At 39.9% G+C, this 57,179-nt stretch carries 59 protein-coding genes and 1 riboswitch (2 of these 60 cut by a window edge); of the genes, 40 read left to right on the forward strand and 19 right to left on the reverse strand.

From position 1 onward, the window contains the following. The 8 genes from GOM46_RS01770 to groL all read left to right on the forward strand — a co-directional run. Positions 1–106: the end of an ABC transporter substrate-binding protein gene (locus tag GOM46_RS01770; protein ID WP_235083791.1), read on the forward strand. 1,193 nt of this gene lie to the left of the window's left edge; the window shows 106 of its 1,299 coding nt (coding positions 1,194–1,299); its start codon lies off the left edge, out of view; it ends in the stop codon at positions 104–106. Positions 107–245: 139 nt separating this feature from the next. Beyond that, positions 246–683 (forward strand): PTS sugar transporter subunit IIA, encoded by a 438-nt coding sequence (locus tag GOM46_RS01775; protein WP_004251855.1) that lies wholly within the window; start codon positions 246–248, stop codon positions 681–683. A gap of 14 nt (positions 684–697) precedes the next feature. Further along, on the forward strand, positions 698–1,192 hold the full coding sequence (locus GOM46_RS01780) for a PTS system mannose/fructose/N-acetylgalactosamine-transporter subunit IIB (protein WP_000261775.1): 495 nt from the start codon (positions 698–700) through the stop codon (positions 1,190–1,192). A 57-nt stretch (positions 1,193–1,249) separates the two neighbouring features. Then, positions 1,250–2,092, forward strand: coding sequence for a PTS mannose/fructose/sorbose/N-acetylgalactosamine transporter subunit IIC (locus tag GOM46_RS01785; RefSeq protein ID WP_000156207.1), 843 nt, complete (start codon positions 1,250–1,252; stop codon positions 2,090–2,092). Continuing rightward, on the forward strand, positions 2,076–2,930 hold the full coding sequence (locus tag GOM46_RS01790; RefSeq protein ID WP_029689583.1) for a PTS system mannose/fructose/sorbose family transporter subunit IID: 855 nt from the start codon (positions 2,076–2,078) through the stop codon (positions 2,928–2,930). The genes GOM46_RS01785 and GOM46_RS01790 overlap by 17 nt, the downstream gene beginning before the upstream one ends. Before the next feature lie 101 nt (positions 2,931–3,031). After that, positions 3,032–3,325 (forward strand): hypothetical protein, encoded by a 294-nt coding sequence (locus tag GOM46_RS01795; protein WP_000256768.1) that lies wholly within the window; start codon positions 3,032–3,034, stop codon positions 3,323–3,325. 136 nt (positions 3,326–3,461) lie between these two features. Further along, on the forward strand, positions 3,462–3,746 hold the full coding sequence (gene groES / locus GOM46_RS01800; protein WP_235083792.1) for a co-chaperone GroES: 285 nt from the start codon (positions 3,462–3,464) through the stop codon (positions 3,744–3,746). Positions 3,747–3,761: 15 nt separating this feature from the next. Continuing rightward, entirely contained in the window at positions 3,762–5,381 is a 1,620-nt protein-coding gene (gene groL / locus GOM46_RS01805) for a chaperonin GroEL (protein WP_235083793.1), read from the forward strand. A 98-nt stretch (positions 5,382–5,479) separates the two neighbouring features. On the opposite strand, the gene serS is transcribed toward groL, so the two are convergent. The 3 genes from serS to GOM46_RS01820 form a co-directional block, all read right to left on the reverse strand. Further along, positions 5,480–6,754 (reverse strand): serine--tRNA ligase, encoded by a 1,275-nt coding sequence (serS, locus tag GOM46_RS01810; RefSeq protein WP_235083794.1) that lies wholly within the window; start codon positions 6,752–6,754, stop codon positions 5,480–5,482. 213 nt (positions 6,755–6,967) lie between these two features. Beyond that, positions 6,968–7,339, reverse strand: a complete 372-nt coding sequence (locus tag GOM46_RS01815; protein WP_235083795.1) for a DUF956 family protein — start codon at positions 7,337–7,339, stop codon at positions 6,968–6,970. A 2-nt stretch (positions 7,340–7,341) separates the two neighbouring features. Further along, entirely contained in the window at positions 7,342–8,706 is a 1,365-nt protein-coding gene (locus GOM46_RS01820; RefSeq protein WP_235083796.1) for an aspartate kinase, read from the reverse strand. 253 nt (positions 8,707–8,959) lie between these two features. Here GOM46_RS01820 and GOM46_RS01825 point away from each other — a divergent pair, with 253 nt between their 5' ends. The 13 genes from GOM46_RS01825 to GOM46_RS01885 all read left to right on the forward strand — a co-directional run bounded on the left by GOM46_RS01825 (position 8,960) and on the right by GOM46_RS01885 (position 19,506). Beyond that, a complete protein-coding gene (locus GOM46_RS01825; protein WP_235083797.1) occupies positions 8,960–9,745 on the forward strand; it encodes an enoyl-CoA hydratase in 786 nt (261 codons plus the stop codon). Positions 9,746–9,836: 91 nt separating this feature from the next. Continuing rightward, complete coding sequence (locus GOM46_RS01830) at positions 9,837–10,271, forward strand: MarR family winged helix-turn-helix transcriptional regulator (RefSeq protein WP_235083799.1); 435 nt, start codon at positions 9,837–9,839, stop codon at positions 10,269–10,271. Then, a complete protein-coding gene (locus tag GOM46_RS01835; protein ID WP_235083801.1) occupies positions 10,271–11,245 on the forward strand; it encodes a beta-ketoacyl-ACP synthase III in 975 nt (324 codons plus the stop codon). The genes GOM46_RS01830 and GOM46_RS01835 overlap by 1 nt, the downstream gene beginning before the upstream one ends. Positions 11,246–11,304: 59 nt before the next feature. Continuing rightward, a complete protein-coding gene (locus GOM46_RS01840) occupies positions 11,305–11,529 on the forward strand; it encodes an acyl carrier protein (RefSeq protein WP_000257840.1) in 225 nt (74 codons plus the stop codon). A gap of 116 nt (positions 11,530–11,645) precedes the next feature. Then, entirely contained in the window at positions 11,646–12,620 is a 975-nt protein-coding gene (fabK, locus tag GOM46_RS01845; protein WP_235083803.1) for an enoyl-[acyl-carrier-protein] reductase FabK, read from the forward strand. Beyond that, positions 12,613–13,533 carry an ACP S-malonyltransferase gene (gene fabD / locus GOM46_RS01850; RefSeq protein WP_235083805.1) on the forward strand — a complete coding sequence of 307 codons (921 nt, stop codon included), beginning with the start codon at positions 12,613–12,615 and terminating at the stop codon, positions 13,531–13,533. Before fabK ends, fabD begins: the two co-directional genes overlap by 8 nt. Positions 13,534–13,565: 32 nt before the next feature. Further along, a complete protein-coding gene (fabG, locus tag GOM46_RS01855; protein ID WP_235083807.1) occupies positions 13,566–14,300 on the forward strand; it encodes a 3-oxoacyl-[acyl-carrier-protein] reductase in 735 nt (244 codons plus the stop codon). A gap of 22 nt (positions 14,301–14,322) precedes the next feature. Beyond that, positions 14,323–15,558, forward strand: a complete 1,236-nt coding sequence (gene fabF, locus GOM46_RS01860; protein ID WP_006150427.1) for a beta-ketoacyl-ACP synthase II — start codon at positions 14,323–14,325, stop codon at positions 15,556–15,558. Positions 15,559–15,560: 2 nt separating this feature from the next. Then, entirely contained in the window at positions 15,561–16,043 is a 483-nt protein-coding gene (gene accB, locus GOM46_RS01865; protein WP_235083809.1) for an acetyl-CoA carboxylase biotin carboxyl carrier protein, read from the forward strand. Then, positions 16,040–16,462, forward strand: a complete 423-nt coding sequence (fabZ, locus tag GOM46_RS01870) for a 3-hydroxyacyl-ACP dehydratase FabZ (RefSeq protein WP_006145014.1) — start codon at positions 16,040–16,042, stop codon at positions 16,460–16,462. The genes accB and fabZ overlap by 4 nt, the downstream gene beginning before the upstream one ends. An 11-nt stretch (positions 16,463–16,473) precedes the next feature. Further along, positions 16,474–17,841 carry an acetyl-CoA carboxylase biotin carboxylase subunit gene (gene accC / locus GOM46_RS01875; protein WP_235083810.1) on the forward strand — a complete coding sequence of 456 codons (1,368 nt, stop codon included), beginning with the start codon at positions 16,474–16,476 and terminating at the stop codon, positions 17,839–17,841. Positions 17,842–17,875: 34 nt separating this feature from the next. Beyond that, positions 17,876–18,739 carry an acetyl-CoA carboxylase, carboxyltransferase subunit beta gene (gene accD, locus GOM46_RS01880; RefSeq protein WP_235083811.1) on the forward strand — a complete coding sequence of 288 codons (864 nt, stop codon included), beginning with the start codon at positions 17,876–17,878 and terminating at the stop codon, positions 18,737–18,739. Beyond that, entirely contained in the window at positions 18,739–19,506 is a 768-nt protein-coding gene (locus tag GOM46_RS01885; protein WP_235083812.1) for an acetyl-CoA carboxylase carboxyl transferase subunit alpha, read from the forward strand. Before accD ends, GOM46_RS01885 begins: the two co-directional genes overlap by 1 nt. A gap of 119 nt (positions 19,507–19,625) precedes the next feature. On the opposite strand, the gene nusB is transcribed toward GOM46_RS01885, so the two are convergent. From nusB to gatC, 9 genes are all read right to left on the reverse strand, one after another. After that, positions 19,626–20,048, reverse strand: a complete 423-nt coding sequence (nusB, locus tag GOM46_RS01890; RefSeq protein ID WP_006150319.1) for a transcription antitermination factor NusB — start codon at positions 20,046–20,048, stop codon at positions 19,626–19,628. After that, a complete protein-coding gene (locus GOM46_RS01895) occupies positions 20,041–20,430 on the reverse strand; it encodes an Asp23/Gls24 family envelope stress response protein (protein ID WP_006150382.1) in 390 nt (129 codons plus the stop codon). Before GOM46_RS01895 ends, nusB begins: the two co-directional genes overlap by 8 nt. A 21-nt stretch (positions 20,431–20,451) precedes the next feature. Continuing rightward, entirely contained in the window at positions 20,452–21,012 is a 561-nt protein-coding gene (gene efp / locus GOM46_RS01900) for an elongation factor P (RefSeq protein ID WP_006150235.1), read from the reverse strand. Positions 21,013–21,091: 79 nt separating this feature from the next. Continuing rightward, positions 21,092–22,474, reverse strand: coding sequence for an SPFH domain-containing protein (locus tag GOM46_RS01905; RefSeq protein ID WP_235083813.1), 1,383 nt, complete (start codon positions 22,472–22,474; stop codon positions 21,092–21,094). A gap of 9 nt (positions 22,475–22,483) precedes the next feature. Next, complete coding sequence (locus GOM46_RS01910) at positions 22,484–23,479, reverse strand: zinc-ribbon domain-containing transport protein (protein ID WP_235083814.1); 996 nt, start codon at positions 23,477–23,479, stop codon at positions 22,484–22,486. Positions 23,480–23,529: 50 nt separating this feature from the next. Next, positions 23,530–23,922, reverse strand: a complete 393-nt coding sequence (locus GOM46_RS01915) for a hypothetical protein (protein WP_006150318.1) — start codon at positions 23,920–23,922, stop codon at positions 23,530–23,532. Between the two features lie 52 nt (positions 23,923–23,974). Continuing rightward, positions 23,975–25,420 (reverse strand): Asp-tRNA(Asn)/Glu-tRNA(Gln) amidotransferase subunit GatB, encoded by a 1,446-nt coding sequence (gene gatB / locus GOM46_RS01920; RefSeq protein WP_235083816.1) that lies wholly within the window; start codon positions 25,418–25,420, stop codon positions 23,975–23,977. Beyond that, complete coding sequence (gene gatA / locus GOM46_RS01925) at positions 25,420–26,886, reverse strand: Asp-tRNA(Asn)/Glu-tRNA(Gln) amidotransferase subunit GatA (RefSeq protein ID WP_235083817.1); 1,467 nt, start codon at positions 26,884–26,886, stop codon at positions 25,420–25,422. The genes gatB and gatA overlap by 1 nt, the downstream gene beginning before the upstream one ends. After that, on the reverse strand, positions 26,886–27,188 hold the full coding sequence (gene gatC / locus GOM46_RS01930; protein ID WP_006150200.1) for an Asp-tRNA(Asn)/Glu-tRNA(Gln) amidotransferase subunit GatC: 303 nt from the start codon (positions 27,186–27,188) through the stop codon (positions 26,886–26,888). Before gatC ends, gatA begins: the two co-directional genes overlap by 1 nt. Positions 27,189–27,400: 212 nt before the next feature. On the opposite strand from gatC, the gene GOM46_RS01935 reads away from it, so the two are divergent. The 3 genes from GOM46_RS01935 to GOM46_RS01945 all read left to right on the forward strand — a co-directional run bounded on the left by GOM46_RS01935 (position 27,401) and on the right by GOM46_RS01945 (position 30,576). Further along, positions 27,401–28,075 (forward strand): TIGR02206 family membrane protein, encoded by a 675-nt coding sequence (locus GOM46_RS01935; RefSeq protein ID WP_235083818.1) that lies wholly within the window; start codon positions 27,401–27,403, stop codon positions 28,073–28,075. Between the two features lie 34 nt (positions 28,076–28,109). After that, positions 28,110–28,802 carry a TIGR02206 family membrane protein gene (locus GOM46_RS01940; protein WP_235083819.1) on the forward strand — a complete coding sequence of 231 codons (693 nt, stop codon included), beginning with the start codon at positions 28,110–28,112 and terminating at the stop codon, positions 28,800–28,802. Between the two features lie 229 nt (positions 28,803–29,031). Beyond that, complete coding sequence (locus tag GOM46_RS01945) at positions 29,032–30,576, forward strand: peptide chain release factor 3 (RefSeq protein WP_235083820.1); 1,545 nt, start codon at positions 29,032–29,034, stop codon at positions 30,574–30,576. A gap of 268 nt (positions 30,577–30,844) precedes the next feature. Here the strand turns inward: GOM46_RS01945 and GOM46_RS01950 are convergent, their stop codons facing one another. From GOM46_RS01950 to trkA, 4 genes are all read right to left on the reverse strand, one after another. Further along, on the reverse strand, positions 30,845–31,549 hold the full coding sequence (locus GOM46_RS01950; protein WP_235083822.1) for a CPBP family intramembrane glutamic endopeptidase: 705 nt from the start codon (positions 31,547–31,549) through the stop codon (positions 30,845–30,847). 60 nt (positions 31,550–31,609) lie between these two features. Next, complete coding sequence (locus tag GOM46_RS01955) at positions 31,610–32,236, reverse strand: hypothetical protein (RefSeq protein ID WP_006150151.1); 627 nt, start codon at positions 32,234–32,236, stop codon at positions 31,610–31,612. A 163-nt stretch (positions 32,237–32,399) separates the two neighbouring features. Further along, complete coding sequence (locus GOM46_RS01960) at positions 32,400–33,839, reverse strand: TrkH family potassium uptake protein (protein ID WP_006150084.1); 1,440 nt, start codon at positions 33,837–33,839, stop codon at positions 32,400–32,402. A 3-nt stretch (positions 33,840–33,842) separates the two neighbouring features. Next, positions 33,843–35,192: a Trk system potassium transporter TrkA gene (gene trkA / locus GOM46_RS01965; protein ID WP_235083824.1), complete on the reverse strand. Its 1,350-nt coding sequence runs from the start codon at positions 35,190–35,192 to the stop codon at positions 33,843–33,845. Between the two features lie 413 nt (positions 35,193–35,605). Here trkA and GOM46_RS01970 point away from each other — a divergent pair, with 413 nt between their 5' ends. From GOM46_RS01970 to GOM46_RS02025, 12 genes are all read left to right on the forward strand, one after another. Next, positions 35,606–36,109, forward strand: coding sequence for a tRNA (cytidine(34)-2'-O)-methyltransferase (locus GOM46_RS01970; protein ID WP_235083825.1), 504 nt, complete (start codon positions 35,606–35,608; stop codon positions 36,107–36,109). Between the two features lie 54 nt (positions 36,110–36,163). Beyond that, a riboswitch (FMN riboswitch) is annotated at positions 36,164–36,381 on the forward strand. A gap of 145 nt (positions 36,382–36,526) precedes the next feature. Next, positions 36,527–37,090, forward strand: coding sequence for an ECF transporter S component (locus GOM46_RS01975; RefSeq protein ID WP_006150358.1), 564 nt, complete (start codon positions 36,527–36,529; stop codon positions 37,088–37,090). Beyond that, positions 37,080–37,730 (forward strand): phosphatase PAP2 family protein, encoded by a 651-nt coding sequence (locus GOM46_RS01980; RefSeq protein WP_006150305.1) that lies wholly within the window; start codon positions 37,080–37,082, stop codon positions 37,728–37,730. The genes GOM46_RS01975 and GOM46_RS01980 overlap by 11 nt, the downstream gene beginning before the upstream one ends. A gap of 27 nt (positions 37,731–37,757) precedes the next feature. Next, a complete protein-coding gene (locus tag GOM46_RS01985) occupies positions 37,758–38,177 on the forward strand; it encodes a ParB N-terminal domain-containing protein (RefSeq protein ID WP_235083826.1) in 420 nt (139 codons plus the stop codon). A gap of 342 nt (positions 38,178–38,519) precedes the next feature. Further along, entirely contained in the window at positions 38,520–38,945 is a 426-nt protein-coding gene (gene rplK / locus GOM46_RS01990) for a 50S ribosomal protein L11 (RefSeq protein ID WP_001085806.1), read from the forward strand. Positions 38,946–39,042: 97 nt separating this feature from the next. After that, positions 39,043–39,732 carry a 50S ribosomal protein L1 gene (gene rplA / locus GOM46_RS01995; RefSeq protein ID WP_001085675.1) on the forward strand — a complete coding sequence of 230 codons (690 nt, stop codon included), beginning with the start codon at positions 39,043–39,045 and terminating at the stop codon, positions 39,730–39,732. 206 nt (positions 39,733–39,938) lie between these two features. Further along, positions 39,939–41,639, forward strand: a complete 1,701-nt coding sequence (locus tag GOM46_RS02000; protein WP_235083827.1) for an acetolactate synthase large subunit — start codon at positions 39,939–39,941, stop codon at positions 41,637–41,639. Next, positions 41,632–42,108, forward strand: a complete 477-nt coding sequence (gene ilvN, locus GOM46_RS02005) for an acetolactate synthase small subunit (RefSeq protein WP_006150351.1) — start codon at positions 41,632–41,634, stop codon at positions 42,106–42,108. Before GOM46_RS02000 ends, ilvN begins: the two co-directional genes overlap by 8 nt. A 65-nt stretch (positions 42,109–42,173) precedes the next feature. Continuing rightward, entirely contained in the window at positions 42,174–43,196 is a 1,023-nt protein-coding gene (gene ilvC / locus GOM46_RS02010; protein ID WP_006150246.1) for a ketol-acid reductoisomerase, read from the forward strand. 79 nt (positions 43,197–43,275) lie between these two features. Next, positions 43,276–44,526, forward strand: a complete 1,251-nt coding sequence (gene ilvA / locus GOM46_RS02015; RefSeq protein ID WP_006150372.1) for a threonine ammonia-lyase IlvA — start codon at positions 43,276–43,278, stop codon at positions 44,524–44,526. Between the two features lie 82 nt (positions 44,527–44,608). Further along, positions 44,609–45,514 carry an SPFH domain-containing protein gene (locus GOM46_RS02020; protein WP_006150392.1) on the forward strand — a complete coding sequence of 302 codons (906 nt, stop codon included), beginning with the start codon at positions 44,609–44,611 and terminating at the stop codon, positions 45,512–45,514. 105 nt (positions 45,515–45,619) lie between these two features. After that, positions 45,620–45,835 carry a hypothetical protein gene (locus GOM46_RS02025; protein ID WP_002893653.1) on the forward strand — a complete coding sequence of 72 codons (216 nt, stop codon included), beginning with the start codon at positions 45,620–45,622 and terminating at the stop codon, positions 45,833–45,835. 84 nt (positions 45,836–45,919) lie between these two features. Here the strand turns inward: GOM46_RS02025 and GOM46_RS02030 are convergent, their stop codons facing one another. Together GOM46_RS02030 and GOM46_RS02035 are read right to left on the reverse strand one after the other, a co-directional pair. Next, positions 45,920–46,660: an amino acid ABC transporter ATP-binding protein gene (locus GOM46_RS02030; protein ID WP_235083828.1), complete on the reverse strand. Its 741-nt coding sequence runs from the start codon at positions 46,658–46,660 to the stop codon at positions 45,920–45,922. Continuing rightward, complete coding sequence (locus GOM46_RS02035; protein WP_235083831.1) at positions 46,660–48,225, reverse strand: ABC transporter substrate-binding protein/permease; 1,566 nt, start codon at positions 48,223–48,225, stop codon at positions 46,660–46,662. The genes GOM46_RS02030 and GOM46_RS02035 overlap by 1 nt, the downstream gene beginning before the upstream one ends. Positions 48,226–48,355: 130 nt before the next feature. On the opposite strand from GOM46_RS02035, the gene GOM46_RS02040 reads away from it, so the two are divergent. Together GOM46_RS02040 and GOM46_RS02045 are read left to right on the forward strand one after the other, a co-directional pair. Next, the gene (locus tag GOM46_RS02040) at positions 48,356–50,251 is read left to right on the forward strand and encodes a DUF2207 domain-containing protein (protein WP_235083833.1); all 1,896 of its coding nucleotides are present in this window, start codon (positions 48,356–48,358) and stop codon (positions 50,249–50,251) included. A 61-nt stretch (positions 50,252–50,312) separates the two neighbouring features. Then, positions 50,313–51,158 carry an undecaprenyl-diphosphate phosphatase gene (locus GOM46_RS02045; protein WP_235083834.1) on the forward strand — a complete coding sequence of 282 codons (846 nt, stop codon included), beginning with the start codon at positions 50,313–50,315 and terminating at the stop codon, positions 51,156–51,158. A gap of 35 nt (positions 51,159–51,193) precedes the next feature. On the opposite strand, the gene dinB is transcribed toward GOM46_RS02045, so the two are convergent. Then, positions 51,194–52,255 (reverse strand): DNA polymerase IV, encoded by a 1,062-nt coding sequence (dinB, locus tag GOM46_RS02050; protein WP_235083835.1) that lies wholly within the window; start codon positions 52,253–52,255, stop codon positions 51,194–51,196. Between the two features lie 239 nt (positions 52,256–52,494). On the opposite strand from dinB, the gene pflB reads away from it, so the two are divergent. Together pflB and GOM46_RS02060 are read left to right on the forward strand one after the other, a co-directional pair. Further along, complete coding sequence (gene pflB / locus GOM46_RS02055) at positions 52,495–54,810, forward strand: formate C-acetyltransferase (RefSeq protein WP_006150108.1); 2,316 nt, start codon at positions 52,495–52,497, stop codon at positions 54,808–54,810. 401 nt (positions 54,811–55,211) lie between these two features. Then, on the forward strand, positions 55,212–57,179 hold the 5' portion of the coding sequence (locus GOM46_RS02060) for an AAA family ATPase (protein ID WP_235083836.1). The gene runs 135 nt beyond the window's last position; only the first 1,968 of its 2,103 coding nucleotides appear in the window; the start codon lies at positions 55,212–55,214; its stop codon lies beyond the right edge, outside the window.

Below are 57,179 nucleotides of genomic sequence, written 5' to 3' on the forward strand. Positions count from 1 at the left end.
AAAACTGGACTACTTGATTGGCAATGCCTTGCGCAATCAAGATGTTGAGAACCGCCTGCCGCAAATTCAAAGGGAGATTGAAAGTAGTCTCCAGGTAGGATTTTAAAGAAAAAAAGATGACATCGTGTCAAGTGACAGATGTCATTTTTTTATTGCTAAATGTCATGTTTATAATGTGACATTTGACAATGTAAAAACGCTTTCAAATAATCTACAATAGAGTCAAATAAAGGAGGCGTAGCAAAATGAAATACCTCATTTTAGTCAGTCATGGAGGATTGGCAGAAGGCCTAAAAACATCACTAGCTATGTTTGCTGGTGATAAGATGAACCAGGTCATTGCAGTTGGACTCAAAGAAGGAAAGTCGGTCGATGATTTTGCAGTTGATTTTAGAGAAAGCATTTCAGAATTGACAGCAGATGATTCTGTACTGGTCTTGGCAGATATTGTAGGCGGTAGTCCACTAACCACAGCAGCAACTGTCCTAGAAGAAGTTGGGAAGCTAGATGAAGCTTTGATCCTTGGTGGAATGAATCTTACCATGGCTTTAACAGCAGTAGTGATGAAGGATGTGTTGGATGGAGACGATTTGTCAGCCACCATCTTATCAGAAGCACGATCTGCACTACAGCCTTTTGAAGTTTCAGCCACTAGTGCTGAAGAAGATGATGACGATATTTAATAGGGAGGTACCTTATGGTAGTAACATTTGTACGGATTGATGACCGCATGATTCACGGTCAAACAGTCACACGCTGGGCAAAAGAAAAACCATGTGATGGTTTGATTGCCGTAAACGATGCAGCAGCATCAAACAAGGTTTTGATCCAAGCTTACAAAGGCGCATCAGACAAAAAAACCTTTGTATGGACAAAAGAAGCATTTAAAGAAAAATCAGCAAAAGTAACAGAATCAGATAGTCGTTACTTCTTGATCACCAAAAATCCAATCGATATGAAGGAAATTTTGGTGGACCAAGGTTTTGTTCCAGGGGATGTTAAAGAAATCATCGTAGGCCCTGCAAATGATCGTCCTGGTGCAGTGAAATTGGGTAATAACCAATCCATCACACAGGAAGAAGCAGAAGCCTTCCAAGCCATTCAAGCAGCAGGCTATAAGGTGAAATTCCAGTTGTTGCCTGATGTTTCGATTGGTTACTGGGATGATTTCAAATCTAAATTTGGTTTTTAAACCTAACAATTTTATTAATTAGGTAAATAAATTTACAAACAAAAAGGAGCGTTTGTTATGACAATTTCATGGATTCAAGCAATCTTGCTTGCAGTTTTCGCCAGCTTGTCTTCAATGCCTGGTATGGGAGGTTCCAGTATCGGGAACTATACACTCGGTCGTCCCTTGATTGGTGGGTTGATCTCAGGTTTAATTCTTGGAGATGTGACAACCGGTATTATGGTAGGGGTTGCCCTTCAAGTCGTTTATATCGCCTTGGTAACACCTGGTGGAACCGTATCTGCGGATGTTCGTGCCATTTCTTATATCGGTGTTCCTCTTGCTATCTTGTTTGTGCATGCAAATCACATCACAGACGAAGCTGGAATTGCAGCAGCTGCAGCCCCAATCGGTGCGGCCGTTGGGACAATCGGTACTGTTCTTTTCTACGGAACAGCTACCATGAACTTGCTTTGGCAACACATTGGTTGGAAAGCCGTTGAAGAAGGAAACTTCAAAAAACTCTACGCAGTTGACTGGGTTTACCCATGGATCTCTCACTTCCTCTTCTCTTTCCTTCCAACTATGATTATCACTAAATATGGTGAAAACATGGTTGATTTGATGAAACTTTATCTTCCTATGGATGGTTTCTGGATGAAAGCTCTCTTTACAGTCGGAGCTCTTCTCCCATGTGTCGGTATTGCTATCTTGTTGAAACAAATTGTTACAAAAGCAACTGACTTCATTCCATTCTTTGTTGGATTTACCTTGGCTAAATCTCTCGGCTTGAACTTGGTAGCGAGTGCGGTTGTTTCATTGATCTTTGCAGTAATCTACTATGAACTTGAAGTAATCAAATCTATGAAAGCTGTTCCAGCTGGGGCTGTTTACGTAGACGATGATGAGGAGGATATTTAAAATGGCTGATAGAAAGAAAATTTCAAAGAAAACATTAGCAAAAGCATTTCATCATTGGTATTATGGTCATTTGACTTGTTTCTCTCAAGAACACATGCAAACCTTTGGGTACTTGACTTCTATGCTTCCAATCGTAGAAGAAATGTATGATACAAAAGAAGAACAAAAAGATGCTATGCAAACCTATACTGCTTTCTTCAATACTGAACCGCAACTTGGATCTCTTGTTGTAGGGATTACAGCTGGTTTGGAAGAAGCACGTGCAAATGGAGATGCAGTAGATGGTGAAACCATCAATGGGATGCGTGCCGGTTTGATGGGACCAATCGCTGGTATTGGTGACTCTTTGATCGTTGGTACCTTGATTCCAGTTCTTTTGGGGATTGCACTTGGTCTTTCTAAAGGTGGTAACGTCGCTGGTGCTATCTTCTACATCGTCGTATGGAACTTCCTAGTCTACTTTGGTATGCGCTTTGCCTTCTTCAAAGGATATCAATTAGGGGATAAAGCCGTTGAATTCCTAGTAGGACCAAAAGGACAAGCTCTTCGTAAAGCAATCAGCGTTGTCGGTGGTATGGTTATTGGTGCCGTAGCAGCGACTTGGGTCTCTGTTACAACAGCACTCGAATTTAAAAATGCTAACGGAGAAGCCTTCCTTAAAATTCAAGAAAAGATTGATGGTGTTTATCCAGGTCTCTTGACAGCAACCTTCATCACTATTTGCTGGTGGTTGATGTCTAAGAAAAAAGTTTCACCAAACAAAGTCATGTTAATTCTAGTTGTTGTTGCCTTAATTGGTGTTGCTCTAGGTATCTTTGACCCACATCTTAATTACTAAGGTCAAGAGAACCCAATATTTACTAGTAAAAATTTTGAGAATGAAGTAGATTAACCTCCTTCTCTTACACTTCATTCTCAATTTTTATCAGGAGGATTTTCATGGTTACAAAACAAGAACTTGTTAATGGATATGAAACAGAAATTAAGTATCAACGCCACATGCTTGAAAATTTGGGTCGTTGGTTCAGTTTGCTCTTTATCACTGCTAGTATTGGTGTGGTATTGATTTATCTTTTTCATAAAACCTTCCTCCCACTCTTAATTTTCGGAATTTTACTTGCCTTGATTGGAATATTAGGAATGGTGGTTTTTGGATATGGTATCTACCGCGGGCGGATCAATCTCCAAAAGGTTATCGATGATTTCAATCAAAAGTTGACGATTCTCAATTAATATTAAAGGAACATCTCTTTCATTTTTGAGGTGTTTTTTTCTTGACTATTTCTGACTAAGTGATACAATAGAACTATGGTTTAGCACTCGTATGCAAAGAGTGCTAATAATATGATTATCTTATGGAGGAAAGCAGATGTTGAAACCATTAGGAGACCGCGTGGTCTTGAAAATTGAAGAAAAAGAACAAACAGTTGGTGGCTTTGTCCTTGCAGGATCAGCCCAAGAAAAAACAAAAACAGCTAAAGTAGTAGCTATTGGACAAGGTGTTCGTACCTTGAGCGGTGAACTAGTTGCTCCAAGTGTAAAAGTTGGAGATCAAGTTTTAGTCGAAGCTCATGCGGGTATTGAAGTCGAAGATGGTGATGAAAAATATGTCATCGTTGGTGAGGCTAACATCTTAGCAATTGTGGAAGAATAATAGGAGGAAATAAGTATGTCAAAAGAGATTAAATTTTCATCTGATGCACGCTCAGCAATGGTCCGTGGCGTTGATATCCTAGCTGATACTGTTAAAGTGACCTTGGGACCTAAAGGACGTAACGTCGTTCTTGAAAAATCATTCGGTTCACCATTGATTACCAATGACGGTGTAACCATCGCTAAAGAAATCGAACTAGAAGACCATTTTGAAAATATGGGTGCCAAATTGGTGTCAGAAGTTGCTTCTAAAACCAATGATATCGCTGGTGACGGGACAACTACTGCAACAGTTTTGACCCAAGCTATTGTTCGTGAAGGGATCAAAAACGTTACAGCAGGAGCAAACCCAATCGGTATCCGTCGTGGGATTGAAGCAGCGGTTGCAACTGCTGTGGAAGCCTTGAAGAACAATGCCATTCCAGTATCAAGCAAGGAAGCTATTGCACAAGTCGCTGCCGTATCCTCTCGCTCTGAAAAAGTTGGTGAGTACATCTCTGAAGCTATGGAAAAAGTTGGCAAAGATGGAGTCATCACCATTGAAGAATCACGTGGTATGGAAACAGAGCTTGAAGTTGTAGAAGGAATGCAGTTTGACCGTGGTTATCTATCACAGTACATGGTCACTGACAATGAAAAAATGGTGGCAGACCTTGAAAATCCATATATTTTAATCACCGATAAGAAAATCTCAAATATCCAAGAAATCTTGCCACTTCTAGAAAGCATTCTTCAAAGTAGCCGTCCACTCTTGATCATTGCTGATGATGTTGACGGTGAAGCTCTTCCAACTCTTGTCTTGAACAAGATTCGAGGAACTTTCAACGTCGTTGCTGTTAAGGCTCCTGGCTTTGGGGACCGTCGTAAGGCTATGTTGGAAGATATCGCTATCTTGACAGGCGGAACTGTTATCACAGAAGATCTTGGTCTTGAATTGAAAGATGCTACTATTGAAGCGCTTGGTCAAGCAGCGAGAGTGACTGTAGATAAAGATAGTACTGTTATTGTAGAAGGTGCGGGAAATCCTGAAGCAATTGCTAACCGTGTCGCTGTTATCAAATCACAAATTGAAACAACAACTTCAGAATTCGACCGTGAAAAACTTCAAGAACGCTTGGCTAAATTGTCAGGTGGAGTAGCTGTTATCAAGGTTGGTGCTGCAACTGAAACTGAGTTGAAAGAAATGAAACTCCGTATCGAAGATGCTCTTAACGCGACTCGTGCAGCTGTTGAAGAAGGTATCGTTGCAGGTGGTGGTACTGCCCTTGTTAATGTTATCTCAGCTGTCGCTGTCTTGGAATTAGAAGGCGATGAAGCAACAGGTCGCAATATTGTTCTTCGTGCCTTGGAAGAGCCTGTACGTCAAATTGCCCACAACGCAGGTTATGAAGGTTCAATTGTTATTGATCGTTTGAAAAATGCAGAGCTTGGGACTGGCTTCAACGCTGCAACAGGTGAATGGGTCAATATGATTGAAGCGGGAATCATCGATCCTGTTAAGGTAAGCCGTTCAGCCCTTCAGAACGCAGCTTCAGTAGCAAGTCTCATCTTGACTACCGAAGCAGTTGTAGCTAACAAACCAGAACCAGTAGCCCCAGCTCCAGCAATGGATCCATCTATGATGGGTGGTTACTAAGAAATATAAAAAACAGGTAGAAATCTTTATTTCTACCTGTTTTTCTTTCTTGTAAATTCTAAAGAGGAAGTTCAGCTTCCTCTTTAGAATTCAATTAGTTATGGTTTGATAACTTCAGCTCCACCCATGTATGGACGAAGAACTTCTGGAATGGTCACAGAACCATCTTCATTTTGATAGTTTTCAAGAATAGCAGCAACGGTACGTCCAACAGCAAGTCCAGAACCGTTCAAAGTGTGAAGGAGTTTCACTTTTCCATCTGCTTCATCACGGTAACGGATTTGGGCACGACGAGCTTGGAAATCTTCTGTATTTGAACAGCTTGAGATTTCACGATAAGTATTTTGTGCAGGAATCCACACTTCCAAGTCGTAAGTTTTTGCTGCTGAGAAGCCCATATCTCCTGTAGAGAGAGCTACCACACGGTATGGAAGGTTGAGTTTTTGAAGGATGTTTTCAGCGTTAGCTGTCATCTTTTCCAATTCTTCGTATGATTCTTCTGGTTTGGCAAATTTCACCATTTCAACCTTGTGGAATTGGTGCAAACGGATCAAACCGCGAGTATCGCGACCAGCTGAACCAGCTTCAGAACGGAAAGATGGACTCATCGCGGTAAAGTAGATTGGCAAGTCTTTTCCGTCAAGAATTTCATCACGGTAGTAGTTGGTCAGAGGAACCTCAGCTGTAGGAATGAGGACATAGTTTGTGTCTTTCAATTCAAACGTATCTTCCTTGAATTTTGGATATTGACCAGTACCAAACATAGAATCATGGTTGACCATGTAAGGTGTGATGACTTCTGTATAGCCTTCTTTACCATGCTCATCCAACATAAAGTTGTAGATAGCACGTTCCAAACGAGCTCCAAGTCCTTTATAGAAGAGGAAGCGAGCGCCAGTGACTTTTCCACCACGTTCCCAGTCAAGAATACCGAGGTCTTCACCTAGATCCCAGTGAGCTTTTGGTTCGAAACCAAACTCGCGAGGAGTTCCCCAACGGCGAACTTCTACGTTATCGTCTTCGTCAGCACCGATAGGAACACTATCAGCAGGGATGTTGGGAAGAGTTGTGGTAAATTCTGTCAATTTCGCATCGATCTCTGCCAATTCTGCATCCAGAGCTTTGACCTCGGCAGAGAGAGCTTGCATGGCAGCAATTTTATCGTCTGCATTTTCTTTGTTGCGTTTAGCTTGAGCAATCTCGGCAGAAACTGTGTTACGTTCAGCCTTGAGAGTTTCAACCTTGACCAAGATATCACGACGTTTTGCATCGATCTCTTTCATCTCGTTCAAAATAGCAGCGTCTACACCACGTGTAGCGAGTTTTTTAGCGACAGCATCAAAGTCTGTGCGGATTCGTTTAATATCTAACATATAAACTCCTTTATGAAAAAAGCACACCTGACAAAGCGTTGGAGTGGCAGGGCCACGGTTCCATCCAACTTCACAGGTGTGCACTTAATTATGTATTTAGTTTGCAACAACGGTAGAATTTCACTTAAGTTTTCTATCTGCTCACAGCACCCGCAGACTTTCTGAAAGATCAACTTAACCTACTTATCCGTTTCTATGATTATACTAAAGTTTCTATTTTTTTGCAAATAGATTTTTGATTTTACGTCCAATGATTTGAAGTAAGGTAGGTAGCTTAACAACCTTATCATTGCCTAGTTTTTCACGAGCAATTTTAAGAATTTTTCCAGAGTCTTTTGAGGCAAAGAGGAATTTTCCTTGGTCTGTAAAGACTTCAAAATGACGACTGACCTTACGTCCAGAGACGTTGGCTCCGATTTGATGAATGCTGGACCATGGGATTTGAATGTAATCTTCGACATTACGGTCCGCGTAAAATTCTAAAGCCTGATCTCCGACCAGAAATTTTCCAACCTTTCCTGAAATGGAAAGATAGGAAGTTCCAGTGGTTTGTATGTCAACGACTTTGTTGAGGGATTGTGCCATCTTTAGTCTTCCTTATTTTCGCCAAAAAATGCCTGATAAAGAGCCTTAATAGCTGCTTTCTCTTGGTCTTTGTGGACAACGAACATGATAGAAACTTCGCTAGACCCTTGGGACATCATTTGGATGTTGATATTATTTTCAGACAAGGCGCGAGTAGCAGTAGCAGTTACCCCGATATGACGCTTCATCTTTTCACCAACAATCATAATGATAGAGAGGTCGTGTTCAATTTCAGCATGATCGACTTCTGCTTTTTGCACAAGTTGACGAAGGATTTCTTCTTCTTTAATAGGTGTCAATTCACGTGAACGCAAAATGACAGAAAGGTCATCGATACCAGTCGGCATATGTTCCCAACCGATATTTAAGTCTTCAAGAATTTGAAGTACCTTGCGACCAAAACCAATTTCGCGGTTCATAAGGTACTTAGACATATTGATGCTGACAAAGCCAGAGTCACCAGCAATTCCCACTACTGGGAATTTATCACTGGTATGTTGTAGTACGATACGAGTTCCTGGATGGTCAGGGTTATTAGTGTTCTTGATAACCAAAGGAATTTTCCCACGGTAGGCTGGCAAGAGAGCTTCGTCATGGAGTACAGAAAATCCAGCATAAGCCAATTCGCGCATTTCACGGTAAGTTAATTCAGGGATTGAGTGTGGTTTATGAATAATACCAGGGTGTGCTGCAAAAATTCCGTCAACATCAGTAAAGTTCTCGTAAAGGTCTGCTTTGACACCGGCAGCAATGATAGAACCTGTGATATCAGATCCTCCACGGGAGAAGGTACAGATTTGGTTTTCTTTTGTGACACCGAAGAATCCAGGAATAACAAGGACTTCTGTGCCGTTATTGAGTTCTTCGATTTTATCATAGCTTGAAGGAATGATACGAGCGTTACCAGGTTCGCTTGTTACAACAATACCGGCTTCTCGAGGATGAACATAGCGTGCATCTAATCCATTTTGGTTGAAGTAAGCTGCGATTAGTTTAGCGTTATTATTTTCCCCTGCAGCTAGAAAAGTATCGTAAAGAAATTCGTTGTTTTCAATTGGAAGAGTAGCGAGTGCTCGGATACTTTTAGAGATTCGTTCTAAAACAGCTGGTTTAAGTCCTAGTTCGCTAACCATTGCAGCGTAACGGTCGATAATCCAGTTTTGACTAGCACTGATATCGTTTCCTGCCACATAGTCACGATAATATTTAATCAAAGCATCTGTAACCTTGGTATCTTCAGCATCACGCTTTCCTGGTGCAGATACAACTACAAAACGACGTTCAGGATCACTTTTTACAATGTCTAAAACCTTTTTCAACTGGCTTGCAGAGGCAAGTGAACTTCCTCCAAATTTTACAACTTTCATAAGAACTCCTAAGATAGTATTTTATACGATTATAGCAGAAAGGAGGTCTTTTTTCAATCTGCAATAGGAAAGCCAGCTTCTTGTAAGAGGTCTGGACACGATTGTATCAACCAAATTATTTTTAAGATAGAAAATACTCTTTCGAAATCGGCTGATACACTTTTTATCGATTTTTGCTTGTGTAAATAGAAATAAAAAGATATACTTTGAAGATAAAATAATTTAATCAGCTTTTTAAATTAAAGGAGTAGCTATGAATCATATTATCTTTCAAATTCAAGACGATTTAGCAACAATTACTTTAAATCGTCCCGAAGTGGCAAATGGTTTCCATATTCCTATGTGTGAAGAAATTTTAGAAGCACTGGAATTGGCTGAAAAGGATGATTCCGTTTCATTTATTCTTATCAATGCAGCAGGAAAGGTATTTTCGGTCGGTGGAGACTTGGTTGAGATGAAACGTGCTGTCGATGAGGATGATATTGCTTCACTTGCACGAATTGCTGAATTGGTTAATACAATTTCTTATAAGATTAAACAGATTCCTAAGCCAGTCATCATGGAAGTTGACGGAGCAGTTGCTGGAGCCGCAGCAAATATGGCCTTAGCAGTTGATTTCTGTATTGCATCTGACAAAGCTAAATTCATCCAGGCTTTTGTAGGTGTGGGCTTAGCTCCTGATGCAGGTGGCTTATTCTTGCTTACACGATCTCTAGGTGCAACTCGAGCAAATCAATTAGCAATGACAGGCGAAGCTTTTACCGCTGAAAAAGCCTTTGAAGCAGGAGCATTGTATCGCCTATGCACTAGTGAACAATTAGAAAAAACTAGAGAACAATTGTTGAAGAAGTTGAGACGCGGTTCTTCAAATTCCTATGCTGCGATTAAGAAACTTGTTTGGGAAAGTGAGTTTAAACAGTGGCATGAATACGCTAAACTTGAATTAGAATTGCAAGAATCACTATCCTACACAGAGGATTTTAAAGAAGGTGTACGTGCACATTCTGAGAGAAGACGTCCAAAATTTGTCGGGAAATAAAAAAATGCTTGCACAATTCTTTGAAGTTTGATATACTTTTCTAGTCAAATGTTTTGATTATAAAACTTTTTTTGGTAAGGAGGGAAGAGAAATGGACTACCAACAAGTCAATGACTATTTAACATCAATTTTTAACAACGTCCTAGTGATCGAGGAAGTAAGTTTGCGAGGTAGTCGTTTCAAAGATATCTCTATCAAAGAAATGCATACGATTGATGTTATCGGTAAGTATCCAGAAGTGACTCCTAGTCAAGTTTCCAAAGAGTTGATGGTAACACTAGGGACTGTGACAACGAGCTTAAACAATCTGGAGCGAAAAGGATACATCGAACGGATTCGTTCAGATCAGGATCGTCGTGTAGTACATCTTCATTTGACAAAGAAGGGTCGTCTCGTGCACCGTCTCCATAAACGTTTCCATAAGGCCATGGTCGAAAGAATTATCGAAGGTATGAGTCCTGAGGAAATGGATGTTATGGGTAGAGGGTTGATAAACCTTTATCACTTTTTGGAGGATTTGAAATAATGGCTTTTGCAAAAATAAGCCAGGTCGCTCATTATGCTCCAGAGCAGATTGTCACAAACGAGGACCTGGCTCAGGTCATGGATACGAGTGATGAATGGATTTTAAGTCGGACAGGGATTAAAGAACGTCATATTTCTAAGACAGAATCAACAGGAGATTTAGCGACAGAGGTTGCAAGGCAACTTCTAGAGAAGGCAGGGATTTCTGCTGAAGAGCTAGATTTCGTTATTCTGGCTACTATGACACCTGACTCGATGATGCCTTCAACCGCAGCTCGTGTTCAGGCCAAAATCGGCGCTCATAAGGCTTTTGCTTATGATTTAACAGCCGCTTGTAGTGGATTTGTCTTCGCCTTATCAACTGCAGAAAAGTTCATTTCTTCAGGAACATATCGAAAAGGTCTTGTTATCGGTAGTGAGACCGTGTCAAAATCTTTGGACTGGTCTGACCGCTCAACAGCTGTCTTGTTTGGAGATGGAGCTGGCGGAGTGCTACTTGAGGCAAGTGATCAAGAACATTTCTTAGCAGAAAGTCTCAATAGCGATGGTTCTCGTGGTGAGTGTCTCACCTATGGAAAGACAGGATTGATTTCACCATTTTCGATTCAAGAAGAACCAGATGTTTTCTTGAAAATGGATGGGAGAGCAGTTTTCGACTTCGCAATTCGAGATGTGGCTGAATCCATTAAGCAAACTATCGAAAAAAGTCCAATATCAGCAGATGAACTCGATTATTTCTTGCTTCATCAAGCTAATATTCGAATTTTAGATAAGATGGCTAGAAAAATCGGTGTCGATCGTGACAAGCTTCCTGCTAATATGATGAAGTATGGAAATACCAGTGCGGCAAGTATCCCGATTTTACTTTCTGAGTGTGTAGAAGAAGGGCTCATCAATTTAGATGGTAGCCAAAAAATTCTCTTGTCAGGTTTCGGTGGAGGTTTGACATGGGGCACACTTATTGTTACAATTTAGGTAATCATGTGGTGATCACATTGTTATAAAAAAAACTATTTATTTTAAAGGAGTCTATCATGGCAGTATTTGAAAAAGTACAAGAAATTATCGTTGAAGAACTTGGAAAAGATGCATCAGAAGTAACACTTGAATCTACTTTTGATGATTTGGATGCAGATTCATTGGACTTGTTCCAAGTAATCTCAGAAATCGAAGACGCTTTTGATATCCAAATCGAAGCTGAAGACAACTTGAAAACAGTTGGCGACTTGGTTGCTTACGTTGAAGAGCAAACAAAATAATTAGAATAAATAAAGAAGGAGTAGGGGAGACCCGCTCCCTCTTGTTTAGGTAATAGTTTGATTTTCAAATTATAATAAGGTCGAACTATTACGTAAGCAAGACTTATGGAGGCAATATGAAAACACGTATCACTGAACTATTAAATATTAAATATCCTATCTTCCAAGGTGGAATGGCCTGGGTGGCAGATGGCGATTTGGCTGGAGCTGTTTCAAAAGCTGGTGGTCTCGGAATCATTGGTGGAGGAAACGCACCTAAAGAAGTTGTTAAATCTAATATCGATAAGATTAAATCTTTAACAGATAAACCTTTTGGTGTTAATATTATGCTTCTGTCTCCATTTGTAGATGATATTGTTGACCTCGTTATTGAAGAAGGGGTTAAGGTAGTCACAACTGGTGCAGGAAATCCAAGCAAATACATGGAGCGATTCCATGATGCTGGAATTACCGTTATTCCTGTAGTTCCTAGTGTTGCATTGGCGAAACGCATGGAAAAAATCGGTGCAGATGCCGTCATTGCTGAAGGTATGGAAGCCGGCGGACATATTGGTAAATTAACAACTATGACCTTGGTTCGCCAAGTTGCGGCGGCTGTTTCAATTCCTGTAATCGCTGCAGGTGGTATTGCAGACGGCGAGGGAGCTGCAGCTGGATTTATGCTTGGTGCAGAAGCTGTTCAAGTAGGAACTCGTTTTGTAGTTGCTAAAGAATCTAATGCTCATCCAAACTATAAAGCTAAGATTTTAAAAGCCCGTGATATTGATACAACGATTTCAGCACAACATTTTGGACACGCAGTTCGTGCCATCAAAAACCAATTGACTCGTGATTTCGAGCAAGCTGAAAAAGATGCCTTTAAACAAGAAAATCCAGATTTGGAAATCTTTGAGCAAATGGGTGCGGGAGCTCTCGCTAAAGCTGTTGTCCATGGTGATGTGGATGGTGGTTCAGTGATGGCCGGTCAGATTGCAGGTTTGGTTTCTAAAGAAGAAACTGTTGAAGAAATCTTAAAAGATATCTACTACGGTGCAGCTGAAAAGATTCAATCAGAAGCTGCTCGTTGGGCAGGAGTTACAAGAAATGACTAAAACAGCCTTTCTATTTGCAGGTCAAGGAGCTCAATACCTAGGAATGGGTCGCGAGCTCTATGACCAATATGCTATCGTCAAGGAAACAATCGATCAAGCTAGCCAAGTCTTGGGTTATGATCTCCGTGATTTGATTGACAATGATGAAGCAAAGTTAAATCAGACTCGCTACACACAACCAGCTATTTTGGCTACTTCAGTTGCGATTTACCGACTTCTAGAGGAAAAAGGTTACCAGCCTGATATGGTGGCAGGTTTGTCGCTTGGAGAATATTCAGCCCTTGTAGCTAGTGGCGCTTTGAATTTTGAGGATGCAGTGGCACTAGTTGCTAAGCGTGGATCTTATATGGAAGAAGCGGCACCTGCTGGGTCTGGTAAAATGGTAGCCGTACTCAATACTCCAGTTGAAGTTATTGAACAAGCTTGTCAAGATGCTTCTCAATTTGGCGTTGTGACTCCAGCTAACTACAATACTCCAAGCCAGATTGTTATCGGTGGTGAGGTAGCTGCAGTAGATTGTGCAGTTGAACTTTTGCAGGAAGCGGGAGCAAAACGCTTGATTCCTCTAAATGTTTCTGGACCTTTCCATACAGCTTTATTGGAGCCTGCAAGTCAAAAATTAGCACAAGCCCTGACAGCAGTTGAATTTTCTGATTTTGCTTGTCCTCTTGTTGGAAATACAGAAGCAAAGGTCATGGAAAAAGAACGAATTGCAGAACTCTTGACTCGTCAAGTTAAGGAACCTGTTCGTTTTTATGAGAGCATTGCAGTCATGAAAGAAGCGGGAGTCACTCGTTTTATCGAGATTGGTCCTGGAAAAGTCTTGTCAGGATTCGTCAAAAAGATTGATAAAACTGCTCAACTTGCAAATGTTGAAGATCAAGCAAGTTTACAAGCACTCTTAGATAATTAGACTAATGTGGTAGAAGTTCTGAAAGGAGAAAAATGAAACTAGAACAGAAAAATGTCTTTATTACAGGCTCAAGTCGAGGAATTGGTCTTGCCATTGCTCATAAATTTGCTAGCTTGGGAGCTAACGTTGTCTTGAATAGTCGTGGTGAAATCTCCGAGGAGCTTTTAAACGAGTTTAAACCATATGGTGTGAAGGTACTTGCTATTTCTGGTGATGTCTCAGACTTCACAGATGCAAAACGCATGGTGGATCAAGCGATTGAAGAACTAGGTTCAGTTGATGTCCTAGTGAATAATGCTGGGATTACTCAAGACACCCTCATGCTCAAGATGACAGAAGAAGATTTTGAGAAGGTCTTGAAAATCAATTTGACAGGTGCCTTCAATATGACACAAGCTGTTTTGAAACAGATGATAAAAGCACGTGAAGGTGCTATTATCAATATGTCGAGTGTCGTTGGTTTGATGGGAAATATCGGTCAAGCAAACTACGCTGCTTCTAAAGCTGGTTTAATTGGATTTACTAAATCAGTAGCACGTGAAGTTGCCAATCGTAATGTGCGTGTCAATGCTATTGCACCAGGAATGATTGAATCAGATATGACTGCAGTCCTATCTGATAAGGTGAAAGATGCTATGTTAGCACAAATTCCGATGAAACAATTTGGCCAAGCTGAGCAGGTCGCAGAGGTCACAGCCTTTCTTGCAAGCCAAGATTATCTAACGGGACAGGTCATTGCAATTGATGGTGGACTAACCATGCAATAAGAGTTAAAATAGAGGTATGAAAATGAAACTAAATCGAGTAGTAGTAACAGGTTATGGATTAACATCTCCAATCGGTAACACACCAGAAGAATTTTGGAACAATCTAAAAGATGGAAACATTGGAATTGGTGAAATAACTAAGTTTGATCACAGTGCTTTTGATGTTCATAATGCAGCAGAAATTAACGATTTTCCGTTTGACAAATATTTTGTAAAAAAAGATACTAATCGTTTCGATGATTATTCTTTATATGCCTTGTATGCAGCTCAAGAAGCGGTGAACAATGCAAATCTTGACGTAGAAGCGCTTGATAAAGATCGCTTTGGTGTCATTGTTGCATCAGGTATCGGTGGAATCAGAGAAATCGAAGATCAAGTCCTTCGACTTCACGAAAAAGGACCAAAACGTGTAAAACCATTGACACTTCCAAAAGCCTTGCCAAATATGGCAGCAGGAAATGTTGCTATGCGCTTTGGTGCAAATGGTATCTGTAAATCTATCAATACAGCTTGTGCTTCATCAAATGATGCTATCGGAGATGCCTTCCGTTCTATCAAGTTTGGTTTCCAAGATATCATGTTGGTTGGTGGTTCAGAATCATCTATTACTCCATTTGCGATTGCAGGTTTCCAAGCCTTAACAGCTCTTTCAACAACAGAAGATCCAACTCGTGCTTCTATTCCATTTGACAAAGACCGTAATGGATTTGTCATGGGTGAAGGATCAGGTATGTTGGTTCTTGAAAGCTTAGAGCACGCAGAAAAACGTGGAGCAACTATCCTTGCCGAAGTTGTTGGTTATGGTAACACTTGTGATGCTTACCACATGACTTCACCACATCCAGAAGGTCAAGGGGCTATTAAAGCTATCAAACTTGCCTTGGATGAAGCTGAGATTACACCAGACCAAGTAGCCTATGTCAATGCCCACGGTACATCAACTCCAGCTAATGAAAAAGGAGAAAGTGGAGCGATTGTAGCGGTTCTTGGTAAGGAAGTACCTGTATCTTCAACCAAGTCATTTACAGGACACTTGCTCGGTGCAGCAGGTGCAGTTGAAGCCATTGCAACAATTGAAGCAATTCGTAACAACTATGTTCCAATGACAGCTGGAACAACAGAATTATCAGACTACATTGAAGCAAACGTAATTTATGGACAAGGAGTGGAACGTGAAATTCCTTATGCTATCTCAAATACCTTTGGATTTGGTGGACATAATGCAGTTCTTGCTTTCAAACGTTGGGAGAATAAGTAAAGATGAATTTAAATGAAATCAAAGACTTGATGGCACAATTTGACCAGTCAAGCTTGAAAGAATTTTCTTATAAAAATGGAACGGATGAGTTGGTCTTCAGTAAGAATGAAGCAAAACTTGTTGCAGAAACAAGTCCAACACCTCAACCTGTGGTTCCAGCAACTACACCTACAGTTGCACCACAAGTTCCAACTACAACACCAGCTGCAGAAGCAGCTTCAGAATCAAGTGTTACTGAGTCTGTAGCTGAAGGAGACCTTGTAGAAAGTCCACTTGTCGGAGTTGCTTATTTGGCTGCCGGACCTGATAAACCTAATTTTGTTTCAGTTGGTGATACTGTTAAAAAAGGCCAAACCTTGGTCATCATCGAAGCTATGAAGGTCATGAACGAAATTCCAGCACCTAAAGATGGTGTCGTAACAGAAATTCTTGTTGCCAATGAAGAAATGGTTGAGTTCGGGAAAGGCTTGGTACGTATCAAATGATTGATATTCAAGGAATTAAAGAAGCTTTGCCCCACCGCTATCCGATGCTCTTAGTGGATCGTGTCTTGGAAGTCAGTGAAGATACAATCGTTGCTATTAAAAATGTAACGATTAATGAACCTTTCTTCAACGGACACTTTCCAGCCTATCCTGTAATGCCAGGTGTCTTGATCATGGAAGCTTTGGCACAAACAGCAGGTGTCTTGGAATTATCAAAACCTGAAAACAAAGGGAAGCTTGTTTTCTATGCTGGTATGGACAAAGTGAAATTTAAGAAACAAGTTGTTCCTGGTGATCAGCTTGTCATGACAGCAACTTTTGTCAAGCGTCGTGGCACCATCGCCGTAGTAGAAGCGAAGGCAGAAGTAGATGGTAAGCTTGCAGCAAGCGGTACTCTAACCTTTGCTATTGGAAACTAGGGAGGTTTTCCATGTTTCGTAAGATTTTAATTGCCAATCGTGGTGAAATCGCTGTTCGTATTATTCGTGCGGCACGAGAATTAGGAATTGCAACAGTCGCTGTCTATTCGACTGCTGACAAGGAGGCTCTCCACACGCTTTTGGCTGATGAGGCTATCTGTATCGGCCCTGGGAAGGCTACAGAATCTTATCTGAACATCAATGCCATCCTATCAGCTGCAGTCTTGACTGAAGCTGAAGCTATTCACCCTGGATTTGGTTTCTTAAGTGAAAATTCCAAATTTGCAACTATGTGTGAAGAAGTTGGGATCAAATTTATCGGACCATCAGCCCGTGTCATGGATGTCATGGGAGATAAAATTAACGCCCGTGCTCAAATGATTAAGGCCAATGTGCCTGTCATTCCAGGATCAGATGGAGAGGTCCATACAGCAGAAGAGGCTCTTGCTATTGCTGAAAAAATTGGTTATCCAGTTATGTTGAAAGCTTCAGCTGGAGGTGGTGGAAAAGGGATTCGTAAGGTTGAAAAAGCAGAAGATCTTGTGTCAGCCTTTGAAACAGCCTCTAGTGAAGCCAAAGCCAACTTTGGTAATGGAGCTATGTACCTTGAGCGTGTGATTTATCCTGCTCGCCATATTGAAGTACAGATTCTTGCTGACCAAATGGGACATGTTATTCACCTTGGTGAGCGTGACTGTTCGCTTCAACGGAATAACCAAAAGGTTTTAGAAGAAAGTCCTTCGATTGCTATTGGAAAAACCCTTCGTAATGAAATTGGTGCTGCGGCAGTTCGTGCAGCGGAGTCTGTAGGCTACGAAAATGCTGGTACGATTGAATTCCTACTAGATGAAGCAAGTGGCAAATTCTACTTTATGGAGATGAATACGCGTGTCCAAGTGGAACACCCGGTAACCGAATTTGTTTCAGGTGTAGATATTGTCAAGGAACAAATCCGTATCGCAGCGGGTCAACCATTGACTTTGAAACAAGAAGACATTGTTCTAAAAGGACATGCCATTGAGTGCCGTATCAATGCAGAAAACCCAGTCTTTAATTTTGCACCAAGCCCAGGGAAGATTACCAATCTTTATCTACCAAGTGGTGGTGTGGGCTTGCGTGTTGACTCAGCAGTTTATCCTGGTTATAGCATTCCGCCATACTATGATAGTATGATTGCTAAAATTATTGTTCATGGTGAAAATCGATTTGATGCACTCATGAAAATGCAACGAGCTCTTTATGAACTCGAAATTGAAGGGGTTGTCACCAATGCTGATTTTCAGCTCGATTTGATTTCTGATCGTCGAGTGATAGCAGGAGACTACGATACTTCATTCTTGATGGAAACTTTCTTACCACACTATCAAGAAAAAGAATAATATAAAAAGAGTATGAGACTGAAAAGGGGGATGTATGGCTCTATTTAGTAAAAAAGATAAATATATACGAATTAATCCCAATCGTTCACTTAGAGAAAAGCCCCAAGCTAAACCTGAGGTTCCAGACGAACTCTTCTCAAAATGTCCAGGTTGTAAACACACCATTTACCAAAAAGATCTAGGGAGTGAGCGTATTTGTCCTCACTGTGGCTATACCTTCCGTATCTCAGCTCAAGAGCGTCTTTCTTTGACCATCGATATGGGAAGCTTCTTAGAGATGTTTACTTGGATTGAGACGCAGGATCCATTGGAATTTCCAGGCTACCAGAAAAAATTAGCCTCTATGCGTGAAAAAACAGGGCTTGATGAGGCTGTTGTTACAGGAACTGCTTTGATCAAGGGGGAAAAGGTAGCCCTCGGAATCATGGATTCCAACTTTATCATGGCGTCTATGGGAACGGTCGTTGGTGAGAAAATCACCCGATTGTTTGAATACGCGACAGCTGAAAAATTACCAGTCGTCTTGTTTACAGCATCTGGTGGAGCACGTATGCAAGAAGGAATCATGAGTTTGATGCAGATGGCTAAAATCTCTGCAGCAGTTAAACGTCATTCCAATGCAGGTCTCTTTTATCTGACTATCCTAACAGATCCAACAACCGGAGGTGTTACAGCTTCCTTTGCCATGGAAGGTGATATTATCTTGGCAGAGCCTCAAAGTTTGGTAGGATTTGCTGGACGTCGTGTCATTGAAAATACCGTAAGGGAAGATTTGCCAGAGGATTTCCAGAAGGCAGAGTTTTTGTTAGAACATGGCTTTGTGGATGCGATTGTTAAACGGAGAGAACTGCCAGATATGATTGCTCGATTAGTAAGGTTACATAAGGGGGATTGTTGATGAATATTGCAAAAATCGTCAGAGAAGCACGTGAACAAACCCGTTTAACTGCCTTGGACTTCGCAACAGGAATATTTGATGACTTTGTAGAGCTCCATGGTGATCGCTCTTTCCGAGATGATGGTGCTGTTATTGGTGGTATCGGTTGGTTGGGAAACCAAGCAGTAACTGTTGTTGGAATCCAAAAAGGTAAAAGCTTACAAGATAATCTTAACCGTAACTTTGGACAACCTCATCCGGAAGGTTATCGAAAAGCCCTTCGCTTGATGAAGCAGGCTGAAAAATTTGGCCGTCCTGTTGTAACTTTTATCAACACGGCAGGTGCCTATCCTGGTGTCGGAGCAGAGGAGCGTGGTCAAGGTGAAGCTATTGCTCGTAACCTCATGGAGATGAGCGATCTTAAGGTGCCGATAATCGCTATTATTATTGGTGAAGGTGGTTCTGGTGGAGCCCTCGCTCTTGCCGTAGCTGACCGTGTCTGGATGTTAGAGAACTCTATCTATGCAGTTCTCAGTCCTGAAGGTTTTGCTTCTATCCTTTGGAAGGATGGCAGTCGTGCCATGGAAGCTGCAGAGTTGATGAAAATTACTTCTTTCGAATTGCTAGATATGAAGATTGTAGATAAGGTTATCTCTGAGGTAGGTCTATCAAGCAAAGATTTAATCAAGCAAGTCAAAGAACAACTCCGAGCAGAACTTGATGAACTTGGGAAACTGCCACTAGATCAACTCATTGAAGATCGTTACCAACGCTTTAGAAAATACTAAGAAATACAAAAAAAGCTAGACTTATATTTAGTTCTAGCTTTTTTGTTAACCTGGACTCCAAGTTTCGATGGAAGTGTAGTAAAAAAGTGTTTGATAATAGTCAAACACTTTTTCTATAGTTAGTTTTCTTCAGTTACAAACTGGCTGAGCAGTCCGTTGATGAAACGGGCTGATTTTTGATCTGAAAAGCTTTTTGCAAGTTCAATAGCTTCATTCACAGCTACGAGTTGAGGAGTATCAAATGAAGTGATTTCGAAAACTCCTAAACGCAATAGATTCTTTTCTACTAAGGTTAGACGGTCAATCGTCCAACCAGCCTTTAAATGCTGAGTGATTTGTTTATCTAGTTCCTCTTTTTGAGCTTGAACACCAGATACAAGATCGATTAGGAAACTAGGGAGTTTTACCTCGTCGTCTTCTCGATCATGAGTATAAGCGAAGCGACAAGCTGTTTCAATATCAGAACCATATTCAAGACTCATCAGTGCTTGGAAGGCACATTTTCGTAGTTCGCGTCTAGATTCTAATAATGGACTAGTCATTGAGGAAGTCCTCATCAAACAAATCTTTTAATGCTGGTTTTGGTGTCTTATCTGGTGCAATACCAGCAACGTGAATATTCACAGCATTGAGTTCAACATCAGCCATATTACGAACGGCATCTTTTACAGCTTTTTGAATAGCCATTGCAACCTTAGGAACCTTGACACCATACTCAAGATAGAGATAGATATCAGCTGTTAGCTCTTCTTCAGATTCTTTTAGATAGACACCACGGCCGAGTGAAAGTTTTGAAAGGGTGTCAGATACTGATTTGTTTGAAAAAGAGTGGACACCATCAACTTTAGCTGTAGCGATTGCAATGATTTTTTCAAGTACACGTGGGGCGATAACGATTTCGCCTAATTGTTCTTCAATTCCCATAGAATGACCTCTTTCTAGAGATTAGGCACGAGAAACGTAAGTTCCTTCTGCAGTGTTGATAACGAGTTTTTGTCCTGCTTCGATGAAGTCTGGAACGTTAACGACAAGTCCAGTTTCCATTGTAGCTGGTTTACCAGAACCTGTAACAGTAGCACCTTTAATAGATGGTTGTGTTTCAGCAACTGTCAATTCAACAGTTGTAGGTACTGTTACACCGATGACTTCAGTTCCGTAAAATTGAATTTTAACTTCAGAATTTTCAAGGATGTAAAGCAATTCGTTTTCAACATTTACAACAGGAATTTCGTATTGGTCGTAAGTTTCAGTGTTCATGAAGTAAGCTGTTTCATCCATTTTGTACAAGTATTGTGCTGGTACAGTTTCGATAATCGCTTGTTCAAATTTTTCCTCTGGGCGGTAGCTAGTTTCAAATGTTGAACCAGTACGGACATCACGCAATTTCATACGCATGATAGTGTTTCCTTTACCTGGTTTGTGGTGGCTAGCTTCCAAAACGCGGATCAATTTTCCGTCAGCTGTTTCAAAGGTCATACCAGCCTTTAATTTACTTGCTTCAATCATGTTTATACCTCTTTTATAAATAGTTTACTCTTTATTGTATCATAATAGCCTAGAATTCTCAAATATCAGAGAAGATGACCTAGTTGACGGGTACAATATCCCCATTTTCATTTCTGGTTACCAAGACATATTTACCATCTACTTCGATGTAAAAGTTTTTATTTGCAGTTTGTTCTGAATTGGTTGATTGTTCAGGTTTAGTGGTTTCTTCTGCAGGAGTAGTCACTTCTTGAGTTGTAGATTCTTGTACAGGAGTTGTTACTTCTGGATTAGTAGATTCTACTGAGTTAGCGGGTTGTTCAGGGCTAACAGTCTCAACTGGGTTAGCAACTTGCTCAGGACTTGCAGTTTGGACCGGAGTAAATGCTTGGTTTGGATCAGCTGGTTGTACTGGGGGAACGGTTTGATTTGGGCTAACAGGTTGAGCTTGTTGGGTGAGTTGGCCACCGAGAGTTTGACCGAGATTCATACCCATAAACATGTTCATACCATTGCCATTACCTTCGTTATTGGCTGCCGCAATGAGAGCTTCGTTACGAGCACGACGTTCTTCAATTTCGATGGTATTGTATTTCATAGCAACGAGTTCGCTGTCAAGTTTACGAACAAGTTCCAAGCTTTCTTGGTCGTAACTCAAGTCTTCAAGAAGGATATTGGTTGCTTCAATACCGTAAAGACCAGTCCATACCTTGTTAACTTCTTGTTTAGCGATTTCATTAAAAGTATCTTGATTAGCATTTAGGCTATAGATATCAACTCGGTACTCATTAGTAAATTTGGAAATTGCGATAGCAATTTTAGGAGAGATATTTTGTCGAAGAGTTCCTTGAGCAATATCTTGGAGTGTAAATGGTTTATGTTCTTCAATTTGTTGACTGATCGAGCTAACGTAGAAAAGGACTGGATCAGAAATCTTGATATCAAACAAACCATAGAAACGGATGTTGAGCAATTGTTGGTAACGTTCACTGAAGTATTCTACAGCGTTTTGGGTACCAAATTTATTACCCGCAATCGGTTGGATACGGACAAAGATGATTTCTTGTTGAGTTACGACTTGACCAGCGAATGAGAAGCGGTGCTTGAAGTTTTCCCAAGTGCCCTTAATTCCGCCTTTTTCTAGAAGCCAAGCGTTGTCGCCAGAGCGCCATTCATGGCTACCAGCTTCTAAAACATCACCAAGGAAAGTACCGTTATTTACAAGGATAGCAACATACCCTTGTGGCACAATTACGACAGAGCCATCTGTTAAAAGTCCTGTATGTTGATTACTTTGTCTAGAAACTCCGTCAGGGTCTTTTGTAAGAAGAGTTCCCTTAACAGCTAATGCATCTGATGATACGTGGTCTGGAAGCACAACGGCTTCCTTAAATTTACTGTCATTAAGACTATTAATTCCAGCAGATTTGGCAACATCAACAACTCCCTTAATTTGCTCTTTGGCCATACGAATAAATCCCATAATTTCCTCCTAATTATATAATTCGTCTTCATCCACAACGTCATAGGTGTCAAGAACCCATTGGTTTGGACTACGGGTGATATCAGATCCGCAATAGTCACATTTGCTGATTGCTGATATTTTCAGTGGAGCGCCACAGTTTGGACAGCGGTCGCTAACGGCTTCATCTTGAACAGAACTTTCAGTTTGACTGCCATGTTTACGGATGAAGTTCATTTGATAAACTGTAAATAGATCTTTTTGAGGGTCTCCCTCAATAACCTTACGAGTCTTGTCTTCGATGACATAATCTCTCAAGGTAGATGATAAGATAACAACTAAAGTATCGTTTCCATCTGGATTACTATTGAAATCTTTGATTCTAACATTTTCAACACAAACTCGTTCTAAGACATTGGTTGTTTGGGATTGGATATGTTCTTCTAGTTGAGAACTGTGTTGAGAATAGAGACTGGCGCTTTCAAGAGAACGCACCAAGTTCCAATCTTTCTTAGTCCAGGCTGCCTGTAACTGGATGTAGACTTCTTTAACCCATGAAGTGAAAGCAGAGGCATCAAAGTTTGGATCGTAATATCTGAGTCGGTCGATAGCTTGGTTATTATTTTCAACTCTACGATGGCTAATTGGCTCTGGTTCGTAGCTAGTAGTATGTCTTCTATACGGTGTTTCAGATGGAGTGTTCTGATCGTTAAGGTACTTGATGAGCATGAAGAGTAGGAAAGCCCCGACACCAAACATGATAAGAATAGTCATCCCGGTACCTAAAGATCCACCTGAACTTGAGTAACTACCGCCAGAACGATAGCTGCTTCTAGAAGAAGAGCTACCACTTGAACGACTAGAACTACTACTTCGTGAACTACTGCGGCTAGAACTACTACTTCGTGAACTGCTGCGGCTAGAACTACCACTTCGAGAATGTCCAACACCCGCATCGATTGATTGAAGAGGTGTCACAAAGAGAAGAAGCAAGAAAGTAGCGATAATAGTATATAACTTTTTCATATGTCTCCTAACTATGTGAGTACAAAAATAGTTTTTGCTAAATTTTATGTCTATAAGGAGTTTTGGAGTTTTATTGTTTTATTTTCAATAAACCACCCTATAATCCAACCAAATACGAGTAAATAATTCTCGATAGCACCAATCGCATTAACAGGAGAATGATATTCAATAAAATTTAACAAATGATTTGTTCCTATTCCTATACCACCAATAATAAGGGCAAGAAGGGCAATTCTCAGGTAAAACCAATCGTACTTAATATTAACGGCAAGAATAATAATTAAGACAGCTAGATTCCAAATTCCAATTTCTCTTTGCCATCCTGCAGAAATACCGTAACCAGAATGCTCTCCCATATAGGATGGGAGAAAGATTTGTAGAATAGAAGCACCCAACATTGCGATAATAACTAAAATAAATAGTACTCGTAAAAATTTGTTCATTTATTCTCCTTATTCTATTTTTTTGTAGAAAAGGCTATTAACGAAAGTATATTTACTCGTTCTCTTTCAACTTAGCCAATTCTTGGGCAAGTAGTTTAAGAGCAACTTGTGGATTTGCTTGGCCCTTGGTCGCTTTCATGAGGAATCCTGTGAAGGCCTTGTCAGCGTTACGTTTTCCTGACTTGAAGTCGGCAACAGCAACTTCGTTATCAGCAAAGACTTGATGGATGATTGGAATCAAGATATCTGGATCTGAAATTTGAACTAAACCGGCTTTTTCAACGTATTCACGAGCACTGCCACCATTTTTAGCAAGGTGGACAAAGACTTTCTTGGCAATCTTAGATGAAATAGTGCCGTCTTCGATGATAGCGATCATTTCTACCAAGTTTTCTGGAGTTAACTCGATTTGTTCCAGTGTCTTACCTTCAGCGTTCAAGAACTGAGCGACTTCACCTTGGAGCCAGTTAGAGACTTGCTTAGCGTCACCGCCAAGGGCAACAGCTTTCTCAAAGAAGTCAGAAGTGACTTTGTTGGCAGTCAACTGACTAGCATCGTAGTCTGATAGGCCAAGGTCAGATACGTAGCGAGCACGGCGTTCTTTTGGAAACTCTGGCAACTCAGTGCGCATTTCCTCAATCCACTCATCTGAGATTTCAAAGAGTGGTAGGTCTGGTTCTGGGAAGTAGCGGTAGTCTGCAGCACCTTCTTTAACACGCATGAGGATGGTTGCTTTGTTCGCTTCATCGTAACGACGTGTTTCTTGGCGAATTTGACCACCAGAGCGAAGAATTTCAGCCTGACGTTGCACTTCGTATTCAAGACCCTTGCGGACATTTGAGAAGGAGTTGAGGTTTTTCAACTCAGTCTTGGTACCGAATTTCTCTTGACCATAAGGACGAAGGGAGATGTTGGCATCCACACGCATAGAACCTTCTTCCATCTTAACGTCGGAAATACCAGCATATTGGATCACTTCCTTGAGGGCTGTTAGATAAGCGTAAGCTTCTTCAGGAGAACGCATGTCAGCTTCAGATACAATCTCAATCAATGGCACTCCTTGACGGTTGAGGTCGACATAAGAGAAACCATCTGTTCCGTGAGTGTTCTTACCGGCATCTTCTTCCAAGTGGGCACGTTCGATACCGATTTTCTTAGTTGTACCGTCCTCAAGTTCTACTTCAATCCAACCGTTGTAACCGATTGGCTCATCAAATTGAGAAATTTGATAGGCTTTAGGATTATCTGGATAGAAGTAGTTCTTACGGTCAAAGTGCATCTTTTTGTGGATGTCCATGTTGAGGGCAAGAGCGGCCTTGATACCGGCATCGACAACGCCTTTATTGAGAACTGGTAGTACTCCAGGAAAAGACCAGTCAATCACGTTTGTATTGGCATTTTGGTCATTTCCAAAGTGGGCAGAAGTAGGTGAGAAGATTTTTGAATTGGTGTTGAGCTCTACGTGGACTTCAAGTCCAATGACTGTTTCAAAGTTCATTAGTTATCACCTCCAAAAATCACGGGTTGTTGTTTGTGGTAGTCTGTTGTTGCTTCAAAAGCAGCAGCAGCTTGGTAAATGGTCTCTTCAGAGTATTTTGGACCAATCAATTGCAAACCTACTGGTAGACCTTGAGCAAATCCTGCAGGAATTGAAATCCCTGGGAGACCTGCCAAGTTGACTGGAATGGTCAAGAGGTCCGCCAAGTACATGGCAACTGGATCGTGGTTGAGCGAATCCAAGTCAAAGGCCACACTTGGAGCTGTTGGACCAAGGATGAGGTCATAATCTGCAAATACTTTTTCGAAATCTTGGATAATAAGGGTACGAACTTGACCAGCTTTCTTGTAGTAGGCATCGTAGTAACCTGATGAAAGACTGAAAGTACCAAGCATGATACGACGTTTGACCTCATCACCAAATCCTTGGCTACGAGTGTTAACGTAAATCTCATCCAAGTTCTTAGCATCTTCAGCACGGAAACCATAGCGGATACCGTCAAATCGTTGCAAGTTTGATGAAGCTTCAGATGAAGCAATGATGTAGTAAACTGCAACACCGTATTTAGAGTGTGGAAGGCTAACTTCTTCTACAACTGCACCTAGTTTTTCAAAGTGTTTGGCTGCGTTGAGGATGGTTTCTTTAACTTCTGGATCAATCCCTTCACCAAGGTATTCCTTAGGAAGGGCAATCTTCATTCCCTTGATGTCTTGGCCGATTTTTGAAGTAAAGTCAGCAATGCGGACAGGAGCAGAAGTAGAGTCTTTGGCATCTTCGCTAGCAATCGCATTGAGCAATAGGGCGTTTTCCTTAACGGTTGGAGCAAAAGGACCAATCTGGTCTAGCGAGCTACCAAAGGCAATCAGACCAAAACGTGAAACTGTTCCGTAGGTTGGTTTGAGACCAACGATCCCGTTAAAGGCAGCCGGTTGGCGGATAGAACCACCAGTATCAGACCCAAGTGACAAGCGGACTTGTCCAGAAGCTACAGCAGCAGCTGAACCACTTGATGATCCACCAGGAACCTTGCTGTGGTCCCAAGCATTTTTAGTTGCACCGTAGTATGATGTTTCACCAGAACCACCCATGGCAAACTCGTCCATATTAGTTTTTCCGACAACAATCATGCCCTTAGATTTTGCATTGGCAACTGCTGTTGCATCAAAGATTGGCTCGTAGTTATAAAGCATTTTTGACGCTGCAGTTGTCAGAATGCCGTCTGTAGAGATATTATCCTTAACAGCTAGTGGAATTCCTGAAAGGACATTGTCCGCATCGATTCCAGCTTCGTCAATAGCTTTAGCTTGAGCAAGGGCTTGGTCTTCAGCAATCGTAACGAAGGCATTGATTGCCTTTTCACGCGCTTTGATATCTTCAAGAGTCGCTTGGGTTAGTTCCGTTGCTGAAATTTCCTTAGAGACAAGGAGGTTGTGCAACTCTTCAATCGTTTTATTGTTAAAAGTCATTAGGCATCTCCTCCGTCATCTAGGATAGCTGGTACCTTGATATAGTAGTTTTCTTTTTCAGGTACATTTTTAAACAAGCGGTCACGGTCAGTCCCTTTTTCAGCAACATCCGGTCGCAATACTGTCTTACAATCAGCCATGGTAGTCGTTGGTTCAACACCAGTTGTATCAACTTCACTGAGCAACTCAACCATATCAACAATTTTAGACAAGGTTGTCGCAAACTCAGCTGTTTCATTTTCAGTGAATTTTAATTTAGAAAGATTGGCAACGTGAGTCACCTCTTCTTGCGTAATTTTCATCTTTTATCCTTTCGTGAAATGATGATTCTTTATCTGTTCTATTTTACCATATTTTCCTATAAATAAGGCAAGTCAAACTGAAAAGAAATAGAAATTGAAAAATACTTTTTAATTCGATATAATTGAGGAAACTAGAAGAAAGAACAACAGTCGTACTTAGTTGGTAAAAAGAATGTATCATTAATCCAACTAGAACACGTTAAGGATGGCACATGAAGCTTTGGGAGTTACTTTTTACCAGTAAAAAGACAGTCCCTCCTCATTTGGGAGCATTCTACTTTTTACTACCTACTTCTTTGGTAATCATAGCTTTTTTATCGATTCGCTATGCAAGCTCTAAACGTTACCGAGAATTTTGGTATTGGGGACAATTGATTCAGTTGCTCATTATCAACGCTTGGTATATTGCTGCACGCCTGCCCCTATCTGAAGCTCTCCCTTTTTACCATAGTCGCATGGCTATGTGGATTATTCTTTTTGCCCCTAATAAGACCTTTTTCAAGCAATATTTTGCCTTAGTGGGAGTTTTTGGTTCTATCATGGCCTTGGTTTATCCAGTCTTTTATCCTTTTCCCTTCCCTCATGTTTCGTCTGTGAACAATGTTTTCGGACATTGGGCCCTCTTGGCTAACTGCTTGATTTATCTTGTTAGATATTATAAAGTTGAAAAAGGGGATACTTGGAAAATATGCCAGATGACTTTTGGGATCAATGCCATTATCTTTCTAGCCAACCTCTTGACAGGAGGAAATTATGGCTTTATGAGTAAACCCCCTGTGATTGGGGATCATGGCGCTTTGGTTAACTATCTCATAGTGACCAGTATGATGACAGGAGTTGTCATACTCATCAATCAACTTGTTAAATACAAACATAAGAAAAGTTAATGTACAACTGAATTCGTTGCCTTAAGGAGATTTTATGCATCATTTTATTACAAGAACCCAAACAACACCACCTCCCATTTCCATTTTTTGGTATGGAGTCATGATAGGCCTTCTTGCTTTGTCTATTTATGCTTCTCTTACTTACTACAAAAATTCAAAATTTGTTCGATTGTTTAAGTGGATTCAAATAGCGCAACTGCTAGCTCTTTATACTTGGTATATTGGTTTTGGCATTCCATTTTCAAATAGTCTGCCTCTTTACCATTGTCGCTTGGCCATGTTTGCGGTTGTTTTCTTACCTGACAAATGGAAAACCAAGCAGTATTTTGCCCTTATGGGAGCCAGTGGAGCAGTATTTGCCTTGGGCTATCCTGTTTTTGACCCCTATGACTTCCCGCATATTACCAGTTTTTCTTTTCTCATTGGTCATTATGCACTTTTGGTTAATTCCTTGGTTTATCTCATGAATCACTATGATAAAACCCTGCTTAAAAAGTATCGTATTATTGCCTACACTTTTATTCTTAATCTATTTCTAGTTGGAGTCAATCATGTAACGGGTGGGAATTACGGGCTCTTGAATACTACACCGTTTATTCCAGATGCCCCTATTTGGATCAAGTATCTTTTGGTTTCAATCATTCTTTCTTCAGCCTTGGTGCTCTTTGATATCTTGTTTAAGAAACGCTGGCAAAAGAAAATGGCTTTAGAATCAGCTCTTTCGTAAAACCAATGTAAGTTAAAAAAATACAGATTCGATTGTAAAGCATAAATTGAGACATCCATTATTTAAAAGCAAGTCTAGTATATAGGCCTGCTTTTTCTGATATCAGCAATTGAAAAACTCCCTAAAATCCGATATAATGGAGTGTTGAAAGGAATTTAAGAGTCCAATGTAACAAAGAGTGATTATATATTGAAATCTTTGAAAATAAAAAGAAAAAGAAAGAGAAGTTATGAGTATTCAAGAAGAAATTAAAAAACGCCGTACCTTTGCCATTATCTCCCACCCGGACGCGGGGAAAACGACGATTACAGAGCAGTTGCTCTACTTTGGGGGAGAAATTCGAGAAGCTGGTACCGTAAAAGGGAAGAAAACAGGAAACTTTGCTAAATCCGACTGGATGGATATCGAGAAACAACGTGGGATTTCGGTAACCTCATCTGTCATGCAGTTTGACTACGATGGAAAACGGGTCAATATCCTAGATACACCAGGGCACGAGGACTTCTCAGAAGATACTTACCGTACCTTGATGGCGGTAGACGCTGCCGTCATGGTTGTGGACTCAGCCAAGGGTATCGAGGCCCAAACCAAGAAATTGTTTGAGGTTGTCAAACACCGTGGTATTCCAGTCTTCACTTTTATGAATAAGCTGGACCGTGACGGTCGAGAGCCGCTGGACCTCTTGCAAGAATTGGAAGAAGTGTTGGGCATTGCAAGTTATCCAATGAACTGGCCAATCGGGATGGGGAAAGCCTTTGAGGGCCTTTACGACCTCTATAATCAACGCTTGGAACTCTACAAAGGGGATGAACGCTTTGCCAGTCTAGAAGATGGAGACAAACTCTTTGCCAACAACCCATTCTACGAACAAGTGAAAGACGACATCGAACTCTTGCAAGAAGCTGGAAATGAATTTTCAGAAGAAGCTATTTTAGCTGGTGGATTAACTCCAGTATTCTTCGGTTCAGCTCTTACTAACTTTGGGGTACAGACTTTCCTTGAGACTTTCCTCAAATTTGCTCCGGAGCCACATGGCCACAAGAAGACAGACGGTGAACTTGTCGATCCTTATGATAAGGATTTCTCAGGCTTTGTCTTTAAAATCCAAGCCAACATGGATCCTCGTCACCGTGACCGCATCGCCTTTGTCCGTATCGTCTCTGGTGAATTCGAGCGTGGTATGAGTGTTAACCTCCCTCGTACTGGTAAAAGTGCTAAGTTGTCTAATGTCACTCAGTTTATGGCTGAAAGTCGTGAGAATGTAACTAATGCCGTAGCAGGAGATATCATCGGGGTTTACGATACTGGTACTTATCAGGTGGGAGATACTTTGACAGTTGGCAAAAACAAATTCGAATTTGAACCACTGCCAACCTTTACCCCTGAAATATTCATGAAGGTATCTGCTAAGAACGTCATGAAGCAAAAATCCTTCCACAAGGGAATCGAGCAATTAGTACAAGAAGGAGCTATTCAGCTCTATACCAACTACCAAACAGGTGAATACATGCTAGGTGCCGTTGGTCAATTGCAGTTTGAAGTCTTCAAGCACCGGATGGAAAATGAGTACAATGCAGAAGTGGTTATGAGTCCAATGGGTAAAAAGACCGTTCGCTGGATCAAACCAGAAGACTTAGATGAGCGCATGTCTTCAAGTCGAAATATCTTGGCGAAGGATCGCTTTGACCAGCCTGTCTTCCTCTTTGAAAACGACTTTGCCCTCCGCTGGTTTGCGGACAAGTATCCAGATGTGGAGTTGGAAGAAAAAATGTGATTCAGTATCAACAATTGGAACTAAAGTTCCTAATTGTTGGACGCTAGCCGCTATTTTGCGGTTTAGCTAACTGCCTTATTAACTCGTCGGCGAAAAATAATCGTTTTCGCCTCTTCGTGTCGTAACATTTAGGAGTGGTCTAGCTGACTACCTCATCAAATCCGTGTCGAAACCTCTCACACTTAATTCGTATTTCGGTTTTAAATAGACAAAAAAGACTAGAAATTAAATAGATTTCTAGTCTTTTTATTAGCAGTGGAACTTCCATTTATTGAAAAGCATCTATACCAACAACCTTGATAAGAATTGTCAGAAGGATAAGCATGAGAATGCTCATTCCATTAATTACTAAATGTAGGAAAATAGACATTTCTAGACGTTTGGTGCGATATGCAGTCCAAGTTAGGACGGCGGACATCCAACCATAGATTAAGAAAGAAGGTGGGTTTGTTGGGATATGGGCCATTGTAAAGAGGAGCCAACCAAAAACGTAACCAATTTTTTCATATCCTTCAAAGAGTTTAGTAGGTATAATACCACGGCAGATAATTTCCTCGCAAACAGGAGCTACCAAGACAACTACGAAAAAGCTTGAAATGATGGAAGTTTCTGACATGAGGCTATTAATAGTTTCTTGATTTGAAGTAGTAGTTTGATTCAGAAGTCTTAGCCAAATTCCACCAACCATATTTACAGCGATAATGGCTGCATAGCTGAGTGCGATTCGAGGAGCATCATTAATGCTAAAGAGTTTCGATTTTAGATTTAAGAGTTTGCTTTTGTGAGCACCATATAAAAAGAGTGTAACAACAGTAGTAGAGACAATTCCTACTATTAAAGATGCCCAAATAGATTCTAGTTGAGTTCTTTGTAGCAATACCCAAGTCAAAATAGGAACTTGAGATAGGAACATTGCTACAAAAAAGATTCCTAACCAAAGCAGTCTTTTACGATAATCTTTAAAAAAATTCATTCATATATCTCCTAAAAAATTTATTTCATTATAGCATACTTTGGATAGGAATTCTATAAACTACCAAAACATGAGTGTAGAGACAATTAGTAAGATATTTCGTATTAAATGACTGTAGAAGGATAAATCGTGTCTTAATTTTTGGGGGAATAAAAAGCTGAGGAAGCTAACTCCTAATAGGATATAAAAGCTGACAGAAAGGATAGTTATAGGATTATGCAGAAAAAATAAACTAAAGATCATTAGGCTAATTAGTTTTCTTGTCTTATTATGAGTTGGTAAGTTCTTCCATTTCTTGAGCGGTAAAAAAGTTGCAATATCTACTCCAAGTAAGAAAAAGAAAGAGATAAGCATCAAATCCACAACTTCTTTTTGAAGCAGAGTGCCACTGTTAGGATTATCAAATAGGATAAGGCTGACTCCCGCTACATTAATGACAATCATAGTGCTATATAATAAAAAGAAAGAACGGCTGCGATTTCGTAGCTGACTATTGACAGGATCATGGCCCGAAAGATAGTGGATAAAAGTACACATAGCAGCTAATGCCAGTAAGAATAGCAACAAGTAAAAGTATGATTGTTTTAGAGTTAGAGAAATTCCAGACCAAAATACACAGCTGCAGAGTCCAAGATATGCTACGGATCCCAATAAGAGAAGCTGGATTGATTTTCTAATTTTTTCCATAAATAAACCCCTACGTTTTTTAAACATTATAACGAAATGGATTCACAAAATATCAACTTTTTCCCAAGTGTTAGTTTTTGACTCTCAACTGTTTTTTTTAATCAGACCCAGCAAAAAACACATCCCTCGATTTTTGAAGGATGTGCTATTTGATCATAAAATTCTAACGTTTAGACCAGGTTCGCTTCATAAAGAGTAATATGATAGGATAAATTTCAAGACGTCCTGCAATCATTGCAAAGGATAGGAGGAGTTTTGAAAATGGACTAAATATTGAGAAACTTGAAGTCGTTCCTAAAATTGGACCGATATTGTTAAAACAACTGAAAACAGCACTCGTAACAACCATTAAATTGTTAGTATCTAAACTGACGATGAAGATCAGACTGAGTAGAATCATGATGTAAACTACAAAATACTTCAAAATCTTGTGTTGGGTATCCTTGTCGATGACCGTTTTATTAACATGAAGAGTTAAGACACGGTGAGGGGATATAGTAGACAAGAATTGGTTTTTTGCAATTTTAGCGAGGATGACTCCACGGATAACCTTGAGACCCCCAGCAGTAGATCCAGCAGAACCACCAATTGCCATTAACATTAGTAAGATGTATTGAGAAAACAAAGGCCAGTTCGTGATGTCTCCATAACCAAAACCAGTAGTGGTAATGATATTAGAAACTTGGAAGAAGGCCATCTCAAAACTTTGTGAAACGCCACTATAAAGGTGCAGTGTGTTGAGTGTGATTAAGCCGGTAGATATAGCAACAATCAAGAGATAAGCTCGAAGTTCCTCATCGAAAAAGAATTCCTTAAATCGACGAAGCATGAGATAGTAGTAGAGGTTGAAATTGACACCGAACATCAAAACCCCAATACTTGTCAAATAAGTGATGAGAGAACTATGATAGTGGGCAATACCATCGTTATAAACAGTGAATCCCCCAGTTCCAGCTGTTCCCATAGCGATAACAAAACTATCGTAGAGAGGCATCCCTGCAATGTAATAAATAACTACAAAGAGGGCGAACATGGCTAAGTAGAGGATGTAGAGGATTTGGGCTGTATTTTTTAATTTTGATACAACCTTACCAAATACTGGTCCAGGAACCTCAGCCTTCATAACCTCTAAGTGACTGTTTTTTGCATTGTCCATAATAGCGAGGGCGAAAACCAGCACCCCCATCCCTCCAATGAGGTGGGTAAAACTCCGCCAAAATAGAAGTGAACGGCTTAAGACCGATACGTCATTTAGGATGGTTGCACCCGTTGTTGTGAAACCAGAACTAACTTCGAAGAAGGCATCTATCATATTGGGGATTTGTCCTGAAAAGACAAAGGGAAGGGCGCCAAAGAAAGACCAGAGAATCCAGCATAGAGCAACGATCAAGACCCCTTCTTTTGCATAAATTCGTTGTTTTTTTGGCTTTTTAATGATGCCTAGAAGACCCAGGACGACAAGAATACCAATGGTAGAGAAAAGTGCTGTAAACACTTGGCTAGATTCTCGATAGTAAAGAGCGATACTGACTGGTACCAAGAGAAGGGCAGCCTCGATTAAGAGTAGCTTTGCAAGAAGAAAGCGTACCATACTTCTATTCATAGCTTACCTCTCTATCAAATCATAAATCTTGGTGATGTTTGATAGCAAAGTGATGACCACTAGCTTATCACCGACTTGGAGCGTATCTTCTCCAGTTGGGAAGATTGTTTTTCCGTTCCGGATAATGGCGGCAATCAAGACATCTTTTTTGAGCTTCAGTTGAGACAAGGGTTTGCCTGTCATCTTGTTTGCTTCCTTAATTAAGAACTGAAGGGTTTCTATCTGGCCATTTGCAAGGTGGTGCATAGCTTGAAGGTCAGAATATTGTGCATTTACACGACCATGGATAAAGTGCATGATAGTGTCAACAGCGATTGTCTTAGGCGTGATGATGCTTGAGAAATCCGTCGCGTGGATAATTTCCAAGAGACTAGTACGGTTAACTTTGGTAATGTTTTTTTGAACGCCAATACTATCCAAGAACATAGATGTAATGATGTTTTCCTCGTCGACTCCAGTCAGAGTGGCAACAGCATCGTAGTTCTGAGCACTTTCTTCTAAGAGCGTGTCTTTAGTTGTTCCATCCCCTTGAACGATATAAAGTTTAGGGAATTTTTCACTAAAGAAGGCAGCTCTTTCTTGGTTGACCTCGATTACTTTTGTGTCGATTCGACTGTCTTTTAAAATACCTAGTAGGTAGTATGCAATCTTACCAGCCCCAATGATAAGCAAGCTCTTAACAACTCTGGACTTGAGATAATTGTGGAAGAGCATCATATCGACACGATGTCCTGTTACAAAGATGCGGTCTTTATCTTCTAAAACAACATCTCCGCTAGGAATCATCAGTTTATGATCACGTTCGATGGCACAGACGATAACATTATCGAACTTTTTACGAAAATCAGCAATGGACATCTGACAAATATTGCTATCTTCTCGAACGACGAATTCCATCAGGCTAACCAAGCCACCCACGAAACGTTCAACGGATAGAGCGTTCGGGAAGTCAATGATATTTGCAATGGCACGAGCAGCTAGGAGTTCTGGATTTACAATGAGTGAAAATCCGAGAATATTTTTTTCTTTAAAGTAAGGATTAGAATATTCAGGATTACGAACACGAACGATGGTTTCTTTGGCTCCCATTTTTTTAGCGAGAACGGCTGAAACCATGTTAACTTCATCATACTGTGTCATGGCGATGAAAATATCGCAGTCTTGAACATTGGCTGCCTCTAACATAGCAAAGTCAGCACCGTTTCCTGCGATACCGATAATATCAAAGCGACTTGTCATGTAATTTAAAACAGTTTCGTTCTGTTCAATCAAGACAACGTCATGGTTGTCAGCAACAAGCGAACGACAAAGGGCAGAACCGACTTTTCCCCCTCCGACAAGAATAATTTTCATAGTTAAATAACCTACTTTTTCATTATGTCTCTATCATACCTTTTTTTTGTAAAAATTGCACTAAACAACCGATTGATTTCCTCTTATGAGGAATCGGATTAACATCCAAAGTTAAATAAATATTCTATTAAGGAAGAGTACATATTGACCAAATTTTTAACACAAGCTAAATCCATGATAAAAGTGGCTCAGTGGAGCTTGTAGAACTTTTGTAAATATGTTTGCAAAAAAATGAAAAAATCAAGACATTTCTATTGACAATCAGGCTGAAAGTGATATACTAGAAAAGTAGTTTCGCTGATTTACTTCAAACCTGTTGTGAGGTAAGTTAACGATACCTTAACCACGCTGTTTGCTGAGCTTGACTCCGGGCAGTGTGGCTATTTTTTTGCAATGATAAAAGGAAGCAAGTTATGACAAACCACATTGTATTATTTGAACCTCAGATTCCACAAAATACAGGAAATATTGCGCGTACTTGTGCAGCAACCAATTCTCCCCTACATATCATCAAACCGATGGGTTTTCCTATTGACGATCGTAAAATGAAACGAGCTGGGCTGGACTATTGGGACAAACTTGATATTTATTTCTATGATAGTCTAGATGAATTTATGGGAAAAATGAATGGACAACTCTACTTGATTTCCAAGTTTGCAGAAAAGGTCTATTCAGATGCTGATTTTACTATTGAAGGAAATCATTATTTTCTCTTTGGTCGTGAAGATAAGGGCTTGCCTGAGGCATTTATGCGTGAACATCCTGAAAAAGCTCTCAGAATTCCTATGAATGATGAACATGTTCGTAGTCTCAATGTTTCGAATACTGTTTGTATGATCGTATACGAAGCTCTACGTCAACAGAATTTTGCTGGTTTGGACTTGGTTCATATCTATGAGACTGACAAGTTGAAATAATCATGAAAGCGAATACTTAATGCTTGCACTTGCAAGCATTTTTTGTTATGATAAAAGGGTCTTCAGGGCTGGGTGTAATTCCCGACCGGCGGTGACTTTAACTAGCTATTTCGGCTTACTCGTCGTTGTCTTGTCTCGATATACTTTAGTATTATCTTCGACTGCAACGCCTAGATTAATCCCAAATATCTTAGTTAAAGAAGTCCGCGAGCGCAAGCTGATGTGGTGTGATTCCACAACCGACAGTATAGTCTGGATGGGAGAAGACGAAAGAATGATTTTATCTATTCCACTTAAATATATAGGAAGTTCTTTTGGTGTTTTGACCAATAGATTGTTTTTGATATAGTTGAGTGGATAGATAGAGTGGGACTTTCCAACTTCTTCTGATTTTATAGAAAATTGGAGGAACCTGTTATGACAAACACACGTCGACTTTCGACCATTGCAATTTTATCAGCACTTTCATTTGTGTTGATGTACTTTGACTTTCCACTCTTGCCTGCGGCGTCCTTTTTAAGAGTTGAGTTCAGTATCTTACCAGTTTTAGTAGGTTTGATTGTGCTTGATTTACCCGCAGCTTTTGTGATAATTTTACTTCGTTCCTTGCTTAAGTTGATTTTAAACAATCAAGGAGTCAGCACCTATATCGGTTTGCCGATGAATATTGTGGCTTTAGGAGTTTTTGTTCTTGCATTTGGTTTGATTTGGAAAAAAGATCGAACACCAATTCGTTTCGCTTTAGCTTCCCTAGCTGGTACAATTGGTTTGACCTTGGCTATGCTAGTTCTTAACTATGTGTATGCAGTTCCATTATATTCTAAATTTGCTAATTTTGATATTGAGAAAATTCTAGGACTAAGCAACTATCTGTTGACAATGGTTTTACCTTTTAACTTAATTGAAGGTGTTATCTTTGCACTAGCATTTTGGTTGATTTATGTCTTCTTAAAGGTAACTTTAAAACGTTATGAAAGATAAACAAACATATTTAACAAAGGGCTCTTTTGCCCTTTTACTATTTGTAATTCTGGGTTATGTCGTTAAGTTTTATCCAGAGCAACTGGTAACATTGGACTCCTCGGTTCAAACAGCTATTCGAGGTGATTTACCCGAGACCTTAACTTTGATTTTTCGTGGAATTACACGTCTGATTGATTTACCTATTGTCATTAGTTGGGCTATTATTTTGATTGCTATCTTTTACCTGAAAAAGTGGAAAACTGAGAGCCTATTGGTAGCTGGGAATCTTGGTCTGGCTGGTATTTTAATTGTGTCTTTAAAACACCTGTATCAACGTCCACGACCAGATATTTTACATTTAGTGGAGGAAAAGGGTTTTTCTTTCCCAAGTGGGCATTCACTGGCGGTGACTTTACTCATCGGTTCCTTGATCATTATCCTAGGTCAGAGAGTGAAAAACACTACTACAAAGCTAGCTTTACAAGGACTATTAGGACTTTACCTAGTTAGTGTTCTTGTCTCTAGAGTTTATCTTGGTGTCCATTATCCATCAGATGTTCTGGCAAGCCTGAGTCTAGGTCTAGGAATCTTGTTTATTGAGTTTCCTTTTTACGACAAGCTGCGCTTTCAGTGGAGATTTACAGGTAAGCAGAAGTAGGTATCAAATTCTCTTGAGGAGAAAGAAATGGAAGTCAACATAAAGGATCTTCATCCGAGTCAACTTTACTTATCAGAGAAGAAGTTGCAAGATATTCAGATGCTTTATCAGTCGGTAGAAAAGCCAAGTATTAATCCAATCAGTGTTCTTGCATTTGGAAATCGCTTGCTAATTACAGACGGGCATCACAGAGCTTATCAGGCATTGTTGCTAGGTCAGGATACGATTTCTGCTGAGTTTGATAAAGATGGTGGTGATGAACTATATCATCTTTATGCGCAAGCTTGTGAGGAAAGAAAGATTTACTCTATTTTAGATCTAAAAAATCGTATCTTACCTCAAGATGAATATGAGGCAAAATGGTATAACTGGTGTGATGGTTTTAATCAAGCAGCGGAGCTAGTATTAGGAGTAGAAAATGATGACAAAAATCATTCAGATAGATAGTTCTTTGATTTCAATCACGCCTTCAGAAAATGTTTGAGTCCCTTGATTTTGTGGAGAGTAGAAGATCTGAAAATGGGATTAGCTTTCTCTTGAAACTGGACTCCTACTAAATTTAGTATCCCTTATAATCGCTCAAGAATAGGGCGATTTTTTAATTTATAGTTTGCAAAACTTTTAAAATCGAAATGATAGGCAAATTCAGTTATAAAATTTCCCTAAAAATAGAATTTTTCTCTTGCATTTGAGAAAGATTAGTGTATAATAGTAGGGTATGTGTAAAACATACTTGTGGGAGGTAAAAATCTTTAAATTACCGCCAAAACCACAAAGGAGGATTTAAAAATGGCTAAAAAAGTCGAAAAACTTGTAAAATTGCAAATCCCTGCTGGTAAAGCTACACCAGCTCCACCAGTTGGACCTGCTCTTGGTCAAGCTGGTATCAACATCATGGGATTCACAAAAGAGTTCAACGCTCGTACAGCTGATCAAGCTGGTATGATTATTCCAGTTGTTATCTCAGTATACGAAGATAAATCATTTACTTTCATCACTAAGACACCACCAGCTGCTGTTCTTTTGAAAAAAGCTGCAGGTGTTGAAAAAGGATCAGGTACACCTAACAAAACTAAAGTTGCTACAGTTACTCGTGCACAAGTACAAGAAATTGCAGAAACTAAGATGCCAGATTTGAACGCAGCAAACATTGAGTCTGCAATGCGTATGATTGAAGGTACTGCTCGTTCTATGGGATTCACTGTTGTTGACTAATCAATAACATCCCCAATATAACCCGCAAGACTTCATCATTTCGAGAAGTGACGTGGGAGATGAAAATCGATTGAACCACTTACAAGGAGAATAGAAAATGGCTAAAAAAAGCAAACAACTTCGTGCTGCACTTGAGAAAATCGACAGCACAAAAGCATACAGCGTAGAAGAAGCTGTAGCACTTGCAAAGGAAACTAACTTTGCAAAATTTGACGCAACTGTAGAAGTTGCTTACAACTTGAACATCGACGTTAAAAAAGCTGACCAACAAATCCGTGGAGCAATGGTATTGCCAAACGGTACTGGTAAAACTTCACGCGTTCTTGTTTTCGCACGTGGTGCTAAAGCAGAAGAAGCGAAAGCTGCTGGAGCAGACTTCGTAGGTGAAGATGACCTTGTTGCTAAAATCAACGACGGTTGGTTGGACTTCGACGTAGTTATCGCTACACCTGATATGATGGCTCTTGTTGGGCGTCTTGGACGTGTCCTTGGACCACGTAACTTGATGCCAAACCCTAAAACTGGTACTGTAACAATGGATGTTGCGAAAGCAGTTGAAGAGTCTAAAGGTGGTAAAATTACTTACCGTGCTGACCGTGCAGGTAACGTTCAAGCAATCATCGGTAAAGTATCATTTGAAGCTGAAAAATTGGTTGAAAACTTCAAAGCTTTCAACGAAACAATTCAAAAAGCTAAACCAGCTACAGCTAAAGGTACTTACGTAACAAACTTGACTATCACAACTACTCAAGGTGTTGGTATCAAGGTTGATGTAAACTCACTTTAATTAGTAATTTGTAAAAAGGTTGAAGACGATAAGTCTCAACCTTTTTTTCTATGAAAATGTTAAAAACACGGATAAACTTTGGAATCGATTTGATATTGTAAAGCATCTAGATAGAAAATTCAGAAAATTTCTTCTTTTGTCTTGAAAATTTTTGAAAAAATGGTATTATAGAAACAAGTCATTTTAAGAGAACAGAAAGGGGAACAATGGAGAAAATCATTTTAGATTCAACAAAGTCGGGATCAGAACTTGTTTTGGAAACACTCCGTGATTTAGGAATTGATACGATTTTTGGTTATCCAGGTGGAGCCGTATTGCCTTTGTATGATGCTATTTATAATTTTAAAGGCATTCGTCATATTTTAGGGCGCCATGAACAAGGATGTCTTCATGAAGCTGAAGGTTATGCTAAGTCAACAGGAAAACTTGGTGTTGCAGTCGTCACAAGTGGACCGGGAGCTACAAATGCCATTACGGGTATTGCAGATGCTATGAGTGACAGTGTTCCTCTTTTGGTTTTCACAGGACAAGTGGCAAGAGCTGGTATCGGTAAAGACGCCTTCCAAGAAGCGGATATTGTCGGTATTACCATGCCAATTACCAAGTACAATTATCAGGTTCGTGAAACAGCAGATATTCCACGTGTGATCACAGAGGCGGTGCATATTGCGACAACAGGTCGTCCAGGTCCAGTCGTCATTGATTTACCAAAAGATGTTTCTGCGCTTGAGACTGATTTCATCTACTCACCAGAAGTAATCTTACCAAGTTATCAACCAACCGTTGAGCCAAATGAGATGCAAATCAAGAAAATCTTGAAGCAGTTATCTAAAGCTAAAAAACCAGTATTACTTGCTGGTGGTGGAATCAGTTACGCAGAGGCTGCCGCAGAGTTGATTGAATTTGCAGAACGGTATCAAATTCCGGTTGTAACCAGTCTTTTGGGACAAGGGACAATTGCAACTAGCCACCCACTGTTTTTGGGGATGGGTGGAATGCATGGTTCCTTTGCAGCTAACATTGCCATGACAGAAGCAGATTTTATGATTTCTATTGGTTGTCGTTTTGATGACCGCTTGACTGGAAATCCTAAGACTTTTGCTAAGAAGGCTAAAGTAGCGCATATTGATATTGATCCTGCAGAGATTGGAAAGATTATCACAGTCGATATCCCAGTTGTTGGTGATGCTAAAAAAGCCTTACAACAATTACTTGCAGAACCAGTTGTTCATAACAATACTGAAAAATGGATTGAAAAGGTCACAAAAGATAAAAATCGTGTTCGATCTTATGATAAGAAAGAACGGGTCGTCCAACCGCAAGCAGTCATTGAACGCATCGGTGAGTTGACCAAGGGGGACGCCATTGTTGTAACAGACGTCGGTCAACACCAAATGTGGACAGCTCAATACTATCCTTACCAAAATGAGCGTCAATTGGTAACCTCAGGTGGTCTAGGAACCATGGGATTCGGAGTTCCTGCAGCCATCGGGGCAAAGATTGCTAATCCAGATAAAGAAGTTGTTCTTTTCGTCGGTGATGGTGGTTTCCAAATGACCAATCAGGAATTGGCAATCTTGAATATCTATAAGATTCCAATTAAGGTTATCATGCTTAACAATCACTCGCTGGGTATGGTTCGTCAATGGCAAGAAGCTTTCTATGATGGTCGAACGTCGGAGTCAGTCTTTGATAGCCTTCCTGATTTCCAATTAATGGCTCAGGCGTACGGGATTAAAAATTATAAATTTGACAATCCTGAAACCTTAGAGAAGGATTTGGAAGTCATCAAAGAGGATGTACCAATGTTTATCGAAGTAGATATTTCTCGTAAAGAGCATGTCTTACCGATGGTACCAGCTGGTAAAAGCAATCATGAGATGTTGGGGGTGAAGTTTAATGCGTAGAATGTTAACAGCCAAACTTCAAAACCGTTCAGGTGTTCTCAATCGCTTTACAGGGGTCTTGTCGAGACGTCAAGTTAATATCGAAAGTATTTCTGTGGGTGCAACGGAGAATCCTAATGTATCACGAATTACTATTATCATTGATGTCGCATCGAATGATGAAGTAGAGCAAATTATCAAACAACTTAACCGTCAGGTCGATGTTATCCGTGTTCGCGATATCACTGATAAACCTCACCTAGAGCGAGAAGTTATCTTGGTTAAGATTGCTGCACCAGCTGAGAAGCGAGCAGAAATTTTGGCAATCATTCAACCTTTCCGTGCAACTGTAGTCGATGTAGCTCCAAGCTCCATTACCGTTCAGATGACGGGAAATGCAGAAAAGAGTGAAGCTTTGATTCGTGTCATTCGACCATACGGTATCAAGAATATTGCTCGTACGGGTGCAACTGGATTTACCCGTGATTAAAAATCCAATCTAAATTTGTTAATTTAGCCTATCAGGCAATAAAAATAGAAAAGAGAGAAAAAACTATGGCAGTTCAAATGGAATACGAAAAAGATGTAAAAGTAGCAGCACTTGACGGTAAAAAAATCGCCGTTATCGGTTATGGTTCACAAGGACATGCGCATGCTCAAAATTTGCGTGATTCAGGTCACGATGTGATTATCGGCGTTCGTCCAGGTAAATCATTTGATAAAGCTAAAGAAGATGGTTTTGATACTTACACAGTAGCAGAAGCAACTAAATTGGCTGATGTTATCATGATTTTGGCTCCAGACGAAATTCAACAAGAATTGTACGAGGCAGAAATCGCTCCAAACTTGGAAGCTGGAAATGCAGTTGGTTTTGCACATGGTTTCAACATCCACTTCGAATTCATCAAAGTTCCTGCAGATGTTGATGTCTTCATGTGTGCTCCTAAAGGACCAGGACACTTGGTACGTCGTACTTACGAAGAAGGATTTGGTGTTCCAGCGCTTTACGCCGTATACCAAGATGCTACAGGAAATGCTAAAGACATCGCTATGGACTGGTGTAAAGGTGTTGGTGCAGCGCGTGTAGGTCTTCTTGAAACAACATACAAAGAAGAAACTGAAGAAGATTTGTTTGGTGAACAAGCAGTTCTTTGCGGTGGTTTGACTGCCCTTATCGAAGCTGGTTTTGAAGTCTTGACTGAAGCTGGATACGCTCCAGAATTGGCTTACTTCGAAGTGCTTCACGAAATGAAATTGATCGTTGACTTGATCTACGAAGGTGGATTCAAGAAAATGCGTCAATCAATCTCTAACACAGCTGAATACGGTGACTACGTTTCAGGTCCACGTGTGATCACTGAACAAGTCAAAGAAAACATGAAAGCCGTTCTTACTGATATCCAAAATGGTAAATTTGCCAACGACTTTGTGAACGACTACAAAGCTGGTCGTCCAAAATTGACTGCTTACCGTGAACAAGCTGCTAACCTTGAAATTGAAAAGGTTGGTGCAGAATTGCGTAAAGCAATGCCATTTGTTGGTAAAAACGACGATGACGCATTCAAAATCTACAACTAATTTTTGAGAATAAAGATAGAAGGCGAGTTGGGGGTACCTAACCCGCTTTTTATCTTGAAAACGAATTAAGGAGAAGATTATGCTTAGTGCAAAAGATGTGGTAAAAGCCCATAAAGTATTGTGTGGTGTAGTAGTCAATACACCGTTAGAATATGATCATTACTTATCAGAGAAATACGGAGCTAAAATTTATCTCAAGAAAGAAAATGCTCAACGTGTTCGGTCATTTAAGATTCGTGGTGCTTATTATGCGATTTCACAATTAAACAAAGAAGAACGCGAACGTGGTGTAGTGTGTGCTTCAGCGGGAAATCACGCCCAAGGAGTTGCTTACACATGTAATGAGATGAAGATTCCTGCAACAATCTTTATGCCAATTACAACACCTCAACAAAAAATTGGTCAGGTTCGTTTCTTTGGTGGTGATTTTGTAACGATTAAGTTGGTAGGAGATACCTTTGATGCATCTGCCAAGGCTGCTCAAGAGTTTACAGTCGCTGAAAATCGTACCTTTATTGATCCTTTTGATGATCCTTATGTTCAAGCAGGACAAGGAACAGTAGCTTATGAAATTTTAGAAGAAGCGCGAAAAGAATCCATTGATTTTGATACTGTCTTGGTTCCTGTAGGAGGTGGAGGACTCATTGCAGGAGTTTCTACTTATATAAAGGAAACGAATCCTGCTATTGAAGTTCTTGGTGTAGAAGCTAACGGAGCTCGTTCCATGAAGGCGGCATTTGAGGCTGGAGGTCCCGTTAAACTCAAAGAAATTGATAAGTTTGCAGACGGGATCGCTGTGCAGAAGGTTGGACAATTGACCTATGAAGCAACCCGTAAAAATGTTGAAACGCTAATCGGAGTGGATGAAGGCTTAATCTCTGAGACCTTGATAGATCTTTATTCTAAACAAGGGATTGTGGCTGAGCCTGCTGGTGCTGCTAGTGTGGCGGCTCTGGAAGTACTGTCAGACTATATAAAAGGAAAGACTATTTGTTGTATCATTTCTGGAGGAAATAACGATATCAACCGTATGCCAGAGATGGAAGAGCGTGCCTTGATTTACGATGGTATCAAGCATTACTTTGTAGTCAACTTCCCACAACGTCCAGGGGCTCTTCGAGAATTTGTAAATGATATCTTGGGGCCAAATGATGATATCACTCGTTTTGAGTATATTAAACGTGCCAGCAAGGGAACAGGACCAGTCTTAATCGGGATTGCTCTTGCTAACAAGCATGATTATGCGGGTTTGATTCATCGAATGGAAAAATTCGATCCGTCTTATATTAACTTAAATGGGAACGAAACTCTATATAATATGCTTGTTTAATATACTATAAAATTTTTATCATATCATTTGCCTAACCTATATACGAGTGCTATAATGTAAGTGAAGAAAGGGGGAGATTCCCATGGTTTTACCAGTTTTACCAGTTATACTTGTTGTATTAATTCTAATGCTTATTGTGGGAGTTACTTTAGTAAGTTCTGTTTATGTCGTTCGTCAACAATCTGTTGCCATTATCGAACGATTTGGTAAATATCAAAAGTTAAGTAATAGTGGTATTCATCTGCGAGCACCATTTGGCATTGACAAAATTGCAGCTCGTGTACAGCTACGCCTTTTACAAAGTGAAATCGTAGTTGAAACCAAAACCCAAGATAACGTTTTTGTGACCATGAATGTCGCAACTCAATACCGTGTAAATGAGCAAAACGTTACAGATGCTTACTATAAATTGATGAGACCGGAAGCTCAAATTAAATCTTATATTGAAGATGCATTACGCTCATCTGTTCCTAGATTAACTTTGGATGAATTGTTTGAGAAAAAAGATGAAATTGCATTAGAAGTTCAAAAACAAGTAGCGGAAGAAATGTCAACGTATGGGTATATTATCGTTAAGACGCTCATTACCAAAGTTGAGCCGGATGCAGAAGTCAAACAATCAATGAACGAAATCAATGCAGCTCAACGTAAGAGAGTGGCCGCTCAAGAATTGGCTGAAGCAGACAAAATAAAGATCGTTACAGCGGCAGAAGCTGAGGCAGAAAAAGATCGTCTTCATGGTGTGGGGATCGCAGAGCAGCGGAAAGCAATTGTTGATGGACTTGCTGATTCTATTAAAGAGTTAAAAGGAGCTAATGTCGAATTAACTGAAGAACAAATTATGTCAATCCTATTAACCAATCAGTATTTAGATACATTGAATAATTTTGCAGACAAACAAGGAAATAATACTATATTCTTGCCAGCAAATCCTAATGGAGTTGAAGATATACGGACCCATATATTATCGGCTTTAAAAGCCAAATAATTGTGTTCTGAGCGCTTTAATTCAGTGTATGTATGCGTTTTTATTGACAATACTTATAAAAACATATAGAATGAAATAGCGCAAAGAAAAAAATAGGAGAATAACATGGCTAAGTCTAACTTTGAAAAAGTAGAATCAGTTGTTAGCTGGGTTCGTGATAAAAAAATCACAGGGTATCGTATTTCTAAGGAAACAAATGCACGTGAAATGTCTATCATTGCTTTAGCTCAAGGACGTGCAAAAGTTAAAAACATTTCCTTTGAAACAGCCCTCGGCTTAATTGATTTCTACGACAAAAATCATGAAAAATTTGAAGATTAGTCTTTGGATATAGGCAGGTTCGAAAAGAACCTGCCTTTTCATTTTAGGAAATATAAAAAGACTGCAGGTTGCAGTCTTTTTTGATTATCCAAGATAGCGTTGTAAAAATTCTTTGGTGCGTTCTTCTTTAGGATTGGTAAATAGCTCTTCAGGTTTGCCTTCTTCTGCAATAACCCCCTTATCCATAAAGATAACACGGTTTGATACATCGCGAGCAAATTCCATTTCGTGGGTTACAACGATCATAGTCAAGCCTTCTTGAGCTAGTTCTTGCATGATTTTGAGAACTTCACCGACCATTTCAGGGTCGAGGGCTGATGTAGGCTCGTCAAAGAGAATGGCATCAGGATTCATAGAAAGAGCACGAGCAATAGCCACACGTTGCTTTTGACCACCAGAAAGTTGCTTTGGTTTGGCTTGCCAGAAACGTTCTCCCATACCAACCTTTTCAAGGTTTTCTTTTGCAATTTTCTCTGCCTCTGAGTGGTCACGTTTGAGAACAGTTGTCTGTGCCACAATCGTATTTTCGAGAACATTGAGATTTTCAAAAAGATTAAAGGACTGGAAAACCATACCTAGTTTTTCACGGTAGTGAGTAAGGTTATATCCTTTTTCAAGGACGTTTTCACCGTGATAAAGGATTTCACCTTCAGTTGGAGTTTCGAGAAGGTTGATAGAACGTAGGAAGGTTGATTTACCACTACCGGAACTTCCGATGATAGAAATCACTTCTCCTTTATGAATAGTGAGGGAGATGTCTTTTAGGACCTCGTTTTGTCCATAGGATTTTTTGAGGTGTTTGATTTCAAGAATGGGTTGATTCATTATTTCAAATCCTCCGTTTGCATTTGGTTAGCACCTGTTGTGTAGGTATCCATATCCATACGTTTTTCAATGTAACGGAGAATACGCGTTACTGTAAAGGTAAGGACAAAGTAAATAACTGCGATGATGGTAAAGGTTTGGAAGTATTGGTAGGTTTGTGTTGCTACTGTATTTCCTGAGAAGTAAAGTTCTACAACAGAGATAACATTCAATACAGAAGTATCCTTGATGTTGATGACGAACTCATTACCAGTTGCTGGTAGAATATTTCGAACAACTTGAGGCAAAACAATCTTACGCATGGTTTGATTATGAGTCATACCAAGTGCAGTTGCCGCTTCGAATTGTCCCTTATCAACAGCCAGAATACCACCACGGACGATTTCTGTCATGTAGGCACCCGTATTGATAGAAACGATAAAGATAGCAGCCAGTGTTCGGTCTAGGTTGATACCAAAGGCTTGTGCAGTACCATAGTAGATAACCATGGCTTGTACAATCATAGGAGTACCACGGAAAATTTCAATATAGACGTTGAGAATCCAGCCAAGTAGATTTTGGATTACGTAGATAAATTGATTTTCAGATTGAGGTGCAGTACGGAAGACACCGATAGCAAGACCAATGATGAGACCGACGATAGTACCGATAATGGAAATGAGAAGAGTAATACCTGCACCACGCAAGAGTTGTTGCCAGTTCTCAGATAGAATTTTAGCAACTTGGCCAAAGAAATTACTATTGCTTTCTTCAGTTGTTGTAGATTCGGCAGGTTGCTCTTTGATCATACGATCCATTAGCGCAACTTGTTCTTCTTTAGAAATGGTTTCAATGCTAGCGTTGATTTGACTGATACGTTCGTCGTCTTTACGTAAACCGATAGCGATAGATGTATCTTCCTCCCCAGTTTTAAAGCCAGGTTCAGGTTGAATCATTTTAAACGTAGCGTTTGCTGACTCGGCAGTTAAGGCTTCTGGACGTTCAGAGACATAGGCATCGATGACCCCAGCTTCAAGAGCTTGTCGCATTTGCGCAAAATCACCCATAGCAGTTTCTTTCTTAGCACCTGAGATTTGTGAAATCAAGTCATAAAGGTAAACACCTTGTTGAGAAGTGATTTTTGCTCCGCTAAAATCCTCTAGTGATTTAGCATTAGCATAGGCAGAATCCTTCTTGACCAAAAGTACTGGTTCGCTAGTGTAGTAGCTGCTTGAGAAGGCAATTTCTTGTTTTCGTTCAGCAGTTGGGCTCATACCTGCAATAATCATATCGATTTTACCAGAGGTAAGGGCTGGAACGAGTCCTTCCCATTTAGTTTTTACAACCAAAGGTTCTTTGCCGAGGTCCTTAGCAATCTTTTTAGCTATTTGGACATCATACCCGTTGGCATATTGATTGGTTCCATCGATTTTGACAGCACCGTTACTGTCATCATCCTGAGTCCAGTTAAAAGGTGCGTAAGCTGCCTCCATTCCGATGCGTAAATATTCATCGGCTTGGACCTGGCTAACTAGTCCTAGAGAAAGGGCTAGGCTAGCAAGGATAGATAAGCATAATTTTTTCATGTTTTCTCCTATTTCTAGTCTAAAAATAGCTCCCTCTATTGTATCTAAAAATGGTGAGATTTTCAATACAAGTAAACCTTTACTTGTAAAAAATGATATAATAGTGAAAAAACTTGGAAGGCAGTGTAAGATGAAAAAGAAATGGCTATTGGCTTTGATATTTACCTGTTTCCTTTTTGTACCGCGCTTGGTTTTTGCTGTAGACTTTGATATTTTATCCTATAAGGGAGATTTGAATATTCATGCAGATAATACAGCAGTTTTCAAAGAAACAATTACCTACCATTTTAAAGATGATTTTAATGGTCAATTGATTGGTCTCGGTAAAGCAGGGAAAATGCCAAAAGGATTTGATATAGATGATGACCCAACTGTCCTTGTATCTAAAAATGGGCAAATCATTCAGGATGTTCTCTCATATACTAAGGAAGAAGAGGATGGCTACAAGGTCTTCGTTCTTAATCCAGGAAATGCAGGAGATACTGTTCGGGTAACCGTTACCTGGCAACTGTCAAATATTCTCTTTTTGTATAACGATATCGCGGAGCTAAATTGGCAACCACTGACAGATAGTTCAGGAGATATCAAAGATTTAGAATTTCGAGTAACTTCAGATAGTCCTGCAGAGAAACTCTTTTTTCATACTGGCAAACTCCTCAACGAGGGAAGTGTCGAGAAAGTAAATGATATCTACTGGGTTAAGATGAAAAATCTTCCTAAAAAACGTCAGATTGAACTTCATGCCTATTGGCCGAGAGAAGCTTTCTCAAGTGCTCCGAGTCAAGAGTTGAATGAAGATGATTTAAGTAACTTCAAAAGAGTTGAAGTAGAAATAAAAGCCAATAAAGTGCAGGCGAATGTCATGATAAAATGGATTTTCCCAATCTTCTGTATTACTCTCTTACTAGTAACGGTCCACTATTATAGAGAATTTCGTCAGCATACGACTCTTAAAAAGGTATATCCAAAGAATCATCGTCTCTACGAACCTCCAATGGACTTACCTCCAATGGTTTTGGCAGAAGCCATTTATTCAACCTCCTTAGAGGAAGTTAGTCCCCTAAATAAGCATAAGTTTGGTAAGTTCACCTTTGAACAATTAATCCAAGCAACCTTGCTAGACTTAGTCGATCGCGGGCATTTATCCATTTTTCAGGGTGAAGAGGAACCATGGATAAAAATTAATAATGAAAAAGGCTTGTCTAATTTTGAAAAAGAATGCTTGCGCATGACTCTTTCAACTAAGAAAGAAATTGCTTTATCTGATCTTTTCCTTGAATATCAAGTTTCTTCAACTTTGTTCCATGGTGCTAAGGAAGCTGATGAGAAACATATTCGAGAATTCGGATTACATCTAAAACGTTCTTTCGAGAGACGACTTCAACGTATGCAAAGTTGTGTTCGAGACAAGGTAAAAATTTTACGACTTCCGAGCTACTATCGTCCTTTGACAGATACAGAAAATAATCTTGTGAAGAAAATGAAAGCCTGTTCAGCTGTAACAGGACTTATCGGCTTTCTCATTTTTTACTATAGTCTAAGAACCTGTGGTTATTTCTCAATTCCTTTACTTTCCCTCGGTTTACTGGGGTTACTTGCTAGTGCCTTAGTTCATTTTGCGACACGAGGGCCATCTCGTGATGGTGTCTTAAATGAAGAAGGAGCAGAAGCATTTTATCTCTGGACAAGTTTTGAAAATATGCTTCGGGATATTGCCCATTTAGAGAAGGCTGAACTAGAGAGTATTGTTGTTTGGAATCGACTTTTGGTTTATGCAACTCTATACGGATGTGCCAAGAAAGTGAACAAAATCATGAAGCTCCATAACATACAGCTTGGAAATGCAGATATGAATCTTTATGTATATTGTGGATGGGATACCAACTTTCATGCATCAACCTCTCATATAAACCATTATGCAGCAATCGCAAATACAGCAAGTACTTTTTCTGTATCATCCGGAAGTGGTAGCTCTGGTGGAGGTTTCTCAGGCGGTGGTGGCGGAGGAAGTGTTGGTGCTTTCTAAAGAAAACTAAACACAGCCTTTAAAAGTATGATATAATGGAGGATAGAAAAAGGAGTAATCTATGTATTTTTTTGAAATTTTAAAATCTATCTTTTTTGGTATTGTTGAAGGAATTACAGAATGGTTGCCGATTTCGAGTACTGGTCACTTGATTTTGGCAGAAGAGTTTATCCAGTATAAAGATCAAAATGAAGCCTTTATGTCTATGTTTAACGTAGTCATTCAACTGGGTGCTATCCTAGCCGTTATGGTTATCTACTTTAACAAGCTTAATCCCTTCAAACCAGGTAAGGATAAAGTTCAAGTTCGTAGAACTTGGCAATTATGGTCTAAAGTATTTGTTGCGACACTCCCTCTTCTCCTAGTCTTTAAGTTTGATGATTGGTTTGATACTCACTTCCATAATATGGTTTCAGTAGCCATTATGTTGATTGTTTATGGGGTTGCTTTCATTTATCTTGAAAAACGCAACAAAGCACAAGCGATTGAGCCAACAGTAACTGAGCTAGATAAGTTACCTTATAAAACAGCCCTCTATATTGGACTTTTCCAAGTCTTGGCCCTTTTACCAGGAACTAGCCGTTCAGGTGCCACTATCGTCGGTGGTTTGTTAAATGGAACCAGTCGTTCAGTGGTGACAGAGTTTACCTTCTATCTAGGAATTCCAGTTATGTTTGGAGCCAGTGCCTTGAAGATTTTTAAATTCATCAAAGCAGGGGAAGTATTGAGTTTTGGTCAATTCTTCTTGCTCCTAGTCGCCATGGTAGTCGCTTTTGCAGTCAGCATGGTTGCTATTCGTTTCTTGACCGGCTATGTAAAAAAACACGACTTCACAGTCTTCGGTAAATACCGTATTGTCCTTGGTAGTGTCTTGTTACTTTATAGCTTTGTTCGATTATTTGTATAAGAAAAAAACCTTGAGGGAAGTTTCCTTCAAGGTTTTTAAAATCCAGTCACTGTGACTCCCAATAAACGGACGCCTTTATCCTTATCACTGAGTGTTTCGTAGAGTTGAATAATGCTTTGAGCAATTTCTTCAGAGTCTTGTGTTTGTTGATCCAGTGTTTTTCGTTTTGTCAAAGTAGAAAAGTCAGCATAGCGGATTTTCAAAATGACGATCTTACCACTTTTTTCATATTTTTGAAGACTAAGAGCAACTTTTTCCGAAAGGAGAGTTAGCTCTTTTTTGATATCTCCTTCCAGACTAAGAATCTTACTATAGGTTTTTTCTTTACCAATAGACTTACGAATACGGTCAGATTTAACGGGAGAATTATCAATCCCACGAGCCTTTCGGTAAAGGTCAAATCCAAGTCGTCCAAAACGATCAATAAGCGCAATTTCAGAGATTTCTATGAGATCAGCTCCCGTGAATACACCCATTTGATGCAATTTCTCAACAGTTTTCTTGCCAACGCCGTGGAATTTAGCAATATCCATTTGTTTGAGGAAATTTTCGGCTTCTTCAGGGAGAATAACCGTCAAACCACGAGGTTTTTGATAGTCACTAGCCATTTTAGCTAAAAACTTATTATAAGAAACCCCGGCAGAAGCGGTCAGATGGAGTTCTTGCCAAATATCCTGCTGAATTAAGCGAGCAATCTTAACGGCAGATTTGATACCGAGTTTGTTTTCAGTTACGTCTAGATAGGCTTCATCGATACTCATAGGCTCAATTTTATCTGTATATCGTTTGAAAATAGCTCGTATCTGTTGACCGACAGCAGTATATTTTTCGTAGTTTCCAGAAATGAAAACGGCTTGCGGACAACGCTCATAGGCCTCTTTGGAACTCATAGCTGAGTGGATGCCAAAGTCTCTCGCTTCATAACTACAAGTCGAAACAACTCCGCGACCTCCTGTTTTTCTTGGGTCGCTACCAATAACAACGGGTTTCCCTTTAAGCTTAGGATTGTCTCTAATTTCTACCGCAGCAAAAAAAGCATCCATGTCAATATGGATGATTTTACGAGATAAATCATTCATCAGTGGAAATATCAGCATGTGATGACCTTTCTTTGGTAGAATTACTAGCTATATTATAACCTTTTTCAGAAAAAATAGAAAATAGGTAAATCTTTTTTCAAAACTATAATACAGTTATTGCGAAAACAACAACTGTATTATAAAAGAAAGTGGAAAAAATTACTTATTTTAGTTGTTGAAATCGTTTACTGTGTGGTATACTGAATACATGAATGTAACAGATGACTGTTACTAGAAAGATAAAAGAGGACATTAACATGGTTGTTAAGACAGTTGTTGAAGCACAGGACATTTTTGACAAAGCCTGGGAAGGCTTTAAAGGTGTTGACTGGAAAGAAAAAGCAAGTGTATCACGGTTTGTACAAGCTAACTACACACCTTATGATGGAGATGAAAGCTTCCTTGCAGGACCAACAGAGCGTTCACTTCACATCAAAAAAATCGTAGAAGAAACTAAAGCACACTACGAAGAAACTCGTTTCCCAATGGATACTCGTCCAACTTCTATTGCTGATATTCCAGCTGGATTTATCGACAAAGAAAACGAATTGATCTTCGGTATCCAAAACGATGAACTCTTCAAATTGAATTTCATGCCAAAAGGTGGTATCCGTATGGCTGAAACTACTTTGAGAGAAAACGGTTATGAGCCAGATCCAGCTGTTCACGAAATTTTCACTAAATACGTTACAACAGTAAACGATGGTATCTTCCGTGCATATACTTCTAACATTCTTCGTGCTCGTCACGCCCACACTGTAACTGGTCTTCCAGACTCATACTCACGTGGACGTATCATTGGTGTGTACGCACGTCTTGCTCTTTATGGAGCTGACTTCTTGATGCAAGAAAAATTGAATGATTGGAATGCTATCAAAGAAATCGATGAAGAGACAATCCGTCTTCGTGAAGAAATCAACCTTCAATACAAAGCATTACAAGAAGTTGTTCGTTTAGGTGACCTTTACGGAGTTGATGTTCGTAAACCAGCGATGAACGTTAAAGAAGCTATCCAATGGGTAAACATTGCCTTCATGGCTGTCTGCCGCGTTATCAACGGTGCAGCTACATCTCTAGGTCGTGTGCCAATCGTCTTGGATATCTTTGCTGAACGTGACCTTGCTCGTGGTACATTTACTGAATCAGAAATCCAAGAGTTTGTTGACGATTTCGTTATGAAACTTCGTACAGTTAAATTCGGTCGTACAAAAGCTTATGACCAATTGTACTCAGGTGACCCAACCTTCATCACAACTTCTATGGCTGGTATGGGTAACGACGGTCGTCACCGTGTTACTAAGATGGACTACCGTTTCTTGAACACTCTTGACAACATCGGTAACTCTCCAGAACCAAACTTGACAGTTCTTTGGACTGACAAATTGCCATACAACTTCCGTCGCTACTGTATGCACATGAGCCACAAACACTCTTCAATCCAATACGAAGGTGTTACAACAATGGCTAAAGATGGATACGGTGAAATGAGCTGTATCTCATGTTGTGTGTCTCCACTTGACCCAGAAAACGAAGAACAACGTCACAACATCCAGTACTTCGGTGCTCGCGTTAACGTTCTTAAAGCTCTTCTTACTGGTTTGAACGGTGGTTATGACGATGTTCATAAAGACTACAAAGTATTTGATATCGAACCAATCCGTGACGAAGTTCTTGAATTCGAATCAGTTAAAGCTAACTTCGAAAAATCTCTTGACTGGTTGACTGACACTTATGTAGATGCATTGAACATTATCCACTACATGACTGACAAGTACAACTACGAAGCTGTTCAAATGGCCTTCTTGCCAACTAAACAACGTGCTAACATGGGATTCGGTATCTGTGGATTCGCTAACACTGTTGACACATTGTCAGCTATCAAGTACGCTACAGTTAAACCAATCCGTGACGAAAATGGCTACATCTACGATTATGAAACAATCGGTGAATACCCACGTTGGGGTGAAGATGACCCACGTTCAAACGAATTGGCAGAATGGTTGATCGAAGCTTACACAACTCGTCTACGTAGCCACAAACTTTACAAAGACGCAGAAGCTACAGTATCACTTTTGACAATCACATCTAACGTTGCTTACTCTAAACAAACTGGTAACTCACCAGTCCACAAAGGTGTATACCTCAACGAAGATGGTTCAGTGAACTTGTCTAAACTTGAATTCTTCTCACCAGGTGCTAACCCATCTAACAAAGCTAAAGGTGGATGGTTGCAAAACTTGAACTCACTTGCTAGCCTTGACTTTGGTTACGCAGCTGATGGTATCTCATTGACAACTCAAGTTTCACCACGTGCTCTTGGTAAGACTCGTGACGAACAAGTTGATAACTTGGTAACAATCCTTGATGGTTACTTCGAAAACGGTGGACAACACGTTAACTTGAACGTTATGGACTTGAACGATGTTTACGAAAAGATCATGTCAGGTGAAGACGTAATCGTTCGTATCTCTGGATACTGTGTAAACACTAAATACCTCACTCCAGAACAAAAAACTGAATTGACACAACGTGTCTTCCACGAAGTTCTTTCAATGGATGATGCATTGAGCTAAGATTCATAAATAGTAAATAAATACCAGTCATTTTGACTGGTTTTTTGGTATAAAAAAATTTTTTAAAAAAATTAGTCAATTTTGGTCAAATCTCTTGACTAATACTGACCAAAGTGATATACTAAGAACATAAGGATGAGAAAATCCTTAGAAAACCATGATTTTAAGGTGATTGTGTAATTTATCTTAAGATTAAAGTATGGGTAAAACCTAGAAAGAGGTGCAACCTATGTTTACCATTAGTATTTTAGAAAATCCAATTACTAAATCTGTATTGGATAAAGAGAAACCTGAAATTATACGTAGAGTAGCAAATTGCTAGTCTAAAATTTTTAAAACAAAGGTCAGAGAAAGTCAAATTAATTTGACTAACTAATTTTGAATTTAACGAGGTATGAAATATGAATAACAACTTTAATAACTTTAACAACATGGATGATTTGTTTAACCAATTGATGGGTGGTATGCGTGGATACAGTTCTGAAAATCGTCGTTATTTGATTAACGGTCGTGAAGTAACACCTGAAGAATTCGCGATTTACCGTCAAACAGGTCAACTTCCTAGCGAAGGAAGTGATCAAGCTCAGTACGTTCAAGGGAAAGGTATGAAACAAGACGGTATTCTTGCAAAACTTGGACGTAATTTAACTGCTGAAGCTCGTGAAGGGAAGCTAGATCCGGTTATTGGACGTAACAAGGAAATTCAAGAAACTTCTGAAATTCTTTCTCGTCGTACAAAAAACAATCCAGTTCTTGTCGGTGATGCTGGTGTTGGTAAAACTGCTGTAGTAGAAGGCCTTGCACAAGCTATTGTGAATGGTGATGTTCCAGCAGCAATCAAGAACAAAGAAATCATTTCAATTGATATTTCTGGACTTGAAGCTGGTACTCAATACCGTGGTAGCTTTGAAGAAAATATTCAAAACTTGGTAAACGAAGTCAAGGAAGCTGGGAATATTATCCTCTTCTTCGACGAAATTCACCAAATCCTTGGCGCAGGTAGCACAGGGGATGGTCAAGGATCTAAAGGACTTGCTGATATCTTGAAACCAGCTCTTTCACGTGGGGAATTGACCGTGATTGGTGCAACAACTCAAGATGAATATCGTAATACAATCTTGAAAAACGCTGCTCTTGCTCGTCGTTTCAACGAAGTAAAAGTTAATGCACCATCTGCTGAAGATACTTTCAAAATTCTCCAAGGGATCCGTGATCTTTATCAACAACACCACAATGTTATCTTGCCAGATGAAGTATTGAAAGCGGCTGTTGATTACTCTGTTCAATATATTCCACAACGTAGCTTGCCTGATAAGGCTATCGACCTTGTTGATGTGACAGCTGCTCACTTGGCAGCACAACACCCAGTGACAGATGTACATGCTGTGGAACATGAAATTGAAGAAGAAAAAGCTAAACAAGAAGCTGCAGCTGCTAAAGAAGATTATGAAGCAGCTTTAAATGCAAAAGTTCGTATCGAAGAACTTGAAAAGCAAATTGCTAACCATACAGAAGATCACAAGGTTACAGCGACTGTAAATGACGTAGCTGAGTCTGTAGAACGTATGACAGGTATTCCTGTTTCACAAATGGGTGCAACTGATATTGAACGTTTGAAAGATATGGGCCACCGTTTGCAAACTAAGGTTATCGGTCAAGACAAGGCTGTTGAAGCCGTTGCCAAAGCGATTCGTCGGAACCGTGCAGGTTTTGATGAAGGAAATCGCCCAATCGGTAGCTTCCTCTTTGTAGGACCTACTGGTGTTGGTAAAACAGAATTGGCTAAACAATTGGCACTTGATATGTTCGGTACTAAAGATGCCATCATTCGTTTGGACATGTCAGAATACAGTGACCGCACAGCCGTTTCTAAATTGATTGGTACAACAGCTGGTTATGTTGGTTATGATGACAATAGCAATACTTTGACAGAACGTGTTCGCCGTAACCCTTACTCAATCGTCCTTCTCGACGAAATTGAAAAGGCTGACCCTCAAGTGATTACTCTTCTTCTTCAAGTATTGGATGATGGTCGTTTGACAGATGGTCAAGGTAACACTGTAAACTTCAAGAATACTGTGATTATCGCAACTTCAAACGCAGGATTTGGCTATGAAGCGAACTTGACAGAAGATGCAGACAAACCAGAATTGATGGATCGTTTGAAACCTTACTTCCGTCCAGAATTCCTCAATCGTTTCAACGCTGTGATTGAATTCTCACACTTGAGCAAAGAAGATCTTTCTAAGATTGTTGATTTGATGTTGATTGATGTTAATAAGACTCTTTCTAAGAAAGAAATCGACTTGGCAGTGAGCGATGCAGCCAAAGAATACATGACTGAAGAAGGTTATGATGAAGTCATGGGT

It is taken from the genome of Streptococcus infantis (genome assembly GCF_021497965.1).
GTDB lineage: Bacteria > Bacillota > Bacilli > Lactobacillales > Streptococcaceae > Streptococcus > Streptococcus infantis_B.

What these genes read in the sequence shown, in the direction of transcription:
- fabK (WP_235083803.1), top strand. Translation starts at nt 11,646, where the DNA reads ATGAAAACACGTATCACTGAACTATTAAATATTAAATATCCTATCTTC.
- GOM46_RS01910 (WP_235083814.1), bottom strand. Translation starts at nt 23,479, where the DNA reads ATGAAAAAGTTATATACTATTATCGCTACTTTCTTGCTTCTTCTCTTT.
- GOM46_RS02040 (WP_235083833.1), top strand. Translation starts at nt 48,356, where the DNA reads ATGAAAAAGAAATGGCTATTGGCTTTGATATTTACCTGTTTCCTTTTT.
- efp (WP_006150235.1), bottom strand. Translation starts at nt 21,012, where the DNA reads ATGATTGAAGCAAGTAAATTAAAGGCTGGTATGACCTTTGAAACAGCT.
- GOM46_RS01915 (WP_006150318.1), bottom strand. Translation starts at nt 23,922, where the DNA reads ATGAACAAATTTTTACGAGTACTATTTATTTTAGTTATTATCGCAATG.
- GOM46_RS01840 (WP_000257840.1), top strand. Translation starts at nt 11,305, where the DNA reads ATGGCAGTATTTGAAAAAGTACAAGAAATTATCGTTGAAGAACTTGGA.
- GOM46_RS01950 (WP_235083822.1), bottom strand. Translation starts at nt 31,549, where the DNA reads ATGAATTTTTTTAAAGATTATCGTAAAAGACTGCTTTGGTTAGGAATC.
- ilvC (WP_006150246.1), top strand. Translation starts at nt 42,174, where the DNA reads ATGGCAGTTCAAATGGAATACGAAAAAGATGTAAAAGTAGCAGCACTT.
- GOM46_RS01775 (WP_004251855.1), top strand. Translation starts at nt 246, where the DNA reads ATGAAATACCTCATTTTAGTCAGTCATGGAGGATTGGCAGAAGGCCTA.
- GOM46_RS01830 (WP_235083799.1), top strand. Translation starts at nt 9,837, where the DNA reads ATGGACTACCAACAAGTCAATGACTATTTAACATCAATTTTTAACAAC.
- fabZ (WP_006145014.1), top strand. Translation starts at nt 16,040, where the DNA reads ATGATTGATATTCAAGGAATTAAAGAAGCTTTGCCCCACCGCTATCCG.
- GOM46_RS01815 (WP_235083795.1), bottom strand. Translation starts at nt 7,339, where the DNA reads ATGGCACAATCCCTCAACAAAGTCGTTGACATACAAACCACTGGAACT.
- gatA (WP_235083817.1), bottom strand. Translation starts at nt 26,886, where the DNA reads ATGACTTTTAACAATAAAACGATTGAAGAGTTGCACAACCTCCTTGTC.
- GOM46_RS01905 (WP_235083813.1), bottom strand. Translation starts at nt 22,474, where the DNA reads ATGGGATTTATTCGTATGGCCAAAGAGCAAATTAAGGGAGTTGTTGAT.
- GOM46_RS01940 (WP_235083819.1), top strand. Translation starts at nt 28,110, where the DNA reads ATGCATCATTTTATTACAAGAACCCAAACAACACCACCTCCCATTTCC.
- serS (WP_235083794.1), bottom strand. Translation starts at nt 6,754, where the DNA reads ATGTTAGATATTAAACGAATCCGCACAGACTTTGATGCTGTCGCTAAA.
- GOM46_RS02020 (WP_006150392.1), top strand. Translation starts at nt 44,609, where the DNA reads ATGGTTTTACCAGTTTTACCAGTTATACTTGTTGTATTAATTCTAATG.
- rplA (WP_001085675.1), top strand. Translation starts at nt 39,043, where the DNA reads ATGGCTAAAAAAAGCAAACAACTTCGTGCTGCACTTGAGAAAATCGAC.
- dinB (WP_235083835.1), bottom strand. Translation starts at nt 52,255, where the DNA reads ATGCTGATATTTCCACTGATGAATGATTTATCTCGTAAAATCATCCAT.
- GOM46_RS01820 (WP_235083796.1), bottom strand. Translation starts at nt 8,706, where the DNA reads ATGAAAGTTGTAAAATTTGGAGGAAGTTCACTTGCCTCTGCAAGCCAG.
- ilvA (WP_006150372.1), top strand. Translation starts at nt 43,276, where the DNA reads ATGCTTAGTGCAAAAGATGTGGTAAAAGCCCATAAAGTATTGTGTGGT.
- GOM46_RS01895 (WP_006150382.1), bottom strand. Translation starts at nt 20,430, where the DNA reads ATGGGAATTGAAGAACAATTAGGCGAAATCGTTATCGCCCCACGTGTA.
- gatB (WP_235083816.1), bottom strand. Translation starts at nt 25,420, where the DNA reads ATGAACTTTGAAACAGTCATTGGACTTGAAGTCCACGTAGAGCTCAAC.
- trkA (WP_235083824.1), bottom strand. Translation starts at nt 35,192, where the DNA reads ATGAAAATTATTCTTGTCGGAGGGGGAAAAGTCGGTTCTGCCCTTTGT.
- fabG (WP_235083807.1), top strand. Translation starts at nt 13,566, where the DNA reads ATGAAACTAGAACAGAAAAATGTCTTTATTACAGGCTCAAGTCGAGGA.
- GOM46_RS02030 (WP_235083828.1), bottom strand. Translation starts at nt 46,660, where the DNA reads ATGAATCAACCCATTCTTGAAATCAAACACCTCAAAAAATCCTATGGA.
- fabD (WP_235083805.1), top strand. Translation starts at nt 12,613, where the DNA reads ATGACTAAAACAGCCTTTCTATTTGCAGGTCAAGGAGCTCAATACCTA.
- GOM46_RS01780 (WP_000261775.1), top strand. Translation starts at nt 698, where the DNA reads ATGGTAGTAACATTTGTACGGATTGATGACCGCATGATTCACGGTCAA.
- fabF (WP_006150427.1), top strand. Translation starts at nt 14,323, where the DNA reads ATGAAACTAAATCGAGTAGTAGTAACAGGTTATGGATTAACATCTCCA.
- GOM46_RS01980 (WP_006150305.1), top strand. Translation starts at nt 37,080, where the DNA reads ATGAAAGATAAACAAACATATTTAACAAAGGGCTCTTTTGCCCTTTTA.
- GOM46_RS01935 (WP_235083818.1), top strand. Translation starts at nt 27,401, where the DNA reads ATGAAGCTTTGGGAGTTACTTTTTACCAGTAAAAAGACAGTCCCTCCT.
- GOM46_RS02035 (WP_235083831.1), bottom strand. Translation starts at nt 48,225, where the DNA reads ATGAAAAAATTATGCTTATCTATCCTTGCTAGCCTAGCCCTTTCTCTA.
- pflB (WP_006150108.1), top strand. Translation starts at nt 52,495, where the DNA reads ATGGTTGTTAAGACAGTTGTTGAAGCACAGGACATTTTTGACAAAGCC.
- GOM46_RS01795 (WP_000256768.1), top strand. Translation starts at nt 3,032, where the DNA reads ATGGTTACAAAACAAGAACTTGTTAATGGATATGAAACAGAAATTAAG.
- accB (WP_235083809.1), top strand. Translation starts at nt 15,561, where the DNA reads ATGAATTTAAATGAAATCAAAGACTTGATGGCACAATTTGACCAGTCA.
- GOM46_RS01960 (WP_006150084.1), bottom strand. Translation starts at nt 33,839, where the DNA reads ATGAATAGAAGTATGGTACGCTTTCTTCTTGCAAAGCTACTCTTAATC.
- GOM46_RS01790 (WP_029689583.1), top strand. Translation starts at nt 2,076, where the DNA reads ATGAGGAGGATATTTAAAATGGCTGATAGAAAGAAAATTTCAAAGAAA.
- groES (WP_235083792.1), top strand. Translation starts at nt 3,462, where the DNA reads ATGTTGAAACCATTAGGAGACCGCGTGGTCTTGAAAATTGAAGAAAAA.
- GOM46_RS01970 (WP_235083825.1), top strand. Translation starts at nt 35,606, where the DNA reads ATGACAAACCACATTGTATTATTTGAACCTCAGATTCCACAAAATACA.
- groL (WP_235083793.1), top strand. Translation starts at nt 3,762, where the DNA reads ATGTCAAAAGAGATTAAATTTTCATCTGATGCACGCTCAGCAATGGTC.
- GOM46_RS01825 (WP_235083797.1), top strand. Translation starts at nt 8,960, where the DNA reads ATGAATCATATTATCTTTCAAATTCAAGACGATTTAGCAACAATTACT.
- GOM46_RS01985 (WP_235083826.1), top strand. Translation starts at nt 37,758, where the DNA reads ATGGAAGTCAACATAAAGGATCTTCATCCGAGTCAACTTTACTTATCA.
- GOM46_RS01835 (WP_235083801.1), top strand. Translation starts at nt 10,271, where the DNA reads ATGGCTTTTGCAAAAATAAGCCAGGTCGCTCATTATGCTCCAGAGCAG.
- GOM46_RS02045 (WP_235083834.1), top strand. Translation starts at nt 50,313, where the DNA reads ATGTATTTTTTTGAAATTTTAAAATCTATCTTTTTTGGTATTGTTGAA.
- ilvN (WP_006150351.1), top strand. Translation starts at nt 41,632, where the DNA reads ATGCGTAGAATGTTAACAGCCAAACTTCAAAACCGTTCAGGTGTTCTC.
- GOM46_RS02000 (WP_235083827.1), top strand. Translation starts at nt 39,939, where the DNA reads ATGGAGAAAATCATTTTAGATTCAACAAAGTCGGGATCAGAACTTGTT.
- GOM46_RS01885 (WP_235083812.1), top strand. Translation starts at nt 18,739, where the DNA reads ATGAATATTGCAAAAATCGTCAGAGAAGCACGTGAACAAACCCGTTTA.
- accC (WP_235083810.1), top strand. Translation starts at nt 16,474, where the DNA reads ATGTTTCGTAAGATTTTAATTGCCAATCGTGGTGAAATCGCTGTTCGT.
- nusB (WP_006150319.1), bottom strand. Translation starts at nt 20,048, where the DNA reads ATGACTAGTCCATTATTAGAATCTAGACGCGAACTACGAAAATGTGCC.
- GOM46_RS01955 (WP_006150151.1), bottom strand. Translation starts at nt 32,236, where the DNA reads ATGGAAAAAATTAGAAAATCAATCCAGCTTCTCTTATTGGGATCCGTA.
- GOM46_RS01945 (WP_235083820.1), top strand. Translation starts at nt 29,032, where the DNA reads ATGAGTATTCAAGAAGAAATTAAAAAACGCCGTACCTTTGCCATTATC.
- GOM46_RS02025 (WP_002893653.1), top strand. Translation starts at nt 45,620, where the DNA reads ATGGCTAAGTCTAACTTTGAAAAAGTAGAATCAGTTGTTAGCTGGGTT.
- GOM46_RS01975 (WP_006150358.1), top strand. Translation starts at nt 36,527, where the DNA reads ATGACAAACACACGTCGACTTTCGACCATTGCAATTTTATCAGCACTT.
- accD (WP_235083811.1), top strand. Translation starts at nt 17,876, where the DNA reads ATGGCTCTATTTAGTAAAAAAGATAAATATATACGAATTAATCCCAAT.
- GOM46_RS01785 (WP_000156207.1), top strand. Translation starts at nt 1,250, where the DNA reads ATGACAATTTCATGGATTCAAGCAATCTTGCTTGCAGTTTTCGCCAGC.
- rplK (WP_001085806.1), top strand. Translation starts at nt 38,520, where the DNA reads ATGGCTAAAAAAGTCGAAAAACTTGTAAAATTGCAAATCCCTGCTGGT.
- gatC (WP_006150200.1), bottom strand. Translation starts at nt 27,188, where the DNA reads ATGAAAATTACGCAAGAAGAGGTGACTCACGTTGCCAATCTTTCTAAA.